Origin of the sequence: Limnospira fusiformis SAG 85.79 (assembly GCF_012516315.1) — a bacterium.
Classification (GTDB): Bacteria; Cyanobacteriota; Cyanobacteriia; order Cyanobacteriales; family Microcoleaceae; genus Limnospira; species Limnospira fusiformis.
The window spans coordinates 1,496,183-1,553,853 of the sequence record NZ_CP051185.1; the positions used below are offsets into that span (position 1 = coordinate 1,496,183).

Here is a 57,671-nt window from a genome sequence, read left to right on the forward strand (position 1 = left end):
TTACTTCTGTTGTTGCTGGTATTTTGCTAATCTTAGCATCTATAGGTGCTGCTTTTGGCCCAATCAATTGGTTTTAGTTCACCTTAAGTATGGAGGGGTCAAACATGATGGGAATTTGACGGCAATATTCTACGTTTTTATCGGCATTATTGCACTCGGTATTGGTCTTTATTTGATAATTTCTCCCTTTGCATTTGTTATCGGATTATGCAAGCCTAGCATTGTACTTAATGACAAGAAGCCACAAACCAGAATGAGAGTCCTAAAGAGTTCCGGTATTACCAGCATTATTCTGGTTTTGGTTCTGAATGGATTATCTTCTGTTACGGCGGAAGAAAATGACAAGACTTATATGGCAAAATCTTCCACGTTTGTAGCAGCATCCACTTATAGGCCCGAACCTCAAAAATCGAAACCAGTAGCAAAACCGGTCCCCACAGAAACTTGGATAAATGTAAGGAATGATCGTGCAGTTAAAATTGCAGGCATTCAAATGCTCGATACCATTTTTCCTAGCAATGATTTTATGGAAAATGTAGAGTCAAAAGGCGGTCAACTGGCGGTTGTTGGGTTAGAAATGAAAAACACAGGAAACCAATCCGGTAGTATAACCTGGTCAAGCTATAAGCTGATTGATAGCCAAGGTCGGAAATATAACGAAATCAATGATTTTTCAGAAACCTTAAGTATCAATCAATGGCTGAAGGACAAAGGGATCGAACCGAGTAGTCAATTATTTCCAGGACAGGTTGTCCCAATTGTTAAAGTATTTCGTGTAGCTAGTGATGCTTCTGGTTTTAAATTAGAAGTTAATGGCAAGAGAATCGACATTAGGGAAGACGACTTATTCGCTATTTACTAGGTTAATATTGTCAGTCGTTTATACTCATAAACCGGGTGTCTTATATCTCTGTTTCATGAAAAACGAGATAGTATTTCAGAAACCCGGTTTCTTCTATTCTGTCGCCGGTCAAAAAAATGCGATCGCCAGCAGTTCATCACCCCGACCCCGACCCCTATAGCCTCAGACGATTGGCTGAGAATAGGTTTATGGAATTGTTCCCCCCCACTACTGGCCAATGGGAGTTAACAGACCGGGTATATCCGGGAAAAGTCAGCCAAGTGCTACCTTTCGGGAGGGGGAAAGAAACCGGGTTTCTTAACGTGATGTCGGTGAGGATGCCGAGATTTTCACAGAAACCCGGTTTCTCAGCCTGGGGGGGGGGAAAGAAACCGGGTGGCTCAGAGGGCCACTCATCGGCACAGTAGCACCATATCTTTGAGTGGTCAAAATGCGCTAGGATAGCGGGGAAAAACCATGCTTAATTGATTATGGATAACCCCGGTTGCATCACCAAGTCTAAATCATATTCTAGCGGTTATCGACCTGTTAACCTTCTCCGACGGTCGATGCTGGGTCTCCCTTGTGCGATCGCATTATTATTAACAGGAGTGACCGTAGCCTCTGCTGAGAGTCCCATAAATCGAGAAACTCAAATAGTCGCCCGCGCCACCCCTACTCAAAATCAGACCCCACCAGTTTTAAGGCGCGGTAGCCGAGGTCAGGAGGTAGCCGAATTACAGATTAGACTCCGAGAATTGGGATATTTTAATAACCCTAATTTAGGTAATTTTGGTCCGATCACTCAACAAGCAGTTCGACAATTTCAAAGCGATCGCGGATTAAGGCCAGATGGCATTGTCGGACAAGAAACTCGCCAGGCTTTAGCCCTAATTCCGCCCTCGCCAAAAACCCCAGAAGTCGCTACCACTCCCCCACCTCAACCCACAGCAACTCAGCCGCCGCCACCAGCCACCCCCCCAGCCGCCAAACCCCCAGCCGCCACCCCCCCAGCTATCAACATCAACTATGATTTACCAAAAGGCTTTCAGACAGCGATCGCCCTCTTAAAAAATCCCAGTTTTGTGGAAGCACCCCCCCGCGATCCATCGGGAAGAATGAGCCATGTTAAAACTATTACCGGTCCTATTGCACCCAAATCAATTGTGCATTCAGGGAAAGGCTTATTTTTTGCCCAAAATATGATGTATCGCCACACAATAACCGTCTATGACCGTAACTTTGATTTAATCAAGACTATTCCCGACAGCATCAAATTCTCAGATTTTGGCTTCTCGAAATTCACCGGAAATCATAGAGGTTCACCCGTAGAAGCCTCATTTTCTCCTGATGGAAAATACGCCTACGTTGCCAATTATAAAATGTATGGTTCCGGCTTTTCTCGCCCCGGAAATGATAGATGTTCTCCAGCCGGGAGACATGATGATAGTTTCATGTATAAAATCAATACCGAAACCCTGAGCATCGAACAAGTGATCCAAGTCGGACCCGTGCCGAAATTTAATACAGTTACTCCTGATGGTCGTTTCGTATTAGTTAGCAATTGGTGTGGTTGGGATTTAAGTATTGTTGACACCCAAATAGACCAGGAAATTCAACGGATAAAAATAGGTCGTTATCCGCGAGGAATTGCTGTTGATTCCAATTCCGAATTTGCTTATGTAGCCGTCATGGGTTCCACCCAAATCGCCAAAATTAACCTTAATGATTTTTCCCTGACCTGGCTTAATAATATCGGACGTTCCCCTCGACATTTGAATATAGATCCTCAAGGGAAATTCCTGTATACCACCCTTAATGGTGAGGGGACGGTGGCAAAAATCAACCTAGAAACGGGTAAAGTCATCCGCCGAATTAGGACAGGAAGCGCCCCCCGTAGTATGGCAATTTCTGATGATGGTCAATTTTTGTATGTGGTTAATTATCACTCTAATACCATGAGTAAAGTCCGCACAGAAGATATGAGAGTCATTCATACTGTCCGCACTAACCACCGACCCATTGGTGTGACTTACGACCCCCAAAAGCGACAGGTTTGGGTAGCTTGCTATTCTGGCAGTGTTATGGTATTCCAAGATTAATATAACATTCGGATTCAGTTAACTTACCCATGATTCACCTAGCTGTCTAGTTTTTCAGGGTAAGTTTTTATTAGTCGTTTGGTGGTGTCAGGAGATTATGAACAAACTTAATAAATTCCATTTGATGTTGATGCAAAAATCCGGCAAAACCCTAATTATAGCATCCATCTCTCTAGTGGTGTTAACCTTAACCGCGATTCGATTGGCGGTAGCTGACTCAGGTTCTGATATTTTCAAATTAGGCGATCGCATAGATTTTCTACAGCAGAAATTAAGCAATCATAACTCATTAGATAACTCTGAATCTCAGGAAACCATCGCTTTTTTACCCCCACAACCTGGTCAATTTGAAATTATTAAGACTATCAAAAGTGATGATTTAACCCCCAAGTCTGTTGTTTATGCAGACCCCGGAATGTTCTTTGTACAAAATATGATGTATGAACATTCAATTGCTGTTTATAATCGTCAATTTGAGCAGGTTAAAAAAATTGCTGATCATGTGAATTTGTATAAGTTTGGTCATCGAGATTTTACCGCCGAAAAATACAAAGGTTCTCCCGTAGAAGCAGCAGTTTCTCAAGATGGCAAATTTGCCTATATCTCCAATTATCGGATGTATGGTCCTGAGTTTAATAATCCCGGTCATGATACCTGTTTACCATCAGACCAATTCGACCCTAGTTTTATCTATCGGATTAATACCGAAAATTTAACCATTGACAACGCCATTAAAGTCGGTTCAGTTCCCAAGTTTATCGCCGTTTCTCCCAATGGTAAATATGTCTTAGTAACTAACTGGTGTTCAGGGGATGTTAGCGTTATTGATACTGACATCAATCAAGAAATACAAAGGATATTTGTAGGCAGATTTCCCCGGGGAATTGCCATCTCTCCGAATTCTGAAACTGCTTATATAGCCGTGATGGGAACTTCCGATATTGCCAAAATAGACCTACAGGACTACTCAGTAAATTGGATGTATAACGTAGGTTTATATCCTCGCCATCTGGTTTTAGATTCCACCGGAAAATATCTATATGTTACCCTGAATGGTGATGATCATGTAGCCAAAATTGACACAGAAACCGGGGAAATTATCAGGAAAATTTTTACAGGTGCAGCCCCTCGTAGTATGGTATTATCAGATGATGATCAATTCCTCTATGTGGTGAACTATTACTCCCACACCGTTAGTAAAGTGCAAGCTGAGGATATGGAAATTATTGATACCATCACCGTAGGCTTAAACCCCATAGGAATTACTTACGACCCGAAAACTCGACAGGTGTGGGTAGCTTGCTATACGGGGAGTTTGGTGGTCATTCAAGATTAACAGATAAAGATTTCGGGAATTGGCGGTTTATCTCTTGTAGTCATCAGGTGTTGTCAGCCAGGAGTGAACTATGGAGGTCCTGACCGTTATTCCCAAAATGGCGATCGCCCTTGGGGTGGCAACTGTTTCGATGATATCACAAATACAGTTTCGCGGGACAGTTTCATCCCCCACAGAAGTTGGGGCGGAATATATTGTCTTTCAAACTTACCCAAATAATCAAGTTAGGGGTTTAGTTTATATTTAAAACTCCGATATTGGTTCATGTTTTGAAGGAGTTTTTAATTCCCAGCAAAGCCAAATCCAACATATCACCTATACTTACCCAGTCATTGGAAACAACCATGATGATGGTTGGGAGACTCATGTATCAGATGAAGCCCTAAATTTAAGCACCTTTTCCCACTCCTTTAATTCCTCAGAAATTAATGAAAATGTGCAAGCATGGTTTAATGAATGCTTAGAGGTCATCTCAAATCCCCTTGAATAGTGATTGATGATTACTTTCTCTCTCCCGTCAGTTAAACCGCCGTTACCTCCGGCTAATTAGGAGACAATCAACTTTCTAGGTTGCCGCTGATATACCCTCCAAAAAAGAGTGAGATTGAATCATCAACCTCACTCTAATTTAGCTGTTAATTGTCCGAGTCAGTTTCCCTATATCTCAAGGGAAACTTAACTGATATTTTACACAGAGAAGGCATCTACTTCATCGATAATGTCATCGATAATGTCATCGATATCATCAATGTCATCGATGGTACTGATGCCAGAGAAGGCATTAATCTCATTGATGGCTTGGAAGTTATAAACATCCAAGAAGGTCACCTGATTAATAGACCGAACTCCAGCAAACTCAATCAAAGCAGCAGAGTTTTCTTCCAGGTAAATATCCATTGCCATTTGCGGATTAGCTTCTAGGAACTCCTCACTGTAGGGGTCAATTCCCGCCAGCAGACCAGCACCGAACATATACTCTAAGCGCTGAGTAAAGGTAACGTCCTCAAAGGATTCCACACCAAAGAACTCAGCCACCTCTTCTTGCACATCTTCCGACTCGAAATATTGCTCAAAGCTGTAGATATCGGAAGTTTCGTTACCTTGTTCCAGCAGTTGACCGGTCAAAGCATCGAACAGTTCCGAATTATCAATCTCACCATCGTCATCTTGATCAAAATCAGCGAGATTTTCAGCCAAGAAATCAGCATATTGAGTCAGCGCCCAATTGAGATCGATGGTCGGTGCCGTGCTGAAATTGCCTTGCAAACTAAACTCAAACAGTTGTTGAGAATTAATGCGGAAGACATTTTCAATGCGATAGTTCTGAAGAATTTGTTCGCTCGCTTGTTGGCGGAAGAATTCAATATCAACAAATGGGCTGATATCGATGCCAAGTTCCGAGGCAATTCCCAAGTCAAAACTTTGCAAAATTGACAGATCCAGGTTGAAAATTTCCTCAACCGGGATACCAAAGAAGTCAGCAAAGACTTGGGGATATTGAGTGGCGATCGCATCATAATCAATGGCCACAAAATTAAACCCTTGTTCCAAACCTACCGTATAGGCGTGTTCAAGAATTTGTGCGCGAGTCAGACTCTCAGCACTGATTCCAAAGGTAGACTGCAAGGAAGCAGCATATTTAGTGCGGTAGAACTCGAAGTCAATTTGGGTCGAAAGACCACCATAGACATAATCCAGCACCAAAGAGCTTTCCAGGGAGGCAACTGCGCTAACATCAATGTTATAGGCTCGCGCGATGTCAACGGCGAACTGTTGTCGCAGAAAATCAACTTCCACAAATTCCACCGGGTTAATTCCCAATTGCCATCCTTGTCGGAAGGCAAAGTTAAACACCTGTTCAGAAGAAAGGGAACTAACATCAATCACACCAACATCATCACCATCAGCGGTAAAAGCAGCTTCTGCTGTTCCGCGCAACTTACTGCTAGCACTGCGACTTCCGCCGGACTGTACACTGGTTAGACGAACTCCAAATTCCTGACCCACAAACTGGTCTAGGCTCAATTCTTCACCATCTGCAGTAATCACAAACACTGTGGATTGAATATCATCCTGACCAATACCAGGAGTTCCGATTTGGACACCAGCATCAAATTTCAGCGGTGAAATCGAGGTATTTCTTACCCGTTTCACATCACCACTAAAGTTAGAATTGGTGACATCATCCCCAGATACAGACAGACTATCGAGAAGGCTACTATCTTCGATATTGAAGAACACACCGTTAATATCGGCGGTGGGTTCCACACCGTCAACTGTGAATTGAATGCCTCCTTCCACTTCTTCTAATGTCACCGTTACCTGTGCTTCTGCTCCGGTGAAATTCGACAATTCAACGACTACGGAATTAGGAGCCTGACCTTCTGGAATAGCTGGCACGAGGAAGGCTTGATAGAAATCAGCCAAGGCTTCTGCATTAGCTTCGGCATATCCTTGCCAATCAAAGGCTAGTGTTTGCAGGGTTTCAATTCCGGTAATGGTTTGGAACTCACTGCTGTAGAAAATTTCGATGAGTTGCTGATGGCTGAGGGATTCGCCTTCGTTAAGCTCAATACCCAGAGAATCCAACAACTGTGTTTGTACTTCTGCTGTAAACTGGTTGAATTGAGCATTCAGGAAGTTGACGTTAATCGATGAGAAATCGGTGTTAAACCAGTCAAGAATGGTGCTATCTGGCAGTTCCTGGGATGCGATCGCACTCATGAAAGTCTCACGGAGATAGTCAAAGTTGACAAATCCCTGAATGCTGACTTGTCCACTGAACATGAACCCATGAACTTGTTCTAAGGTCAGCTCTGTGACATCATCCACCTCAAACTGTTGGATTAAGGTTTCTGCATTCGCCTCAATGAATGCCTCGTAGTTGATAGCAGATAGCTCTATAGTCTGCTCTGCTTCCATCAGCAAGGCTTTGAATTCTTGGTTGTAGACCAAATTGATGATTTGAGCATCATTAAGCTCTACAATGGCTTCTATGGACTCCTCAAGAGACAGGCTCTCATTAACCTGTTCAATGGTAATGGTTGTCTCGGTCAGAAGTTGCTCAACTTGATAGCGAATAAATCCGACATCAGCAGTTAAGAAGTTCTCCTCGAAGGCTGCCAAAATCTCAGCATCTGTCAAGGGTTCGATTTCACCGCGTAGGACATCCTCAACGGTAATCGGATTTTCTTCTGTGCTGAATAAATCAGCGATCGCTTGAGCTTGAGAGGCTCGCAGATAGCTGTAGTTAACTTCAGACTGTACCAGTTCAATCTCGACATCCTCACCTAGAACCTCTTGGAATTCAACGCTAAACGCCAAAGTCACGATGTCTTCAGTGGTTAACTCATCCACAGATTCATATTCAGTCTCCAAGATGGTATTGACATCTTCTAGGCTGAAAACAGAAGCCTGGAACAGTTCCTCAAGCTGATAGGTGACAAACTCGATATCGATTTCTTCGGTTTGGGTAACGGTCTCGACATCGACCATCAACTGCTCGATGTAAGCCAGAACGTCCTCGGCTGCAAACACTGGACCGTCGTCGGAATCATCATCCTGGTCGTCGTCGTCGTCGTCGTCTTCGTCTTCGTCGTCGGAATCATCATCCTCGTCGTCGTCTTCGTCGTCGTCTTCGTCTTCGTCGTCGTCTTCGTCTTCGTCGTCGTCTTCGTCGTCGTCGTCGTCGTCGTCGGAATCATCATCCTCGTCGTCTTCGTCGTCGTCGGAATCATCATCCTCGTCGTCTTCGTCGTCGAGATCGTCATCATCTTCGCCGCCGACAACAGTTTCCCCAAGAAATTCAGCGATCGCCTCAGCTTGAGTAGAGCTAAAGAATTCGATAATTTCTTCTTGAGTAAATTCTCTCGCCGCGAATTCTTCAGGAGACAAATCGAAGAACTCAGCCAATTCAGTAGAGAATCGAGAAACGACAAAACCGATACTCAGTTCTGTTTGAACCAGACTAATCTCTAGGGAGAATTCAGCTTGAAACTCAGCATTGAGACCGAGGCTAACAATTTGTTCATCTGTGAGGTCATCAAATTCCTCAACAGGTTCATCAAGGATGGAATTAATATCCTCAAGGGAGAACTGTTCATCATCGAGAGACCGTTGCAATTGATATTTAACGTAAGCAATATCAACCTCAACAGATAAACCCTCAACAGTAGTCACCGAGTTAGTGATAAACCACTCTTGAGCCAGTTCCAGAGTCACATCATCGGCATCAATTTCCAGTTCGCTGGCAATTTCTTCCGACTGAGCCAGTAGAAACTCATCAAGCTGTTCATCAGAAACCGTGAGGACTTCCTCACCAGTAACGGCGGCGATATCAACTTCCAAAGTATGAGCGATCGCCGATGCAAAGACAGTCCGCACATAGTCAATATTGAGAGTTTCTTGGAAAAGTTGAATTTCCACATCACCGATAATTTCTTGGAAATCGGCATCAAACACCAAGGTAATCAGATGGCGATCGCTCAACTCATCCAAACCCTCAATTTCCGTCCCCAAAATCTCATTTACCTGTTCCAGGGTCAGGGTTTCATCTAGCAGTAACCCTTCCAATTGATTCTGAACATAAGCAGTATCAACATTCAGGAAAGAGAAACTTTCCAACCATGCGTTAACCGCCAGATCGCTGGAAACAATAGCCGCGTTGAAGGTTTCCCGAATATAGTCAATATTAAGCGCACCTTCAATGCTGAATTGTTGAACACCGATATTCAGCGCAAAATCACGGATCTGAGTTACCGAAAGTTCATTGATGGAACTTACCCGGAAAAATTGTGCGATCGCAGTTTCCGCCGCCGAACCATGTTCTTCCAAGTACGCTTCAACATTAAACCAGTGTAGGGAACTGACACTAACCTCCTGTTCATAGAGATACTCTACAATTTGGAGTTTAGTAACTTCGCTGATGCTTTCCACCCCAAAAGTCGCTTCGACATCTCCAGTAAAAGTAAACCGGAAGTAGTCATAATCAACTATCTGAGACAAGCCACCATAAATAAAATCGAGAACCACATTAGTGCTGAGAGTTTCTACGTTTTCCACACCGTAGAATTCTATTAGCAAGCTGCTGTACTCTTCCCGCAGAATTTCCAGTGCTTCCTCATCTACCACTTCAGCCAGGCTCAGACCCTGCTCTAAAGCCTGACCAACCACAAAACGATAAATTTGCTGTTCACTGAGAACCGCTACATTTGTCACTTGATAAAAAGCTGTCAGTTGGGCCGCATATTCAGTCCTGACAACCTCAAGATTAAACGGAGTTAGGGTATTTTCAACATCAAAGCCTTCCGTAAATAGATAGAGGCGAACCTCATCATCAGTCAGAGTTTCCAGCGTCCGACCTAAAGACTGTGCCTGTTGTTCCAGTGCCGCTCGATATTTAATTTTAGCAAACCGGATGTTAATAGCAGGCGCTGCATCCCCAAACACAAATTGAACTACATTTTCATCCGTAAAATCTTCGCCAAAAGTAGCCGTGAGAGCCTCCGAGAAAATAGTCTGGTAATAGTTGACATTAACCACATTAACCAGCTCATTAACCCGTCCCGAAACTCGGCTTTGATTGATGACGAACGAGTTAACTTGAGTATCGATCAGAAACCTGACATCCGAAACTCCGAAAAATGCTTGCAGTTCAGTCCCAAATAATCGGCGAATTTCAGCCAAGTTAATAGGAGTAGGATTAACACCCAAATTTGCTCCCGCACCCAACGTGAAAGAAATCACCTGTTCCGAACTTAAAGAATTAACCTGTTCTACCTCAATTTCGTAGAACTCAGCCAGTTGTTCAGCATATTGAGTCACCACATAGTTAACATCAACCTTAACATTAGCTTGAATGCTGTTGATGACCTGCTGATTAGACAGTTGTGTAGCGCTCTCAACATTGAAAAAGTCCTGAACTTCTTGCGATTGGCTTTGTTGCACGAAATCCAGATGTACAAACACAGAAGGATTAACGTTTTCTGGTAAGCCTTCCCGTTGAATAAATGCCAGCACTTCCTGCTGAGTAGCACCTTCTCCCAGAGCTGCAGTGATTCGTTCACCATAGATAGATTGCAGATAGCTAAAACCTAATTGAGCCGAGGTATTTAACCCTTCTTGCAAACCAATGGTATTTACAAAGGTAAATACTTGAGAGTTGGTGATTTCGGCAATTTCAACACCAAAAAATGCTTCTAAACGCTGGCGATGAACTGCTCGGAAGTAGTTGAGACTTACTAAGGTAGAAGGAGTGACTCGTTCTAAACCCTCGTCGGAACTGATAAACCGCACAATCTGAGCATTAGTCAGGTTAGCAATTTCTGTCCCAAAGTGGGATTCAATAGCTGTCACCGACTGCTGATTTGACAGTATGAAATTCAAATCAATCAGAACTGACGGACTCTGACCCTGTTCCAGACCAACTTCAACAATGTAACTGAACAGTTGAGCATTAGTAATATTCTCAATGGAAGTCCTAAAGAAGGCTTCTATTTGGCTGCTGTAGGTGGCTTGAAAGTGAGCAAAGTTTATATTCGGACTGGGGGAAAATCCACGCTCTAAGCCTTCCCCTTCTATGAAGTTGACAATTTGCAGGTAACTTAGCTCTTCAACAGAGCTTACGCTGTAAAATTCGGTTAATTGCTGACCAAAAGTCCTTACATAAAACTGGATATCGACAAAAGGAGATGGGTTAATCCCGGCTTCTAAAGCATTCTCATCTAGCCAATCTAAGAGTTCCCGAGTGGAAATCGTGGTAACATCTTGAACCCCGAAAGCTATTCGTAACTCAGCTTCATAGGTGGTCAGAATGTAATCTACATCCAGAACAACGTCTAATGGTAATTCGGGTTCTTCCGGTTCGGGTTCGGGTTCGGGTTCGGGTTCGGGTTCGGGTTCGGGTTCGGGTTCGGGTTCCGGTTCGGGTTCGGGTTCGGGTTCGGGTTCGGGTTCCGGTTCGGGTTCGGGTTCCGGTTCGGGTTCGGGTTCGGGTTGCTCTGCTATAGGAGGTATTACCGGTAATGGGGGTATCTGTGGAATCTCGGGTGCTGTAGCATCGATATCATCATCGACATCATCATCGACATCATCATCGATATCATCATCGACATCATCATCGATATCATCATCGACATCATCATCGACATCATCATCGACATCATCATCGACATCATCATCGACATCATCATCGACATCATCATCACTCTCAAGAATTAAAGCGAGATTACTTTCTATTTGAGCAAACAGTTCCGAGATATTGATTTCAGTTAAACTGCTGAGGCTGAGAGTTCTTAAAACCTGGGAAACCGAGAAGGAAAGACTAAACTCGCGCCGTTCAGAAATACCGAATCTTACCCAGTGGTCGATCGCATTAATTTCCCCACTTTCAACAAAGGGAACTAAATCGGGGTTGAGTTGCAGGTATTCGCTCACATCAAAGATATTGCTAAACTGCCGATTTTCAGACCGACCCCTGGTGATAAAATGACTAAAGGCACTAATTTGTATACCTAGGTTAGCTGATTCTTGCAGTAACTGACTAACGTCTGGGTTAAGTTGTAGGTAGGTATTGGCATCAAATACTCGGCTAAAACGGCGATTTTCAAATTGTCCAAAACCCAAAAAGTGAGCAAACTTACTAACTAAAGTTTCCTGGGTAATAGCAGCCAAGTCTGGATTCGCTTCTGCATAAAAACTGGCGCTAAAAAAGTCGCTAAATTCTCGAGCTTCATTCAGACCAAAATCCAAGAAGTGACTGAAGGCTTCTTCACGATTGATGACTAGGGAAAGGTCCGTGTTTTTCTCTAGGTATCGAGTCACACTGAAGAAAGCACTAAATTCGCGACCTTCAAATTTCCCAAATTCGAGAAAATGCTCCCGTGCATTAAACTGAAAACCCGCTGATTCTAATTCTAATTTAAACTGTGCGAGGTCAGGGTTTTGAGCTAGATATACTTCCTCATCAAACAGTTGTTCGATAATAAAGTCCCGAAGATTTACTACTTCACTCAGCGGATTGACAGGGGTGGCTGTGGTAGTAACTTCTACCGCCGGATCATCTACACTTTCTGTAGGCAATAAAAACGGAGTTTCTGCCTCTAAATCGTCGAAAATATCATCTATTTCCTCATCTTCTAGGAAGACTGTTGTCAAAAGTTCTTCGTCCATGCTAGAAAAATCCTCAATTGGAATAATTAACAATCAATGGTTTAGTTCAAATTTAACCCATCTGTGATCTGGTAAATCACTTAGAGTTATCATCTGAGGCTCACAACAGCCTATAATGCTGTAACGGCATAATCGGGGATAATCACGTCCTCAATGTACCACTAAGCAGTCAGATGGGTTGTAGTCCAACTTCTGAGCAATGGGAACAGATGGCCTCCTGTTAATATACAGATAGTTCCAGAACGACAAGTTGACATGGTGTAATATACCATTAGATCAGTTTTATGTGATCTTGAGCTGGGGTTGGTCGCCAAGGAACTTGGCTGATCAGCAATCCGAGGGTTTCCGGTTTGTACCCCTCATTATAAGGGTATTGTTTAAGATATCCATGAAGTCTTGGTCAGAAAATTATTAATCTACAAAAGTGCGATCGCTTTACCATAGCACAACTCGCACAAAACCCGAAAAAAGGATTTTATGCGTAGGCAATTAGGGGCTAATTTGAGCTTGGACACACCCTTTAATTATCAAACTAAATTGGAAGTGGGATGAATTTTAGGTTAACCCCTAAACAATCTGAATCGAGCCAAACAATTATAAACAAGATGATCGCTCCGGATCAATTGTTCCCCAAAAAATGGCAGATCATATCACCCACTGTCAAATTTGACTGGAGGAAGCGGGGGAAGTAGATAACCGATAACCCATCCCTCTCACTGTTTCAATGCGATCGCTTCCCAATTTTTTCCGCAGATACCCCACATAAACATCAACGATATTAGAGCCGGGGTCATAATCATAACCCCAAACTTGATCAAGTAACTGTTCTCGACTAAGTACCTGTTCCGGGTGACGCAGAAAAGTCTCCAATAGGAGAAATTCTTTAGCGGAAAGTTGGAGAGTGCGATCGGCCACCTGTACCTCACGAGTGTACAAATTCAAGCAGATATTAGCGGTGGAGAGAGTTTTATCATCATCAGCATTTTTAGAGGGTTGGTTGCGGAGTCTAGCGCGGACTCTAGCCAGCAATTCAGCGAAGCGAAAGGGTTTAGTCACATAATCATCAGCCCCCGCCTCCAGACCCGCCACCTTGTCGCTGAGGTCATCCCTAGCGGTGAGGATGATAATGGGTAAAGTTTCCCCCTGACCGCGCAATTCTTTTAAAATCTGGAAACCGTCGCGGTCAGGAAGTCCCAGGTCTAGGATCAGCAAATCAAAGTTCTGGCTACACGCCTGCTCTAAAACATCTTGTCCACTATTAGCGATCGCAGTGGTAAAACCACTAGCCCGCAGTCCCTTTTCCAAAAAAGCAGCTATCCGGGGTTCATCTTCAGCAATTAAAATCCGGCTCATGGTACAAGGCCTTTAGTTAACTAACTAATACGGGCGACTGTTAAAATGTTGAGTAATGTAAATATGGGCAGCACCTAGCTTAATTGTGACATGACTCCTGCCGTTCTTATCCAAAATCTCCAAAAACGTTACGGCTCAGTAGAAGCCGTGAAAGACATTTCCTTAGAAATTCAGCCAGGGGAAATTTTTGGCTTGCTTGGTCCTAATGGCGCTGGTAAGACCACCACCCTGCGATCGCTGTGTACCTTAATCACTCCCGACGCTGGAAAATTAGCGGTTTCGGGAATTTCAGTTCTCGAGGAGCCGAAATTAGTGAGACAGCGCCTTGGCTATGTAGCCCAGGAAGTAGCCATTGATAAAGTTCTCACAGGTCGGGAACTGTTGCAACTACAAGCCTCCTTGTACCATATCCCCCGTCCTCGCATCAAAGATCGCATTGAAACTGTGTCCAATTTGCTAGGCTTGGGGGAATGGATTGATCAAAAAACCGGGACTTATTCTGGGGGTATTCGTAAGCGTTTAGATCTCGCTTCTGGACTTCTGCATCAACCTGATGTTTTGGTCCTTGATGAACCGACTGTCGGGTTAGATATTGAAAGTCGGGTGGTAGTGTGGGATTTCCTGCGACAATTGCGAGAACAAGGAATCACAGTGTTGATTACCAGCCATTATTTAGAGGAAATAGATGCTTTAGCCGATCGCGTCTCCATCATTGATAAAGGGGTAGTAATTGCCACCGGAACCCCCTCCGAATTGAAAGACAGAGTAGGAGGCGATCGCATTACCCTGAGAATTAGGGAGTTTTCCCCCTTATCAGAAGCCCAAGCCGCCAAAGCCCTATTAGAGCCGCTTCCCTGTGTCCAAGAGGTAATCATCAATCAGGCTCAGGGAAACTCTCTTAACCTCGTAGTTGCATCCCAAAATGATGCCCTATTTACCATTCAACAAGCCCTTAAAGATGCTGGCTTACCCACCTTTGGGATAGCACAATCTCGCCCTAGTTTAGATGATGTCTATTTAGCGGCGACAGGTCAAACCCTAATGGATGCAGAAATAGCCGCCGTCGCCACTCGCGACCCCAAAGCCGAGAAAAAACGCAATATGCGTTAACTTGTCTAAAATAACCTGTTAATGGAGACTTGCCAACCATGAGTAGTACCAGCATTAATCAGTTATCAACCGCTGAAATTAGACCCGAAAAAACCAATGATATCGCCGATTTTGTGCAGGAAACAGCGGCTTTAACCCGTCGTTTATTTATTCAATTAAAGCGACGACCATCAACCCTAATAGCCGGAGTAATTCAGCCATTAATGTGGTTGATTCTGTTCGGTGCATTATTCCAAAATGCCCCCCAGGGCTTATTTGGAGAAACTGATAATTATGGTCAGTTTTTGGGGGCGGGAGTGATTGTCTTTACCGCTTTTGCGGGGGCTTTAAATGCCGGATTACCGGTAATGTTTGACCGAGAATTTGGGTTCCTTAATCGGCTCCTAGTAGCGCCTTTGGCTTCCCGGTTTTCCATTGTTTTAGCCTCGGCGATTTATATTGTCACCCTCAGCTTTATTCAAACGGCGGCGATTGTCACTGTCGCGGCATTTATCGGGGCGGGATTGCCAGGAATTGCCGGATTAGCAGTAATTGCCCTGGTGGTGTTATTGTTGGTTTTGGGGGTAACGGGTTTAAGTTTAGGTCTGGCTTTTGCCCTCCCTGGTCACATTGAACTAATTGCGGTGATTTTTGTGACTAATTTACCGCTATTATTTGCTAGTACCGCCTTAGCGCCTCTGTCATTTATGCCTCGGTGGTTACAGGTGGTGGCTACCCTGAATCCATTAAGTTATGCGATCGAGCCAATTCGCTATCTTTATACCCATGAGAGTTGGTCTTTCGGTAGCGTGGTCATGGCGGCTCCTTTTGGTAATATAACTTTTGGGGTGGCTTTGGTGGTATTGTTGGCGTTTGCGATCGCCTCCTTATTAATCATTCAACCCCTGTTACGCCGTCGGTTTGCTTAATAGTCTGACCAATGCTTAAATTGCCATACCTCTTCTGTACAGGAGAGGTATGATTTCATCTCAAATTAGGTTAATATTTTAGGGCAATAGGGTCTAATAAGCGAGAATAGTTGAGGATAAACCTATTGCCAGATATGTGAAACCCAAGGAAGCGGCCCAAATCCTTGGAGTCCATGAAAGAATACTCCAAGGATGGGACAAAAATGGCTCAATCGAGACCATCAGAACTCCTGCTGGGCAACGACGATACAACGTTGAGTCTTATGCTCCCTTCTCAGGCAGTGACAAACGCAAAGTCGTTATCTATGCCAGAGTTAGTAGCCGCGCCCAGCAGTCCGACCTCAACCGACAGGTAGCCGCACTGTCCAACCTCTACCCCGAAGCAGAAGTCGTCTCCGAAAACGGAGGCGGGCTCAACTTCAAGGGAAAGAAAATGCTGGCCTGACTGGGACATCATTTGTCAGGAGATGTCCGCATGGTTGTCATTGCCCACCCAGACCGACTGGCAATATGGGGATTTGACTTGTTTCGATGGCTCTGCGAACAAAACAGGTGTGAACTCGTGGTTCTCAATCGGACAAGTCTCAGTCCAGAACCAGAAATGGTTGAGGACATCCTCGCCATCCTCTACGGCTTTAGCTCCCGACTCTTCGGAGCAGGTAAATACAAAACTCAGGTCAAAGAAGATCCGGATTTACCCCAGCCCCGAGCTAAATCAAGTCTGGCGTAAATGGCTGGCGGCTTGTCGGTATTGCTACAACCAAGCAATTGCTTTGCAGAAAAGCGGTAAACGACTAAGCAAATTGAAGTTACGCAACGAAGTGATGCAGAGCGATTTGCCAGAGTGGGTCAAAGAAACGCCTTGTCACATCCGGCAAAATGCAATATTCGATGCCCATCTTGCCTTTTCAGCCAGTCCTGGCGCAAGGTTTAGAAGTTGTCGGGATAGTTCTCAAGCCATCAAGTTTAATGATGCTAATTTCTCTTCAGGAAGTTGGTATCCAAGACTGACGAAAGGATTAACTTTCAAGGTTTCCGAACCTATTCTATCGACTTGCGATCAAGGAACCCAGCTAGTCTTTTCTAAAGGACAATGGTTTGCGGTTTTCCCTAAACCTGTTGCCGTTACCCCAACTGAAGCTACTGGCGTGATTGCATTAGATCCGGGCGTCCGAACTTTTATGACTGGGTTTGATGGTTCAAAATTTCTGGAATTTGGTTCTGGAGATATTGGACGCATCACTCGATTGTGCCAACATCTGGATGATTTGATGAGTCGGATTGCCTCATGTCCTAGCAAAAAACGGCGACGGCGCATGAGGCGGGCTGCTCAACGGATGAGAATCAAAATCCGCAATCTAATTGATGAGGCCCATAAACAAATTGCCCATTATCTGACTCGTAACTATAGCCTGATTTTCCTGCCCACCTTCGAGACTTCCGATATGGTTGCCAAGGCGAAGCGGAAAATCAAATCCAAGACTGCCCGCGCCATGCTGACATGGGCGCATTATCGATTCAAACTAACCCTGAGACATCAAGCGGAAATAACTGGAACCACAGTTGTAGATGTGACGGAAGAATACACCAGCAAAACCTGTACTCACTGTGGTCATGTGCATTCCCAGCTAGGTGGCTCAAAAGTGTTCCGATGTCCTGAGTGTGGGTTCACTCTACCCAGGGACTGGAACGGTGCTTTTGGAATCTTTCTAAAAGTTTTGCGGGATACCGCCTCTGTTACCTTAACGGGTAATAGTGCTATCGTCGCATTGTCAGGCAATAGCCGGATAAATGTCGCGTAAATGTATCAGGTATGATTACAGTAGTTGTTGGAATCTGATAGTCATGATGAAATTAACACCTTTGAAATTTACCCTAGGTTTGAGTATTTCTGCGATCGCTACTTTCGGCTTCGGGTCTGCGGTTCAGGCAGCACCGGAATTAATCGCCCAAGCCACCATTAATCCCCTGCAAGATTTTGATAGTCGTAATAGCACTACCGACTCCTCCAATACCCTTAATCAGCGGACATTGTTTGATATTCTCCACAGTGTCCAGCAAGGTCGGTTTGATATGAATGGGGAATTCATCCAAAATCAACAAAATCAAAATATCCAAGATGCGGCGGCGGAATTTCGCCAAAGACAACGCCAGGCGATCGAACTTCAACCCAGCCTAGAACCCACGGCAGAAGTTGAGTAAAACCTATTGGGGAGGGGTTGTAGAGAATTAATCGCCCTATTTAATGATTAATTTGACCACAGCCTCCCCCGATGATATTAGACATTGATAAATTATCTGTGATTCATCCATTTTACAAAAACTTCTCATTCTGGCTAAATCCTTTACAGTAGCTTGATGATATCTAGCATTTTTGGGGAGCCTCAAACCACAACTTCCCCTGGAAAAGGGCTATTGATGGGGAACTATGATTTTGCCGGCAAGTGTAACAGTCAAAAATAGACCTGGTATTGATATATCATAAGAATTCAACCGAACTGTCAGGATTATCGGTCAAAGAGCATGAACCAAATGTCATCGCCATATTATTGACAATAGCTAATGTAGCTGTTACATTTGTTTTGTGATATGAAAACCCGAAGAGCATGATTTGCCTCTCTAGTTTGCATGAGCGTAAATGGCTGATTCATGTTTCTATTATGGAGACTTGCACCGCCACATAATAGGGTGATTGAGCAATCTAGTGGTTGCTTATGTGATTGATTTTTAATTTTTTGACCACAACCGTGTATCTACCAGGAATGAATTACCATGACCGCCGAATTAATACCTAACCCCACACAGCCCGAAAGTAGCAGGCCCAACCCGAATGCGATCGATGGTGGCTTAATCATCGAAGGGTTTATGAACCAGGAGAACCGCCTCATAGGTACCGGAGGTAGTGATTTGATCGCTGGTGGGGACCTGAATGATGTGATATATGGGGGGGACGGGGGCAATAATACCCTATCTGGAGGTGCGGGAGATGACATCATTTACGGAGGTAAGGGAGATGACCTAATTTATGGTGGTCAGGGAAATGACATCATCTACGGCGGGGAAGGTAAGAATACAATCTCCGCTGGAGAAGGGAATAACACCCTATTGGGAGGTGCGGGAGATGACCTCGTTTATGGTGGTAAGGATGATGACATCATTTATGGGGGTAAGGGCAGTGACACAGTCTATGCTGGAGAAGGCAATAATCTGCTGTTTAGTAACCTGGGAGATGACCTCGTGTATGGTGGTCAGGGAAATGACATCATCTATGGAGGTCAGGGAGATGACATCATCCACGGCGGGGAAGGCAATAATACCCTGTTGGGAGATAAGGGTAATGACCTAATTTATGGTGGCACTGGTAACGATACTATTTACGGTGTCGAAGGTAATAACACCATACTTGGTGGACCTGGAAATAACCTGATTTTTGGTGGTAAGAATGATGATGTTATCCATAGCGGTAAAGGGGATAACACCGTTTATGGTGGTCAGGGGAACGATCGCATTTCTGCCGGGAAAGGTAATAGCCTTCTGACCGGGGGTAAAGGATCTGATACCTTTAGCTTAGTTTCTAGTGACCCCGATAAGGAGTCCTTCAGCATTCAAGAGTTGTTTGGACTCGACACCATCACAGATTTTACTGTGGGTGAAGATCGCATCCAATTAGATGCGGATATTTTTGATGCCTTGGGAGGGGCGGAAAACCTCGCTGATAGTGAGTTTACCACAATTGCCAACTTTGATCCGACTAATCCCACCAATACCGGAGGGGCTAACCTAGTTTATAATTCCACCAGTGGCGTTTTGTACTACATTGACGGCACTGGACAAGCCATTCCGATTCTGAATTTAGGAGAAGGGTTAGATGACCTCGACTCCGACAGCTTCGATTTAATCTAGTAGCTGGCTGGGTGCTAGGTGGAGATATTTTTCTTAACTGAAATTACCATATTTTTGGTAATGTATTAAGATTTATGAAATTTTGCCGGATAATAGTGGGGGTAGTTTAGGCTACATACGTGGCTGTTAATTTAACTAATTATTAATTGTGAAAAAAGTAAGTATTTATACACACAAAAAACGATGAATTATGAGGATTAGTAACCAGTCAACAAACCAACCATCCCCAGCGGCTCAGTCCCTAGCCGAGCGAGGTTTATGGTGTCAGCAGCAGAAAGATTATGGGAAGGCGGTAGATTGGTATAAAAGGGCGTTAGAGGTTTATTTTCCTTGGGCGGAGGTACATTATAATCTGGGATTTGTCTTAGAAAAATTGGGAGATGTAGAGGATGCGATCGCCTGTTACCGTCAAGCGATAATCCACAAGCCGAACTACACCAACGCCTATTATAACTTAGGGTTAATCCTACAACAGTCAGGGCGAGAAATCGAAGCGATCGCCGCCTATCAAAGCGCGATTTATCTGGAACCAGAAACCCCCATGCCTTATAGTAATTTAGGGGGTATTTTAGTAGGAAGAGGGGAATATCAAACCGCCTTAGAGATTCTCGGAGCCGCCCTCAAAAAGTGGCCGCAGACAGCCAGCCTCCATAATAACCTCGGTCGATCGCTATTAGGAAAACAGGATGGGGATAGGGCGATCGCCGCCTTTTTAAAAGCCGTACAACTGCAACCGGACAGTGCCATAATTCAACATAACCTAGGGAAAGCCCTGCAACAACAGGGAAGCCATATAGCCGCCCTAGAGTGCTTCCAAAAAGTGTTAAGCCTAGCGCCAGAATTTCCGGGTATCCATAGTGATTTAGCCTGGTCTCTGATGGAATTAGCAGATTTTCCAGAAGCGATCGCCCATTTAAAAGAAGCCATTAAAGGGCAGGAATTCCTGTTAACCGCCTATATAACCCAAAGTGAAAACCAAAGCGTTGACGGCAGTTTAGGAGAAGCCCAAAAAGCCTGCGCCCAGCTACTACAAGCACTCAACCAAAACGATATATCCGTGAGTGTGATCAAACTAGCCCAAACCTACTTTCACTTAGGTCAAGCCTTAGCAGAATACCAGAACTTTGGAGCCGCCGAACAATACTATCAAAAAACCCTGAAACTGCAACCAGACTTCACCGGCGCCCATTTAGCTTGGGGAGACATTCTGAGGGAACAGGGTCGTATCAAAGAAGCCCAAAAACATTATAACCAGAGTTTAGAACTATTAACCGCCGAACCCGAAACCAACCCACCCCTATCTCAACCCATTCCCGACCTACCAGAGTTACCCCCGGCTGACCCCGACCTACCAGCCTGTCAGGGATTAGACTGCCATCCTTGCCTAAAGCCGATTATAGAAAACTTTTCCCCCCAACAGGTAGGCAGCCATCAATACAAATTGAAACCCCCAGCGCCCTTACCTTTATGGAACATCACCGGAAACGTGACCATTTTACCCCAGGGGCGGGCGATTGTTGATCCGCGTCGCAATTGGTGGAAAGTCTGTAACGCCACCGCCATAATTAACGCGGAAGGGGAGATGCTGCCGCCATTTTCCCGATTTTATCCTACCCCCTTACCAGGTTGCCGTAACCATGACCCTCGCCGCCACCCAATTTTTGCCAAGGATGGACTCACAGAAGCAGAGGCGATCGCCGGAACTGTTGCGGTAGTATCAGGAATATCGGGTAGTGTTTACTTTCACTGGATGGTTGACGTACTGCCGCGATTAGAAATTTTGCGACAGGCTGGCTACAATTGGCAGGATATCGATCGCATTGTAGTGAACAGTATCCGTCACCCCTTCCAACGAGAAACCCTGCAACGGTTAGGTATACCAGAATCCCAAATAGTCGAAAGCGACATTCACCCCCATATCCAAGCAGATCAGCTTTTAGTTCCTGATTTTGCCGGACCCGTAGGCTATCCACCACCGTGGGTGTTAGCTTGGCATCGTCGGACTTGGCTACAGGAGGAAACCGCAGGGGTTAACCTTAACTCAGAGGGCTTTCTGGAACTCTCTGACCCACAGAAATCTAAATTAGGTGATGAAAAACCACCAAAGCTCATCTATATCAGCCGTCATAGCGCCAAATATCGGCGGTTGTTAAACGAAGAGGCGATCGCCTCCCTATTGCAGCAGCGGGGATTTACCACCATCAACCCCGAAACCCTATCTGTAGCCCAACAGGCTCAAGTATTTTCCCAGGCGAAAGTCATTGTCGCATCCCACGGTAGCGGGTTAACCAATTTAATTTTCTGTCAGCCTGGAAGCACCATCATTGAACTCATGTCTCCCCACTACATTCGGCCTTACTTTTGGGGGTTAAGTAGGCAAGTGGGACTCCATCACTACTACATCACCGGAGAAGCCTTAGACTGCTATCCCCTCCGACAACTGATGTATCCTACTGCCTTAACAGAAGATATCTGGATTAACCCAGAGACCTTGCTAGAGTTGCTAGATTCTATACTCGCCACCGATACAGCCAGCCTCCCGACTTCTAGCCAGAAAAATGATCTCACCCAGCCATCAATGTCTAAGGTTACTATGATCAATTTTCCCAATTTAAGCGAAACCGCCCTAGCCGCCGGGTTTCAGAAACAAGCTGAATTTCATCTCCAAGGGGGTGACATTGATGCAGCCATAGCCGCTTGTGAACAGGCGCTTCACCATGACCCTAATTCTGCCATCACCTGTCAGTTGTTGGGTAAAGTTTGGCAACAGCGGGGCGATGAATATTGGTCAAGATATTGGTATCAAAGGGCGCAGGCTCTTGGTTATAGGGAATCTGTGGTTGAGAGGAAAGACCCCCCCCAACCGGAAAGCCCAAGTCAGGGGAAACCAGAGATTCCTCAAGCCCCAGAGGAGCCACCATCGGATATGGTGGCACAGGTAGAAGCGAATTTGCAGGAAAAACAATTTCAGCAGGCTTTGAGTCTGTGTCAGCAGGCTCTGGCATTAGACCCCGAGGCGGCGAATATTTACCCCCTGTTGGGTAAGGCTCTGTTGGGGTTGAAACGATTATCGGAGGCGGTGGCTGCTTTTGAGAAGGCGGTGCAGTTGAACCCCGCAGATGCCACAATTCACACGAATTTGGGAAGTCTCTATGCTCAAATGCAACGCTGGGAACAGGCGGTAAAATGCTATGAAAGGGCGATCGCTCTCCAACCGAACTTGGTAGCGGCTCATCGGAATTTGGGTAAAGTATGGCAGAAGTTGGGACAACCTCAGCAAGCCCTTAGTTGTCGATATCAGGCTTTGATTTTGCAGCCAGACCAGGGGGAAGCCTCGGAGTTTTTGGCGGTGGGTAATAGCCTTTTACAAGGTGGCAGACTCCAGGAGGCTGAGGTGTGTTATCGCCAGGTGGTCAGGCGATCGCCCCACGATTCCCAAGCCTATCACAATTTGGGGGAGGTTCTCTCGGCTCAAGGTTTGTGGTCCCAAGCGGAAGCCGCCTATCGGCGCGCGGTGGAGTTGCAACCGGACTCTTTTGAATCTCGCAATAGTTTGGGACAAGCCCTGGTGGCTCAAGAAAAGTGGGATGATGCGATCGCCTGTTATGGTCGCGCCCTGGAACAAAATCCCCGCCTGTTGATGGCTTTGGAAAATTTGTCTAAGGCTTTACGCCATAGTAACAAGACCTTACCTTCTAGTCAGGGGCGTTGGTTAAGTTTGATTGCTGGGCGACAAATACCCGAAGAGTTGCCACCGCCAGGGGGTGGGGCTTTTGCGCCGCCAGATGTAGATGTAGCCTTGGAAAGGGCCACGGAGTTATATCAGCAAAAACGCTATCAGGCTTGCGTCCAGCAGTGTCAGCAGGTGGTGCAGTGGCGACCGAGGGAAGCCAGAGCATATAGTCTCTGGGGGAAGGCTCTGGTCGGTTTGGAGGCTTATGGTAAGGCGCTACGCTGCTATCGACAGGCGATCGCTTTGGAACCGAAAAATGGCCTATGGCATCAGGAGTTAGGGGAATTGTGTCTGCAAGTGCGACGCTACCCAGAGGCGATCGTCAGTTTACAGGAAGCTGTCAAATTAAAACCCCATCCCCGCATTTATCGCAGTCTAGCCAGCGCCTGGGGAGCCTTGGGTAAAGAAGGGGCGGGTTGACAAGGCTGGCTGGTCGGAAGCATGGCTGACCGTGGAACCCGCCCCTACAGGACTGTTTGTTTGAAGCTATCCAGGCGAAACCGGAACTGGCTTCCCTGGGGGAATGTTTGGTTGGGATAGGGGGTTATGGCGTAGGGGGCAGAAAACTCAGGCGATCGCTTGTTATCAGGTGGCTGTTACTACCCACCCCCACAGTGCTAAGGCTCATCAACAGTTAGCCGAAGCCCTCTATCATTTAGGGCGACAGGGAGAGGCGATGACCTATTATCGTCGCGGATTTGAGTTAGCCGAACGTCGGGAGCCTACACCCCCCCGACAAGTTCAGCCACAACCACCTTGGTGGGAGCGTTTTCCCGGTTTCGGTTGGCTGAGAGGGAACCGCAGAAGGCTTCCTATAGGGGAAGATTATCAATCTCCGTTACCTACTTCCCACCACCAGATTTTACCCTCTCCACCCGTGGCGGTTTTGCCCCCGGTGCAATCTGTGAGTTCCCCGACAGCAGACACCCAGAAACCTCCTCAGCGGCGGGTAGAAGAACCTGTAACCCCCCCAAATCACATCCCTATGGGGGGGGTGGCTTCTGCATCACCACCGGGTCAACCAGGCTGGGAAGAGGCGATCGCTGCAGCCACAGGGGAAAATTGGCAGGGCTGTGTTGATATTTGTCGCCACCTGCTCGAGAGGGAACCGGAACGCCTGGAGGTGTTGCAGCTATTAGCCCAGGCTCTGGAAGCCTTGGAGCAATGGTCTGATGCCGCTGGGGTCTACCAAAAAGCGGTGGCTTTGGCTCCTGAACATGGGGAAATGTGGGTGCATTTGGGGGATGTTTATGTGGTTATGCAGGCTTGGGAGCAGGCGATCGGCGCTTATCAAAAGGCAGTGGCTCTGGCTCCCGATTTGGTCTCAGTTTGGGAGGTGTTGGGGAACCTGGAGTTGGGACGAGAAAATTGGTCGGAGGCGGCGGAAATTTATCGCCGGGTGCTGGAGTTGAATCCCAACAGTTGGGAGGTTTATCATAAGTTGGGTGATACTCTCCAGGAGTTGGGTCGCATTGATGAGGCGATCGAAGCCTTCCGGCGGGCCACGGAGTGCGCCTCGGGAAAGGCAGGGGGATGAGAATGATTAAAATTTGTAAAAGAATGAAAGCGATCGGGTTTTATGAGGTAAAATTATGGTAATTGTTTTCCATGTAAAATATACCATAAATTTGGAGGAGTTTTTAGACCTTCCGGAAACTCAACCTGCGAGTGAATATCTGAAAGGAGAAATCACCCAGAAACCGATGCCTCCAGGAGAAAATAGCACCTTACAAATCCGTTTAGGGACGGTTATTAATGAGGCTTTTTTACGCCCAAAGTTAGCTCATGCCTTTACCGAGTTATGGTGTGACTTTGGCGGACAGTCCCTCGTAACCGATATCAGCGTTTTCACTTGGGAGCGCATTCCCCGAACTGAAAAAAGGAGAATTGCGAATGGCTTTGAAGTTCATCCAGATTGGGTTATTGAAATTTTATCTCCCGAACAATCAGCCAATCAAGTGATCAGAAAAATCATGTTTTGTCTGAGTCAAGGAACACAGTTGGGATGGTTGGTCGATCCGAAGGATGAATCGGTGATGATACTGAAACCGGACTCATTTCCGGAAGTTAAACTGGGAGAGGATATTTTGCCGGTTTGGGAGCATCTCAAAAAGTTTCAGCTTTCAGCACGAGAAATGTTTGCTTGGTTAAGTCTTGACAACAGAGAACCGAATCGTTCAATTAATCTAAAATCATCAAATTCCCATGACGATTGATAAAAGCTCACACATCCCATTCCGTCGCCGCCTCGATACTCGTCCAGTCAAGCCGCGTCTAACATTAGCGGAAACTCACTGGAAGTTGGGGAAAGCTTTGGCTTTACGAGAAAAATGGTCAGAAGCAGCGATCGAATTGCGACAAGCGATCGCTTTAGACAACGACTGGCTGGAACCTCAGCGAGAGTTAGCTAGGGTTTTGGTGAAGTTATCAGCCTGGGATGAGGCGGCGGGGGTGTTGCGGGGGGTGGCGGAAGAGTCGCCGGAGGACAGTCAAACCCGGCATTTGTTGGGGGATGCACTCTCCAAGTTGGAGCGGTGGGAAGAGGCGGTGGAGGCTTATCGGGGTGCGATCGCTCTTGATGCGGAGTTCTCTTGGTCTTACAATAATTTGGGGGATGCACTGCTGCGGTTGGAGCGGTGGGAAGAGGCGGTGGAGGCCTATCGGAGTGCGATCGCTTTGAAGGGGGATTTTGCCCTGTCTCACCACAATTTGGGCGAGGCGTTATCGAAGTTGGAGCGGTGGGATGAGGCGGTGGAAGCTTACCGAAGTGCGATCGCTTTAGACAAAGACTCACTGATACTTCAGCGAAATTTAGGTAAGGTTTTGGTGAAGTTATCAGCCTGGGAAGAGGCGGTGACCCTGTGGCAACAGGTAGCGGAAAAGTCCCCAAACGATAGCGAAGTTTGGCATCTGTTGGGGGATGCTTTGTCGGGGTCAGAACGATGGTCAGAAGCGGTGGCAGCCTATCAAAATGCGATCGGTCTTAACCCGGAGTTCTCTGGCTCTCATAATAACTTAGGGGATGCTCTCTTAAAGCTAGAGCGATGGTCAGAAGCGGTGGCAGCCTATCAAAATGCGATCGGTCTTAACCCGGAGTTCTTTTGGTCTCATAATAACTTAGGGGATGCTCTATTAAAGCTAGAGCGATGGTCTGAGGCGGCGGAAGCCTATCAAAATGCGATCGGTCTTAACCCGGAGTTCTTTTGGTCTCATAATAACTTAGGTGAGGCTTTATTAAAGCTAGAGCGATGGTCTGAGGCGGCGGAGGCTTATCAAAATGCGATCGCTTGGCGGGATGATTTACCCTGGTCTCACTACAATTTAGCCGAAGCATTGGTCAAGTTGGAGCGGTGGGAAGCAGCAGTTAAGGCTTATAAAAGGGCAATAGAAATTCAGCCTGATTTGCCTTGTATCTATGAAAAGTTAGGGGATGCACTCCGACATCAAGTCCCCCCCAATCTGGAAGAAATTTCTCAGGCTTATTATAAGGCGATCGAAGTCAATCCCGATAACTTACAGATTTATTATAGAGCTTTAGAAGCTAATCCTCAAGATGCCAAAATTTCTTTAATGTTGGCGGATGCCTTCAGAAGTCAAGGTCAGTTAGATCAAGCAGTTACATTTTATAAAAACACTTTACAAATCGCACCAAATAATACTCAATTGCAAATCAATGCTTGGCAAAATCTGGGAGATATTTGGCGTACTGTTGGGCGTTTAGAAGAAGCAGAAAAAGCTTATCATCAGATCGGGAATTGGAAGGCTAAAACAATTCCATATAAAATTGTATTATTCACACCCTATTATAAAGATCAGCATCCAAACAGACAGGATGAATTAATTTATTGCCTCAGAAAAAATATAGAATGTCCTGAGATTGAAAAAATTGTCTTACTGATTGATGATGGTCATCAGCCAGAACTAGAAAATCCTAAGATTGAAATTATCAGGCTCTCTTCTAGGGCGACTTATCTGGATTGGGTCAAATTAACACAGGCAAGATTTGCTGATAAAATATCAGTTTTGGCAAACACTGATATTTACTTAGATCAATCTATTTCATGGCTTAGAGACATATTTTCTACTAACCCTAATGCTTTTATTGCCCTCAGCCGTCATGAGCAACAAGACTCAGAGCAAACTTTGCACAAGAGTCCCCATCAGTCTCAGGATGTTTGGGCGGTTTATGGAGGATATAATTTTAGTAAATCCTTAAAGAAATCTTTGGAAATTCCTTTAGGATTTCCTCGCTGTGATGCTAAGATTGCCTACTTATTTTCAGTTCATGGTGCCAAAGTTTATAATCCATGTAATCACATCAAGATAGTTCATCTACATGAAACACAGTTAAGGTCTTACGATAAGTACGGTGACACTACGATTTTAGGTAGTACAGCATGGGTTTATCCTAGTAGCAATCTTAGTCAGCCCTCTAAGTTGAAAATGAATGTGTGGACTTTAAATCCAGATGAAGTAGAAAATATTCAAATTAATAATAGTTTGATTCGGTGGCAAGAAGGACACAAAGAGCAAGGTTCAGAGTCTAGGGAAGCAGCCATACAGCCACCAGCAGCCTCAGATTATTGGAGAATAATTCAGTCTCAAGAAAGTATTATTACTGATCCCAAAACCATAAATAATCATTCTCCAGAGAAGCAAACCAGAGAATATTTAGATAAAATTATTGACAAAAGTAGTAATTCTATTTTATTAAGTAGCTTGGAGAAACTTCCTACTATGAAAGGAATTTCTCTAGTAACTTGTTGCATGAATCGAAATGATAATCTTGTACATAGTCTTAAAACTTGGCTAAAACTTGCAGAAATTGATGAAATAATTATCGTAGATTGGAACTCCAATATTCCTGTTAGTCAATCTCTACAAGAATCTGGTATTAAAGATGATCGTATTCTAATTGCTAAAGTTATTGATCAGCCCAGATGGATTCTTACTCTTGCTTATAATGTAGGCCTACAATTAGCAAGATATGACAAAATTCTAAAAATAGATGCCGATAATAAAATAACTTCTGACTTCTTTGAAAAAAATCAGTTAGTTGATCAAAGCGAGTTTTTTGCTGGTGATTGGAAATATTATGAAAATAGATATTTGAATGGAACTTTTTATGTGTGGAAAAAACAATTATCTGAAATTGGTTATTTTAATGAATACATTCAAACTTATGGTTGGGATGATACTAATTTGTACGAAAGATTAACCGAATCAGGCTTAACAAGAAAATTGTTACTAGAGGAAACTCTGAGTAACATTGAACATAGTGACGAACTAAGATTATCGAATAAACCACTTCACGAACAAACGGAATCTCATATAATTAAAAAAATAAAGTCTGATCCAGATTATTTTATTAAGCTTAATAAATTTTTAGTTAATTCAATGCCTAAATGGGCATCCACAAGCAACAGAGTTGAATTTAAACTAATTGGTGGCTTGACAAAAGATTGTGGACAATATCAATTAACATTTCAACAAGTAACTGATTCTCCTAGAATTCCTGAGTATTTGATTGATATGGGGTCACAAATTGTACTCAGATACAAGTTAAGAGAACTTTACAAGAATGATGATTTTATTTTTGATGCTGATGCTTTACAAAAATTTACTGATAAAAACATAAAGCGCATCTGTCTCATGGTAACTCTCTATAATGAAAGCAATAAAAAAAGATGTGAAGAATATATTCAATGCTTAAGAAATAACTTAAATGCAGGTCAGTTTTCAAAAATTATAGTTTTATTGGAAACGGATAAGAGTCAAAAAACTGGGAAATGCACCTATTTTATTAGTGAAGAAATTATAAAAATTCAGCAAAAATATAGTGATATTTTGAGAGTGGAAAAAATCGATTCTCGACCAACTTATCATGATATGTTTGAATTTGCCAATAATTATTTAGAAGAAAATACCATTGTAGTTATTGCTAATGCAGATATATATTTCGACGATACTTTAGCTAAAGTTAAGCAAGTTCACTTAGAGCAAACCTTTTTAGTTTTGTCCCGCAGAGACTTATCGAGAAATTCATCTTTAATCAGAGAATATAAAAATGGCCTTCCCAACTATTTGTCCTCTGATAGCTGGATATTTCAAACTCCCTTACGGCAGGATTTTAGAGCTAATTATCTAATAGGAACTTTCTTTTGTGACTCCTTTTTAAATAATCAGCTATCTAAATCGTCTAATTATTTAGTCTATAATCCATGTTTAAGTATTAACTCATATCACTTACATGACGAATCTTTTAATTCCTCAGAAACCAAAGAGAAGGATACTTCTTTGATACAAAAATTATGGCTAGAAGAATATGAAAATTGTAATCAATCTAATCCTGTAGCAGGTTATCGTTGGTGTACTATAGAGGATGTTATTGAAAATAAAAAAATATATTCTTCACCCCATATTTATCCATCTCGTAATCTAATTTTAAGATTTAATAACATAAATCCCGTAAAATTAATAATATTTATTGATGATTTATTAAACCTTACAGAATCACTTGAAATCAAAATATGGGTTTATGCTTTTGTTGATTTCCATTTCGATAATTTACACAATGTTCATTCATTAATCAAAAACTATAGTGAATATTTGCAAAATCAAAGATTAACTTGTATCGAATATTATGGAGAATGTAATCACCGTGACTATTATCAATTAAAATTAAGGGTTCAGGATGATTGGGATAATTTATTAACCAACATAAAAAATAATACAGAAACTGGGAATAAAACAGCAATCACAGAATTACTAATTGATGATGACTGTGATCTCAATCCAGATCTAACTTCTTTTATGAGTAGAGAATGGAATAAATCTTGGCTCAACCAAATAACCTACACAAATCCTAATTTGTATAAGAGTTATGAGATATACAATAAGATTAGAGAAGCAGAATTAAATTATAAAAAATCTGACCAGCATCGCCAATTTTTATCTTTAGAAATTAACCGTGATTCTAATAATAATCAGCCTCTAATATCTATTGTTACCTCAGTATATAAAGGAAAGCAATTTATGCAGGGATTTTTGAAAAATATTACTGCACAAACAATATTTTCTCAATGTGAGTTAATTTTAATTGATGGTAATTCTCCAGAAGATGAAGGAGAAATTATTGAGAAATTCATTAATGAAAATGGTTTTACTAATATTTATTATCATAGATTAGATAAAGATCCAGGATTATATGAATGTTGGAACACCGCTATTCGTCAAAGTCGTGGTAAATATATTACTAATGCTAACTTAGATGACCGTCGCTCTCGTTTACACCTGGAAATACTAGCTAATCACCTAGAAAATAATCCTCAAATTAGTGCTGTATCTTCAGCACTGGTTGTCACTTACCAACCCAATGAAGATTGGAATTTTTTGACACCAGAGGCAGTTTGGTTTGATGGACTTTCAGGAGAAATAACTTTCGACGACTTATATAAATATAATAATGATGGTATTGTTGTCTCTCGGAATACCCTACACTGTATGCCACTTTGGAAAAAAGACCTACATAGTAAATATGGTTACTTTGATGAACTCAATTATGGTACAAGTGCGGACTGGGAATTTTGGCTCAGATGTTCTTCTCAAGGAGAAAAGTATGGTATAATAGGTTCACCTTTGGGTTTGTACTACCTCAATCCTGATTCCCATAACAGGAGGAATGATGCCGATGGTTCTTTGGAATTACGCATTATTAATAAATATTTTTCTGTAAATCAGGAAAAAGTAATTAAGCAATAAGGCTATAAATATTAACTGACTCTTTGGATGGTTAGACAATTTAAGTTTATGAGTAACAATCAACAGAACATTAACTATCAAGATGCCCCAGCATTATCAGGAGGTTGCTATAGTGAAAAAAAACTCCTAAAACTTGGTTTACCTAACCTTACTGGCAAAAATTTCTTAGATCTTGGTTGCAACATGGGGTTTTATTGTAAATATGCACAGACCCAGGGAGCGTCCCGGGTTGTTGGTGTTGATATTGACAAGCAGGTAATTAATTCTGCCCGTCAGAGCAACGACGGCATTGAATTTTATGATAGTGGTTGGGATAATTTTCCCAGTGGCGAATTTGATGTTATTATTTGTCTTTCCGCAATTCACTATGCAAAAGACCATATCGAATTGATAGAAAATATACGAAATCATTTAAGTCCTGGTGGTTTATTTATTTTAGAAGGAGGAGTCGTTGATATTGGAAAAAATCTTCAATCTGATTTGTTGATCCCGTCATGGCGGCAAGTTGGAGATCGTTGCCGACATTTATCTGAGGGGTTCGTGAAAAATCATTTGTTGGCAGGGTTTAATTGGAGATTGAATGGTGAAAGTGAGCTACGTGGGGGGGATAATATACCACGCTACGTTATTCATGCAATCCCTAAACCAGATGCCGTTGCTAGATCGGCGACAATATGGCATCTTGATATTCAAGAATATGCTGCCTGTCTTGCTCTATCAGCATCAACCATTGTAAAAAATATGCCGTCGTTTAATTATGTTCAGCAACTTGGCTCAATTAGCCCTGAATTCACATCTGATAACTTAATACCTATTCTTTCTGCCCCGGATAATTTTGAGCCATTCGTTGACGATCTGGTTTTTGCATTGATGCCCATAAAGGCATTTACGCGCTTGCATCTTGCACAAAATCTACCTTCCCAACTTTTTCTGAAACTTGTCACAAGATTGTCAAATGCTGGTCTAATAGTAATAGATTCTTAAATCTTGAGAATTTTTGATGGAAATCAAGCCTATATGTAGGGTATCATAGATTTCCATGTATGTAATTTGAGATGTATCTTAGTTTATACCGAATCATGAATGACAATGTATGTATGATGAGTGACTATGTTCGGAACTTGACTAAGCTGATGAACAATGCACTGGAGGGCAATTTCAAAGACTGTTGTGTTGCTGACTTAGGTTCACAAGATCCAGCTATGGCTCAGGCAGTTTTGGACAGTGGTGCTTCTCATTTTATCTTGGTTGACTCTGGGAGTGATACCTATGATAATCCCAAAATTCAGCAAGTGGAGGGAAAGCCTTGGAATTTTAGTTATACTGGAATAGATGTCGCATTCTTTGATTCTCGAAGTTACAAAGATTTTAATTCAAATCGTTTTCAAGAATTGCTGAATAATTTGCTTGGTAATCTATCTCCCAAAGGAATGTTATTCGCCATAATCGAGACTGGAAAAAAACTACCAGGTAAGGATGTGTCCAATCCTATTATCCAAACACCGATAGGCCCACTACCAAGTAACGAATATTTGTTTGGTGATTTATGCAAGAATTGGGCTGTACGATTCCTTGAATGGCTGCCTAGTAATGAACCAACAGTGACCACAAGATTAATGCGTTTTACACCTAAAAAAACCACCTTGTTGTTGATTTTTGCTCGAAGTCAATCTGGTAAAACATCGTTAGCTCGTTCTTTGTTGCAACTCGATCCTTACATACATCTTTCTAATGACTATATCTATAACGAAATTGTGCAACTGGTTAAATCTGGTAAGGGAAAAAACTTACCACCGGAGATAGTTGAAAAAATAGGAGATGGAAGTGGTGTTGCTTGTATGAATTTCAACCGTGCACTTGAAAGTGATTCCGCATTACTGAATCAATATTTATTGCTTATAGAGCCCTTAATTCCATTGAATAAAGATATTGTATCCATGGATTTAGACCTTGTTGATCCTGAAAAAGTTAAATTTATCGTTAATTACTTCTCTATCAGAAATTTTTCTGTTTGGATAGTCATGCGAGATAAAATACTAGACAAATTGATTGTTTAAACCTTAGTTAGTTTGCTAAATTGGGGTAGACATGGGCGCTGGCAATGACTATAATATCACCACTGTCAGCCCGACAGCCAAGGTTGAGGGCGCGACCAAAGGAAAAGTCTTCAGGGCGAATGCTAACGATTTTGACCGGGTAGCGGGAAGCAATGGAGACTGTGGCATCCGTGGAGCCAGAATCGACTATAATAATTTCGCGATCGGTCAGGGTCTGTTGCGTGATGCCGCTGAGTAAGCGGCCGATATGTTGTTCTTCGTTGTAGCATCGGATAACTAGGGAACACTTGACCATAATTTTTATAGGTTGCGGATTCTCAATTTTAGGTTAGCATAATACGGGAGACGTGGAAGGAACCATTATCGTTTCAGAAGGAGTATGTTAGTGTTGGAAGGTCAAGAAAGAGGCGATATTTTTTTTGGGAGGGCAAGAAACCTGCAACAATAGGGTAAAAATGACTACAATCAATTGTTTAATTTAAATTACAACTACAAAAGATAAATGCCGATTTCAAAACATTTAGAAAACCAAAAACTATTTACAAAAACTGATATTTTACTGGCATCTTATCCGCGTTCTGGCAACACATGGATGCGACTTCTTCTCAGTGATGCTATTTTACAGTTACAGGGAATTCAAACAACTACAGGGGGCAATATAGTTCCTGATGCTTATAAAGTCAGTATCAATGAATGGAACAAAAAAGTGTCTATGCCATTAAAGTTTAGAATCATAAAAACTCACGAACCATTGTTTTTTCAAAAAGAAATAGAAACTCAAAATCGAGTATTCTATTTATTTAGAAACCCTGCCGACTGTTTGTGTTCATATTATTATTATCGATTGAGATATTGTAAAGATAGGGAAAGTGAAAATGAAATTAATACCTTTTGTATGGAGTATTTGGATCAGTGGTGTTCTCACATCAAAAATTATATAGAATACAAACAAAGACATCCTGAATATATCATATTTTTGTCATACGAAAAAATTCATAATAACCCTGTGAAAGTTTTGAACTATATTTTAGAAATTTTAGGCTTTTCTAATCATCAAAAAATTTGCGAAATAGCAGTCAGAAATCAGGAATTTAAAAAAGTAAAAAGTTTGTCAAAACTAGAAAAGCCTGATATTATGGGTTTCTGGGAAGATCATGGTTATCAAGAATTCTTTAGGCAAGGCAAGGTTGACAGCGCCCAAAAAGAATTATCGATTGATAGACTTCGGAGTATTCGAGAGAAAGCTGTGCCTATGTATAAGATAGCCAGAGCGTTTGAACCAATTTTTGATTATGAATTTTCTGGCGAATTGTTTGAAAAAACTGTCGATCAAAACATAATCAAGAATCATTTTCTAGCCGCAAAAAAGTATTCTCGTTCAGAAGACTATGAGAAAGCGATCGCCAACTATCGAAAAGCCATTCAAATCAATGCTAACTCTGATTGGTCATATCATAACTTAGGTGATGTCTTGGGAAAAATCAATGCTTGGGATGAAGCGATTATTAATTATCGACAAGCTTTGACAATTAACCCTAACTCAGCCTGGTTTAATTTTTGTCTGGCTAACGCTCTAACTAAACAAGGTAACATAGATGAAGCCGTAACCTATTACCAAAAGGCGATCGCTTTAAAACCAAACCAAAAAATTATCCAGAAAAAACTTCAAGACATTGATAAGGAATACCACGCACTAGCTGAAAAGTGCTGCCAAGAAAACCACCTAGAAGAAGCGATCGCCAACTATCAAAAAGCGATAAAATTTAACCCAGATTCTGCCTGGTATCACTTCGGCTTAGGTAAAGCACTGCAATATCAAGGGAAAGTAGAAGATGCGATCGCCTGCTACCGAAAAGCGATCGACCTCAATCCCAACATCCCAGACTTCCGCCATTTGTTAGGGGAAGCCTTGACCAAACAGGAGCAGTTAGAAGAAGCCATATCTTCCTACAAAGCAGCCTTAGAACTTGCGCCAACGGCTGCTCACTGTTACCGAGGTTTAGGTTTCGCTTTGTACAAAAAGGGGGAACTAGAACCAGGGATCGACTTTTTAAAAAGAGCGATAGAATTAAGCCCCAAATATCTGGCAGCCTACAATCAACTAGGAGAAGCCTTATTTGCTCACGGGGACTTTTCCCAAGCGATCGCCTGTTATGAAAAATCCATCGAACTCAACCCGAAATCTCCTTTCCTTTATGGTCAAATTGCAGAAATACTAGCAGAGCAGGGTCAAATAGAACAAGCAGTGCAATATTACCGAAATGCAATTAAACTTGACTCCAGACATCAAGCTACACATCCTAATTTGGTGGCAGCATTGTCTCCTTCAGAATAGTAGTGTAGGCTAGAAGAGGCGGTGGATGCTTTTCAAAAAGCGATCGCACTTCAGCACTTCATCCCCATTTCCCTGGATTTCAGTAATCGTGCTAGGGTAGTGGTAGGCGGGCTGTGATGTAATGCGATCGCCTCATCCAACCTCCCAGACCGTTTCAACTGATTCGCCTGTCTCAGTAACTCCCCCGCACTCATTCCTTGACTACTCCTCATAACTCACTTCTCAATCCACACCCACCCCTGACATAGACCAGCATCATATCACGATACTTACCCAACTTGACAAATTTCTATGGCTGTGGTATAATAGGGGTTGGTTTCTGCATAGTCTGTGCTTTAGTAGTCTGGGGAGTCAGAAAATTGGTCAGCGATTTTGATAGGGGTAATCAACTGCTGCAGAGCGGTAAGCTAGAAGAGGCTGTGGATGCTTTTCAAAAAGCGATCGCACTTCATCCCCACTTCCCTGGATTTCAGTAATCGTGCTAGGGTAGTGGTAGGCGGGCTGTGATGTAATGCGATCGCCTCATCCAACCTCCCAGACCGTTTCAACTGATTCGCCTGTCTCAGTAACTCCCCCGCACTCATACCAGCGTTATTAATTATTACTAAAACATCAGTCTACCACAGTCTTACTAATCAAATTCTGCCAATCTGGTAAATCTGTCAAAAAACCAATATCCCAACTCTGACCATTCTGCACGGAAAACTTTTTAAAGCACCCCACCCAGTCGGCAATAGTCTCCATTCGATAGTAAGGGGTATATTCCCAAGAGCGATTTAAAAAATCAGCCATGTCCGCATACAAGCCCTTATCATAGTGATACCAAGCCAGCCATACCAGAGTATGATAGCGCACAGAACTCTCCATGGCTCGGATGGACTGGGGTAAATCTTGATGAGCAAAAAACTTATCTAGTACCCTCACTACACAATCAGCCTGAGTTTTGGCGTTTCTGGTGGTGTTCCCCCCATACCGACGATAACCCACGGCAACCCGCGGCCACCAAGTCGCCTCACACCCCATCAAGGCTAAACGCAAGACTAAATCGACATCGTGGGATTGTCGCAACTCCCTATCAAAACCCCCCGCCTTTTCTAGGGAATTCTTTGTGACTAATAAGCTACTGGTTTTGACCGGTTTATACCTTAACCAACTCTCTAAGGTGAGTTCGGGAACTTTATGCCAAGGTTCGACATCAATGATTTGATTACGGAGTTCATCGACAATGCGCCATCCGGTCTGGACGATCGCTAAATTAGGCTGTTGGTCAAATAAACTCACCTGTTGTGCTAACTTTTCTGGTAACAGCCAAAAATCATCGGCATCTAAAAAGGCAATTAACTCCCCCTTGGCTTGGTGAATCCCCAAATTCCGAGCTACAGCAGAACCTTGATTTTCCTGGTGAAAATATCTAATTTTATCCCCTAATGATGCGACTACCTCCGAGGTTCCATCTGTGGAACCATCATCAACAACTATGATTTCATAGTCTTGATAGGTTTGGCTTAAAACACTTTCGATCGCTTCCCCTAAAAAGCGATCGCCATTATAAACGGGAATAATTACACTGACCCTCGGATGTTGATTCAGATTCCGCCTCCTAGTGACTCACAATTAGACTGCAATTATAACACAGGCAACAGGCCAGTTATCCTTCTATACAGGTTGTTCAGAAATCGTGCTAAACATTACCCTCACCCTAAATCTGGATCCCAGGTGGACAGAGGGACTTTGACAGCCTATTGCATAATTACTGAAAAGGTTGTAAGCGATCGCCTAGGGTCTGCCTAGCACATATCCCCTATCGCCGCCAGACAACAAATAGGAACTGCCGACAATTTTTGAGAGAATGCGATCGCCGCCGAGGGGATAGCGGTTTCTTTTTCATGAAATCATGTAATTTTCATCAGCTTAACTGATGATTTGGATACCAGTTATCATCCAATAATTGTTCAAAATTATAAGGGCAATTAGCCGGAAATATACTTTTAGATAAACCCGTTTTTTTGATTACGAAACTTACCGCGACATGATAGATAGAGTCCAATTGGAGAATCAGCTTATTTTGCAAACTCGCGGTCAGTTCATGAATCAAATCATCTCGAAACGCAATTATTTCTGATTGCCAATGCCGACAGTTGCGCTCGTATTCTTGCTCCCAGTATTCCCATAACAGAAGATGGATGATGATTTGTCGCAACCGACTTCTCGCTTGATTAAATTGACTCCTACCCCAACTTTCCAACTCCTCAATTAAGCCGTCTAAATCCAAATGTCGGAAGTCTTCTGCTTTTAACAATTCGACGGTTTTTTGCAACCATAAATAACTGTCGGTTTGATACAAGTCTTGCAGTTGATTGTTGAGGGCATTTTTCATATTGTTTCCCCATATCCGAATGGTCGCCCTTGATTGGCGATCGCATCCTTAATGTGAAATCATGTTACCATAAGATTGACAACATAGCGCCGACCGGATCGCAGGTTTCAACAAGCACCGATGCCGGTGCTACCATGGGAGGCATTGGCATGGTGAAAAAGCGATCGCCTTACCCCACCCTGGAATTATAACACAGGCAACAAGCCAGTTCTACTTCTATAAGCGATCGCCATCAATCCCCGCTTCCCGCAACAACATCTCCAACCTTTTAGTCTTTCGGCGCTCCTCTTCCAACTCGGCGGTCACTTGTTCGGCTCGCGAGCGCTCCTGTTGTAATTGTTGCTCGATTTCCAGGGGAGAAGAAAACGGCTGACCCTGGGGATTATAAAGTGTTAAAGTCTCCTCGGACAACTCAAATCGAACTTGCAGGCGGGGACTCACCCAATTCTGCATTTCCTCAATCATAGCCAGACGATCGCCCGAACGGATACACCCGCTCAAATCATTGTTTTCCGGGTCATAAATATAATATTCCTCCACCCCATAGCGATCGTAAAATAACAACTTCCGAGTCAGTTCTCCCGGTCGGTTCCCCGGAGACAGAATTTCCAACACCACCTGGGGGGCGATCGCCTTTTCTTTCCACTGTTGGTAAGAACCCCGGTCTCCCTTCTCTACCCCAAACACCACCATAACATCCGGCGCTTGGCGTATCTTATTATTCCCTTCCACCGGATACCAGAGTAAATCCCCCGCCACAAACACATCCGCCTGTAGGGCAAATAACCACGCCAGATTGTGATATATGGTCATAATCCAGCGAAACTGAATCGTATTGTCGGCGATCGGTTTACCGTCAGAATCAGGATAGATAATTTCATGCTGAGTTGCTATTTTTGGCTGAGAAACCATTGCTCATCTCCCTCTCAACTCATCTGGTGTTTCCCTCTCTGGGAATATGATAACCCAATCCTAAGCAAATGCCAGGATTTCCCAGCATCTGGCAAGTTACCATGAAGAATATCCGCCCACATTCCCGGAGGAAATCTGATGCACAGCACTCTCTCCCTGCAACTCCCCCCTTCCACGGTTCTCCACATCACCCTGGAACAATTCCAGGCGCTCGCCGCCGCCAACCCCGATTTAAGATTGGAACGGACAGCTACAGGAGAATTGATTGTGAACCCACCCGCAGGGAGCGAATCGGGAAAAAGAAATTTGAGCTTGACAACCCAACTGGGAATTTGGGTGGAAGCCCACCCGGAATTGGGGGAAGGGTTCGACTCCTCGACGGGATTTATCCTCCCCAATGGTGCGATCCGTTCCCCTGATGCTTCTTGGGTGAGTCGCCCCCGTTGGGAGGCGCTGACACCCGATATGCGTCGCGGTTTCGCTCCTTTATGTCCTGACTTCGTGGTGGAATTGCGATCGCCTACCGATAGCTTATCCCTACTGCGAGAAAAGATGGGGGAATATTTGGAAAATGGAGCCCGACTGGGATGGTTGATTGACCCCCAAAATCGACGGGTAGAAATCTACCGCCCCGGACAAGAAATCGAAGTTTTGCCGGAGCCCACAGAACTCTCAGGCGGCGATGTCTTGCCGGGATTTGTTTTGAGACTTAATCGGATTTGGGGATGAGAATTGCCTGGCTTTTTTAGTAGAGCGATCGCCTTACCCCACCCTGGAATTATAACACAGGCAACAAGCCAGTTCTACTTCTATAAGCGATCGCCATCAATCCCCGCTTCCCGCAACAACATCTCCAACCTTTTAGCCTTTCGGCGCTCCTCTTCCAACTCGGCGGTCATTTGTTCGGCTCGCGAGCGCTCCTCTTCCAACTCGGCGGTCACTTGTTCGGCTCGCAAGCGCTCCTGTTCGGCTCGCGAGCGCTCCTCTTCCAACTCGGCGGTCACTTGTTTGGCTCGCGAGCGCTCCTGTTGTAATTGTTGCTCGATTTCCAGGGGAGAAGAAAACGGCTGACCCTGGGGATTATAAAGTGTTAAAGTCTCCTCGGACAACTCAAATCGAACTTGCAGGCGGGGACTCACCCAATTCTGCATTTCCTCAATCATAGCCAGACGATCGCCCGAACGGATACACCCGCTCAAATCATTGTTTTCCGGGTCATAAATATAATATTCCTCCACCCCATAGTGTTCGTAAAATAACAACTTCCGAGTCAGTTCTCCCGGTCGGTTCCCCGGAGACAGAATTTCAAACACGACCTGGGGGGCGATCGCCTTTTCTTTCCACTGTTGGTAAGAACCCCGGTCTCCCTTCTCTACCCCAAACACCACCATAACATCCGGCGCTTGGCGTATCTTATTATTCCCTTCCACCGGATACCAGAGTAAATCCCCTGCCACAAACACATCCGCCTGTAGGGCAAATAACCACGCCAGATTGTGATATATGGTCATAATCCAGCGAAACTGAATCGTATTCTCGGCCATCGGTTTACCGTCAGAATCAGGATAGATAATTTCATGCTGAGTTGCTATTTTTGGCTGAGAAACCATTGCTCATCTCCCTCTCAACTCATCTGGTGTTTCCCTCTCTGGGAATATGATAACCCAATCCTAAGCAAATGCCAGGATTTCCCAGCATCTGGCAAGTTACCATGAAGAATATCCGCCCACATTCCCGGAGGAAATCTGATGCACAGCACTCTCTCCCTGCAACTCCCCCCTTCCACCCTTCTCCAAGTCACCCTGGAACAATTCCAGGCGCTCTGCCAACCCCGATTTAAGATTGGAACGGACAGCTACAGGAGAATTGATTGTGAACCCACCCGCAGGGAGCGAATCGGGAAAAAGAAATTTTAGCTTGACAACCCAACTGGGAATTTGGGTGGAAGCCCACCCGGAATTGGGGGAAGGGTTCGACTCCTCGACCGGATTTATCCTCCCCAATGGTGCGATCCGTTCCCCTGATGCTTCTTGGGTGAGTCGCCCCCGTTGGGAGGCGCTGACACCCGATATGCGTCGCGGTTTCGCTCCTTTATGTCCTGACTTCGTGGTGGAATTGCGATCGCCTACCGATAGCTTATCCCTACTGCGAGAAAAGATGGGGGAATATTTGGAAAATGGAGCCCGACTGGGATGGTTGATTGACCCCCAAAATCGACGGGTAGAAATCTACCGCCCCGGACAAGAAATCGAAGTTTGGCCGGAGCCCACAGAACTCTCAGGCGGCGATGTCTTGCCGGGATTTGTTTTGAGACTTGATCGGATTTGGGGATGAGAATTGCCTGGCTTTTTAGTAGGGCGATCGCCTTACCCCACCCTGGAATTATAACACAGGCAACAAGCCAGTTCTACTTCTATAAGCGATCGCCATCAATCCCCGCTTCCCGCAACAACATCTCCAACCTTTTAGCCTTTCGGCGCTCCTCTTCCAACTCGGCGGTCACTTGTTCGGCTCGCGAGCGCTCCTCTTCCAACTCGGCGGTCACTTGTTCGGCTCGCGAGCGCTCCTCTTCCAACTCGGCGGTCACTTGTTCGGCTCGCGAGCGCTCCTGTTCGGCTCGCGAGCGCTCCTGTTCGGCTCGCGAGCGCTCCTGTTGTAATTGTTGCTCGATTTCCAGGGGAGAAGAAAACGGCTGACCCTGGGGATTATAAAGTGTTAACGTCTCCTCGGACAACTCAAATCGAACTTGCAGGCGGGGACTCACCCAATTCTGCATTTCCTCAATCATAGCCAGATGATCGCCCGAACGGATACACCCGCTCAAATCATTGTTTTCCGGGTCATAAATATAATATTCCTCCACCCCATAGTGTTCGTAAAATAACAACTTCCGAGTCAGTTCTCCCGGTCGGTTCCCCGGAGACAGAATTTCCAACACCACCTGGGGGGCGATCGCCTTTTCTTTCCACTGTTGGTAAGAACCCCGGTCTCCCTTCTCTACCCCAAACACCACCATAACATCGGGCGCTTGGCGTATCTTATTATTTCCTTCCACCGGATACCAGAGTAAATCCCCTGCCACAAACACATCCGCCTGTAGGGCAAATAACCACGCCAGATTGTGATATATGGTCATAATCCAGCGAAACTGAATCGTATTCTCGGCCATCGGTTTACCGTCAGAATCAGGATAGATAATTTCATGCTGAGTTGCTATTTTTGGCTGAGAAACCATTGCTCATCTCCCTCTCAACTCATCTGGTGTTTCCCTCTCTGGGAATATGATAACCCAATCCTAAGCAAATGCCAGGATTTCCCAGCATCTGGCAAGTTACCATGAAGAATATCCGCCCACATTCCCGGAGGAAATCTGATGCACAGCACTCTCTCCCTGCAACTCCCCCCTTCCACCCTTCTCCAAGTCACCCTGGAACAATTCCAGGCGCTCGCCGCCGCCAACCCCGATTTAAGATTGGAACGGACAGCTACAGGAGAATTGATTGTGAACCCACCCGCAGGGAGCGAATCGGGAAAAAGAAATTTTAGCTTGACAACCCAACTGGGAATTTGGGTGGAAGCCCACCCGGAATTGGGGGAAGGGTTCGACTCCTCGACCGGATTTATCCTCCCCAATGGTGCGATCCGTTCCCCTGATGCTTCTTGGGTGAGTCGCCCCCGTTGGGAGGCGCTGACACCCGATATGCGTCGCGGTTTCGCTCCTTTATGTCCTGACTTCGTGGTGGAATTGCGATCGCCTACCGATAGCTTATCCCTACTGCGAGAAAAGATGGGGGAATATTTGGAAAATGGAGCCCGACTGGGATGGTTGATTGACCCCCAAAATCGACGGGTAGAAATCTACCGCCCCGGACAAGAAATCGAAGTTTGGCCGGAGCCCACAGAACTCTCAGGCGGCGATGTCTTGCCGGGATTTGTTTTGAGACTTGATCGGATTTGGGGATGAGAATTGCCTGGCTTTTTAGTAGGGCGATCGCCTTACCCCACCCTGGAATTATAACACAGGCAACAAGCCAGTTCTACTTCTATAAGCGATCGCCATCAATCCCCGCTTCCCGCAACAACATCTCCAACCTTTTAGCCTTTCGGCGCTCCTCTTCCAACTCGGCGGTCACTTGTTCGGCTCGCGAGCGCTCCTGTTCGGCTCGCGAGCGCTCCTGTTCGGCTCGCGAGCGCTCCTCTTCCAACTCGGCGGTCACTTGTTCGGCTCGCGAGCGCTCCTGTTCGGCTCGCGAGCGCTCCTGTTGTAATTGTTGCTCGATTTCCAGGGGAGAAGAAAACGGCTGACCCTGGGGATTATAAAGTGTTAACGTCTCCTCGGATAACTCAAATCGAACTTGCAGGCGGGGACTCACCCAATTCTGCATTTCCTCAATCATAGCCAGATGATCGCCCGAACGGATACACCCGCTCAAATCATTGTTTTCCGGGTCATAAATATAATATTCCTCCACCCCATAGTGTTCGTAAAATAACAACTTCCGAGTCAGTTCTCCCGGTCGGTTCCCCGGAGACAGAATTTCAAACACGACCTGGGGGGCGATCGCCTTTTCTTTCCACTGTTGGTAAGAACCCCGGTCTCCCTTCTCTACCCCAAACACCACCATAACATCGGGCGCTTGGCGTATCTTATTATTTCCTTCCACCGGATACCAGAGTAAATCCCCCGCCACAAACACATCCGCCTGTAGGGCAAATAACCACGCCAGATTGTGATATATGGTCATAATCCAGCGAAACTGAATCGTATTCTCGGCCATCGGTTTACCGTCAGAATCAGGATAGATAATTTCATGCTGAGTTGCTATTTTTGGCTGAGAAACCATTGCTCATCTCCCTCTCAACTCATCTGGTGTTTCCCTCTCTGGGAATATGATAACCCAATCCTAAGCAAATGCCAGGATTTCCCAGCATCTGGCAAGTTACCATGAAGAATATCCGCCCACATTCCCGGAGGAAATCTGATGCACAGCACTCTCTCCCTGCAACTCCCCCCTTCCACCCTTCTCCAAGTCACCCTGGAACAATTCCAGGCGATCGCCGCCGCCAACCCCGATTTAAGATTGGAACGGACAGCTACAGGAGAATTGATTGTGAACCCACCCGCAGGGAGCGAATCGGGAAAAAGAAATTTTAGCTTGACAACCCAACTGGGAATTTGGGTGGAAGCCCACCCGGAATTGGGGGAAGGGTTCGACTCCTCGACCGGATTTATCCTCCCCAATGGTGCGATCCGTTCCCCTGATGCTTCTTGGGTGAGTCGCCCCCGTTGGGAAGCACTGACACCCGATATGCGTCGCGGTTTCGCTCCTTTATGTCCTGACTTCGTGGTGGAATTGCGATCGCCTACCGATAGCTTATCCCTACTGCGAGAAAAGATGGGGGAATATTTGGAAAATGGAGCCCGACTGGGATGGTTGATTGACCCCCAAAATCGACGGGTAGAAATCTACCGCCCCGGACAAGAAATCGAAGTTTGGCCGGAGCCCACAGAACTCTCAGGCGGCGATGTCTTGCCGGGATTTGTTTTGAGACTTAATCGGATTTGGGGATGAGAATTGCCTGGCTTTTTTAGTAGAGCGATCGCCTTACCCCACCCTGGAATTATAACACAGGCAACAAGCCAGTTCTACTTCTATAAGCGATCGCCATCAATCCCCGCTTCCCGCAACAACATCTCCAACCTTTTAGCCTTTCGGCGCTCCTCTTCCAACTCGGCGGTCACTTGTTCGGCTCGCGAGCGCTCCTCTTCCAACTCGGCGGTCACTTGTTCGGCTCGCGAGCGCTCCTGTTCGGCTCGCGAGCGCTCCTCTTCCAACTCGGCGGTCACTTGTTCGGCTCGCGAGCGCTCCTGTTGTAATTGTTGCTCGATTTCCAGGGGAGAAGAAAACGGCTGACCCTGGGGATTATAAAGTGTTAAAGTCTCCTCGGACAACTCAAATCGAACTTGCAGGCGGGGACTCACCCAATTCTGCATTTCCTCAATCATAGCCAGATGATCGCCCGAACGGATACACCCGCTCAAATCATTGTTTTCCGGGTCATAAATATAATATTCCTCCACCCCATAGCGATCGTAAAATAACAACTTCCGAGTCAGTTCTCCCGGTCGGTTCCCCGGAGACAGAATTTCCAACACCACCTGGGGGGCGATCGCCTTTTCTTTCCACTGTTGGTAAGAACCCCGGTCTCCCTTCTCTACCCCAAACACCACCATAACATCGGGCGCTTGGCGTATCTTATTATTTCCTTCCACCGGATACCAGAGTAAATCCCCCGCCACAAACACATCCGCCTGTAGGGCAAATAACCACGCCAGATTGTGATATATGGTCATAATCCAGCGAAACTGAATCGTATTCTCGGCCATCGGTTTACCGTCAGAATCAGGATAGATAATTTCATGCTGAGTTGCTATTTTTGGCTGAGAAACCATTGCTCATCTCCCTCTCAACTCATCTGGTGTTTCCCTCTCTGGGAATATGATAACCCAATCCTAAGCAAATGCCAGGATTTCCCAGCATCTGGCAAGTTACCATGAAGAATATCCGCCCACATTCCCGGAGGAAATCTGATGCACAGCACTCTCTCCCTGCAACTCCCCCCTTCCACCCTTCTCCAAGTCACCCTGGAACAATTCCAGGCGATCGCCGCCGCCAACCCCGATTTAAGATTGGAACGCACAGCTACAGGAGAATTGATTGTGAACCCACCCACCGGAAGCGAATCGGGAAAAAGAAATAGCCGCATTATCGGACAACTCGATCGCTGGGATGAAACCCACGAAAACTTGGGTGTTGCTTTTGACTCCTCGACGGGATTTATCCTCCCCAATGGTGCGATCCGTTCCCCTGATGCTTCTTGGGTGAGTCGCCCCCGTTGGGAAGCACTGACACCCGATATGCGTCGCGGTTTCGCTCCTTTATGTCCTGACTTCGTGGTGGAATTGCGATCGCCTACCGATAGCTTATCCCTACTGCGAGAAAAGATGGGGGAATATTTGGAAAATGGAGCCCGACTGGGATGGTTGATTGACCCCCAAAATCGACGGGTAGAAATCTACCGCCCCGGACAAGAAATCGAAGTTTGGCCGGAGCCCACAGAACTCTCAGGCGGCGATGTCTTGCCGGGATTTGTTTTGAGACTTGATCGGATTTGGGGATGAGAATTGCCTGGCTTTTTAGTAGGGCGATCGCCTTACCCCACCCTGGAATTATAACACAGGCAACAAGCCAGTTCTACTTCTATAAGCGATCGCCATCAATCCCCGCTTCCCGCAACAACATCTCCAACCTTTTAGTCTTTCGGCGCTCCTCTTCCAACTCGGCGGTCACTTGTTCGGCTCGCGAGCGCTCCTGTTCGGCTCGCGAGCGCTCCTGTTGTAATTGTTGCTCGATTTCCAGGGGAGAAGAAAACGGCTGACCCTGGGGATTATAAAGTGTTAACGTCTCCTCGGATAACTCAAATCGAACTTGCAGGCGGGGACTCACCCAATTCTGCATTTCCTCAATCATAGCCAGATGATCGCCCGAACGGATACACCCGCTCAAATCATTGTTTTCCGGGTCATAAATATAATATTCCTCCACCCCATAGTGTTCGTAAAATAACAACTTCCGAGTCAGTTCTCCCGGTCGGTTCCCCGGAGACAGAATTTCCAACACCACCTGGGGGGCGATCGCCTTTTCTTTCCACTGTTGGTAAGAACCCCGGTCTCCCTTCTCTACCCCAAACACCACCATAACATCGGGCGCTTGGCGTATCTTATTATTTCCTTCCACCGGATACCAGAGTAAATCCCCCGCCACAAACACATCCGCCTGTAGGGCAAATAACCACGCCAGATTGTGATATATGGTCATAATCCAGCGAAACTGAATCGTATTCTCGGCCATCGGTTTACCGTCAGAATCAGGATAGATAATTTCATGCTGAGTTGCTATTTTTGGCTGAGAAACCATTGCTCATCTCCCTCTCAACTCATCTGGTGTTTCCCTCTCTGGGAATATGATAACCCAATCCTAAGCAAATGCCAGGATTTCCCAGCATCTGGCAAGTTACCATGAAGAATATCCGCCCACATTCCCGGAGGAAATCTGATGCACAGCACTCTCTCCCTGCAACTCCCCCCTTCCACCCTTCTCCACATCACCCTGGAACAATTCCAGGCGCTCGCCGCCGCCAACCCCGATTTAAGATTGGAACGGACAGCTACAGGAGAATTGATTGTGAACCCACCCGCAGGGAGCGAATCGGGAAAAAGAAATTTTAGCTTGACAACCCAACTGGGAATTTGGGTGGAAGCCCACCCGGAATTGGGGGAAGGGTTCGACTCCTCGACCGGATTTATCCTCCCCAATGGTGCGATCCGTTCCCCTGATGCTTCTTGGGTGAGTCGCCCCCGTTGGGAGGCGCTGACACCCGATATGCGTCGCGGTTTCGCTCCTTTATGTCCTGACTTCGTGGTGGAATTGCGATCGCCTACCGATAGCTTATCCCTACTGCGAGAAAAGATGGGGGAATATTTGGAAAATGGAGCCCGACTGGGATGGTTGATTGACCCCCAAAATCGACGGGTAGAAATCTACCGCCCCGGACAAGAAATCGAAGTTTTGCCGGAGCCCACAGAACTCTCAGGCGGCGATGTCTTGCCGGGATTTGTTTTGAGACTTAATCGGATTTGGGGATGAGAATTGCCTGGCTTTTTAGTAGGGCGATAGCCCCATGTATTTTTTGCCGGGAAAATCACCGTGATTAAGACATAATTTATTTTACAGCAGAATCCGTGAAATCACCATGGTAATTGGTGCATAATCATCACCTCTGTTCCTGAGAGTTGAAATGATACCAGTAAAGATGGTCTGTGAGGGGGTGAAAATTTCCGGGAGGTGATTTCCCAGAAACTTGACGACTGATAGACCAAGTGTAAAGCTATTTAAGGACAAAATCTCAACTAATTATATTCCCAGGAGTTTTTATGCCCTACGATCGCGAAAAACAAGTCGCTATTGATGCGGTACTCGCCGCCTCTCGCCTGTGCGAACAGGTCAGACAAGCCATTCCCCCGGCTATGGAAAAAGGGGATAAAAGCCCCGTAACCGTTGCCGATTTTGGTTCCCAGGCGATTATCTGTAAAGCTATCTCAGAAGCCTTCCCGGATGATCCGATAGTGGGAGAAGAAGATGCTACTACCCTGAAAACCCCGGAAATGGGGAACAACCTAGAGAAAGTCACAGACTATGTTAGGAGTATTATACCCGATGCCACCCCGGAGCAAGTAACTACCTGGATTGATCATGGTAATGGCAGTGTAGGAAAGCGATTCTGGACTCTGGATCCCATTGATGGCACTAAGGGGTTTTTGCGAAAAGACCAATATGCGATCGCACTAGCCCTAATTGAAAACGGGGAGGTTAAACTAGGAATTATGGGGTGTCCGGCTTATGCAATTGATGGAGATACTCCCGGAATGTTGTTTGTGGCTGTGCGGGGGGAAGGGTCGATGAAAATGCCCTTTTCTACGGGAAAATTTACGCCTATTCAGGTGGTGAAAGCTGAAAATACCCAAAATATGCGCTTTGTGGAAAGCGTGGAAGCCGCCCACGGTGATCAGTCTCGCCAAAATGCGATCGCCCAAGCTGCGGGAATTACCGCCCCCTCGGTGCGGATGGACTCCCAAGCTAAATATGGCGTTGTAGCATCAGGACAAGCGGCTTTATATCTGCGTCTTCCTTCCCCTAAATACCCTAATTACCAGGAAAATATTTGGGATCATGCTGCGGGGGCGATCGTCGTTGAAGAAGCCGGAGGTCGCGTCACAGATATGCACGGGAAACCCCTGGATTTTGCTTCTAGCATTAAAATGGTAGACAATCGGGGTATAGTGGTCAGCAGTGGATTGATTCATGATCAGGTTTTAGCTGCCTTGAAATCATAATTAACTGGTGGGGTTTGGGTTGAGGGGAGGCAATTATTAATCATTGTCGGGAGGGTCGGGTGATCCGGTCAGCTTGACCAACAATTATCAACCCGCCCTGATCTTAACCTTACTACTGAGAGGGCTTACTTATTCAAACTTTCAAGAACTGGGTGATAATCGGAATGAGTAAATTTGGAAATAGTCAACGATGGAACAATTAACATGGTACTTAGTCATATAATGTCTAAATTTTCAGCTTGGGGTCGGCGGAATGGTTCCCTATTGGCTTCCCTGCTATTACTGTGGGGTGTAGGTTTACCAGTCATAACCCAGGCTGTTGGCAATAGTTCAGAGTCTAACTCATATCAGATTGCTCGTGTAGATAATAATGCGATCGTGAATCAAAATAACCAATTTGCTATCGACCTATACAACCAACTTCAAAGGGAAATATCAGGGAATTTATTTTTCTCACCCTATAGCCTTTCTACTGCTATGGCTATGACCTATGAAGGGTCACGAAATCAAACGGCTATCCAAATATCCCAGGTTTTCCATTTCCCTCAGCCTCCTGGTAGTTTATACCCGGAATTTACCAGTCTGCTTAATGATATTAAAAGCCGCAACTCTTCCCAACTATACTTAGTTAATCGTCTGTGGGGACAGTCTGGCTATAGGTTTCAGGAACCTTTTTTACAAATTACCAAAAATCATTATAATGCACAGTTAAATCAAGTGGATTTTATGGGGGATCATGAAAAATCCCGCCAAATTATTAATGATTGGGTAAGCCAAGAAACTAACCACAAAATTACTGACCTAATCCCACCGGGAATTTTAGATAGATTAACCCGACTGATTCTGACCAATGCCGTTTATTTTTCGGGAGACTGGTTATCACCTTTTCCCGAGAAATATACTCAAGATGGCATCTTTAATTTACCATCAGGAGAAACTATTTCGGTGCCGATGATGCACCATCCTAATGTATCTATTAGTTATCATAGTTTACCGGAAGTTCAGATAATTGAACTTCCCTATTCGGATGGCAATTTATCAATGATAATTCTGCTACCGGCGGAAGGAACTGACCTGCCGACTTTCGCACAAAATATGACGATCGCCAATTTCCAAAACTGGCTGCACAGGCTGGAATATGTGAACCTAGAAATATGGCTACCCAAGTTTAATTTTAGCTCATCGTTTAATCTCAAGTCAACCCTCAGTTATATGGGTATGGAATCAGCTTTTACGGAAACTGCTGATTTTTCTGGTATCAGTTCCGAAAAACCATTTTTTTTATATGATGTGGTGCATCAAGCCTTTGTCAATGTCGATGAAAAAGGCACAGAAGCATCAGCCGCCACTGGGGTAATCGTCGGAAGTAGAAGTTCCATCCGCGATCGCATTCATATTAATCGACCATTTATGTTTATAATTAGAGAGTTGGACAGTGGCACTATATTATTTATGGGGTCTGTGGTCAATCCATTAGAACAGTGAAAGGGTGAACAGTTCACTGTTATTGTTCAGCCTAGGGCCGTTATCGGGCATCACCGTGAGAGTTAGTCCACCAGGCTGAAATTGGGGATTTTTCCCAAATTTCAACTGAATTTTTGGCAATTGTTTCAAAGATAACTGACCGATTGCCAAATCTCAAGATACAATTTCTTGTGATAGACTCTAATCTTGCTGTATCAAATTTTGCTATGACTGAGCCAATCAACGAGTCCAATGAGAGTTTACCCCGGGAATTTCGAGTCAATCAACTTAGGAATCTCATAGAAACCCTGCATATTGCCGACGAAATTGCTAGTAAAGGCTATTTGATCAGTAGTTCAGAACTTGCTGATTTAATGGATATTAACGCTAGTGCGGTCACCAGTCGCGGCGATAACTGGGCGTGGCGAAATTGGGAAGTTTCCCGGGTTAGACGGGAAGGCAATCAAATCCTCTGGCAATTGGAGAGGGTTGATTAGCCAACGCGGTAATTTATTATTATTGTTCATTGTTCGCGGCAAGTTATTGATGCTTTGAGCAATGAACATTAGTGATAATTACGACTGAGTTTCACGGGGTAAACTGCGGGAATGGGGATAGCGATCGCTGATAAATTTTGTCGCCTCCACAGTATCCGATATTATACCATCTAAGGTAGCATTTAGCAAGTCATTTAACATAACTTGAAATTTGGGTCCAGGTTTATATCCCAACTTTTTCAAATCATTACCATTGAGAATAGGTTTAGCATTCCACCAATGATTTAAATATCTCCAAATTTGCTTTCTCACCCACCGAGGCGAATGGGAAGCAATTAAAATCAACATGGGCAAATCGTAGGGTTCAAACACCCGAAAATAATCGCTAGGCTGCTGACAATTTGGCAATAAATCCGCCACTCGAGTTTGAGCATTTTCCAAGTTTAATAAACGGTCTACTTGCTGAGAATTAAACTGAAAAATATCGGCAACTTCCCGGCGATATTCGGGAGACAAAGCGGCGATTAACACATCGAGGCGAATTTGCCAATGGGCGAGAGTGTGGTTAGGGTCAAACCGTTTTAAACAGCGGTCTACGGTTCTAATTTGCCGCCAGAGAAGCTGATTTAACTCCAAAGTAGGATGAATACAGCGCAGGGCTTTTAACTCCCCTAATAAATGTAAAGCTGGTTGCCAATAGGGGGCTTGCAGGATATATTTTAACTCACTTTTTAGCCTAGCTTCCAAAGCCGGAATTTTGGCAGAATTGCGTTGTTGTCGTTGGCGGTCATAAATACCACTATTAATGGCATAATCGACATATTCTTTAGTGTGATGTTCCAGACTAAAACCCAGTCTCACGGCAAATCTGACGGCGCGATAAATGCGGGTAGGATCCTCAATAAAACTATGAGGATGCAATACCCTAATTTCTCGTAATTCCAAATCTTTAACCCCCCCAAAAAAGTCTAATAATTCCCCGGAGTTAGGTTCGTTTAATCTCAAAGCTAAAGCATTAATAGTAAAATCGCGACGGTAGAGGTCTTGACGAATAGAACTTGCTTCGACTTCCGGGTTAGCCGCCGGATAGGGATAAAACTCGGTTCTAGCAGTAGCAATATCAATCCAAAGGGAGTTTAAAACGGGGTGATTATGCCACAATAAGGCGGCGGTTTGAAATTGACCATGCACTTCTAGTCGCGCTTGTGGGTAATATTCTTGTAGCGATCGCGCTAGCTCCACAGCGGGAGAAATGGTCATAGTTGCCTCATCTGAGATATTATTGGTAGAATTGTGATAGCAACCATCAACCACCAAATCAATATCATGTAATAATAGATTGTCGGTAGATTCAGCTAACAATAAATCTCGCACTCCCCCACCGACTAGATAAATTTGCCAACCTCGCTGTTGACTAAGTTCGGCAATTTTGGCTAAAATTTGCCAAAGTTCGGGGGCTAAACGTTCTTGTAAAAGTTCATCAACGGTACTACAAGTAGAACCGGGAATACAACCTCGGCGGGGGGTAGGTTTGGGTAGACAATGCTGTTGATAAAGTAACCTTAAAACATCGGTGCGGGTGACAATTCCGACTAAATTGCCATTCTCTAAAACGGGTAACCGACCAATATCATAAGTTACCATAATTGACTCAATTTCCGGTAGTGAAGTATCCGGGGTAATTGTCCGCAGTTGGGGAGTCATATAACCTTTAACTGGCGAATGGTTGAAACCATGATGTAAGGCGATATCGATATCACGACGGGAGATAATCCCCACCAGTTGATGGTTATCGTCCAAAACAGATAGCCCTGAATGACCATAACGTAGTAGTATACGGTGAGCCTCCCCGACGCTGGTTTCGGGGCGAATAGTGCGTACTGGGGAAGACATTAATTCCCTAGCGGTAGGTGATGGGGGAATTTGTGCCTTAAAATTAGTTACCAGAGTTTCTAAGGTAGACTGCGGATCGACATCTCGTAAAGTGACGGAAGCGGCGCGGGGATGACCACCACCACCGAGGGGATGAAATAGACGGTTGAGGTCGGTTTGATCAATGCGCGATCGCCCAATAATAGTTAATCGTTTCTCCCCACCACTACGGACTCGATATTGATTAGCTAGTAATAATCCATCGCTTTCGGTCAGGTCTAATAATTCGGAGGTTAAACTAGACAGACCTGGTACATAATCATCAGTTTCCAATAATACCCAGGATATGGTGTGACCTTTGACAGTTGATTGATGTAGAGTTTCTAAAGCTGTGGTTAATAAGTCCTGTAGGGTAGGGGATAAGCCGGGTTCTACATATTCGGTGATCGCAGATAAACTGAGATTTTGTTCCATTAACCAAGCTAAGGCGATCGCATCCCGTGGAGTAGAATGGTCAAAGGTTAGCGATCCGGTATCCACATGAATACCTAAAGCCATGACTGTGGCTTCTGCTGGTCGGGGAACCACAGGGTTAGCCATGGCTCGCAAATGCTCTACAATCAAAGTAGTAGTCGCCCCCACCGCTTCAATTTGAGTCCAGGTAGCGGGGATATCTAATTTTAGGTGAGGGTGATGGTCATACAACCGGATTTCCAAATTCGGTAAGTCTAACCATTCGGCTGCTTTCCCTAAGCGATCGCGATTTTGGGTATCCACCACCGACAATTTACAGATCCGGTCAGGATTAACCGATCGCCTTTCAATCAATGGAAACTCATCTCGATACAAAGCCAAAAAATCCCGCACGGCTGGATGAGATCCCCCCGTCAGCACTATTCTACTACCTGGATACAGGCAAGTTAAACCTACCGCCGCCCCCAAGGAGTCAAAATCTGCTGTGGTATGACATAGAATCAAGTGCATATCAGGTATTTTTTGGACTTTACACCTATTTTATCTCGATCCTTGACACTCTCTAAGATCCATCCACTAATATTGTTGGGTTCAGTCCTCATACTGATCTGCTATTGGGCGATCGCACTGATTTGAATACTATTGTCTGTAGACTCAGGGTATCTGTAGCTGACATAATTTCAGTATGACAGAGATTAACAAGGCTTTAGGTCAAGTTCTGATTAAGTACAGAACACTAGCAAAGATTTCCCAAGAAGAACTCGCGGACAGAGCAGGTATACATCGTACCTATGTCAGCCAGATAGAACGTGGTTTAAAATCACCCACTTTGTCTGTCTTGTTTCGGATTTCCCAATCTCTAAACACTACTGCTAGTGTTTTGATAGCTGAAGTTGAACGAGCATTATATGACATACATTATTAATCCTAATTTCCATATTTTGGGGGGATTTGAAGTCAATGCTAGACATATAGATTCAGCACTGTCCCAAACAAATCAATTCCTAGAAACTATTCCGGCGGCTGTTTATAAAAATATTGATTATAAAACTACAAGTTCGATTGTTGGTTCCATGTTTTGCCAGTCTATAGCCGAAGTAACAGAAGCGATCGTTAACCCCATATAGAAAGGACATCCCGATCTTATCCCCAAGGGAAGTGAAAACTCGCCGGAGGAAGAATTGCGTAATTATCCTGTGGGTTTAGAGGTGAAGTGTACTATTGGAAATATAACTAAAGGTGCAAATCTCAGAGCCGGACAACCAAGAATCAATGCTTTAGAGGGAATTACCTGGCAAGCTCATCATCAAGAAGTAAAAGAGTTATTGGGATTAGTTTGGGATTTTGTCCTCAATGAAAAGGATTTTAACTATCCCAAAGTTACGGCTATCTTTTATGCTAATAATCTGACTCAAGATGATTGGGGAAATATTAGTGGGACACGAGGTAGAAACACTAAAGTAACGGGGATGAAAGTAAGTGGTAAACAGAAAATGGCAGCAGGTTGGGTAGCCTTAATTGATGACTATCTATATAAACAGGTTTATCAGATGATTATGAAATTTTCGATTTAGCTAAAAGCTGAGGGTCACTATCGGAACGATAGTAGATCATTTCCTTGCTAGTTTTTCCGGCTACACCTTTTAAGTATAGCAATGGCTTGAACGGTAGATAATCACCACAATGACCTTCACAAAATATAACTTCTCCCTTCCTATTCTTAGACCATGTGGCTAGTTTTTGATAATCAATGAGTTTACTTCCATAGCGATAACCTTCCCCAGAAGCGTCTTTATAGGGTGGGTCAATAAACCAAGTTGCTTCTATATCGGGGGCTAATGTATAATCTCCACAGATAATCTTCCAGTGCTTAATCTTAAATAAGTTTTCGCACATATATCTTTTGCTAATCTGCCAATTTCTAGCTAGAACCGCAGTCACTTTAATAGTTTTATAGTGAAATGCCATTTTCGTGGCTGCATGAATAATATGAAGAAATTCGGAACTCTTTTCGCCGATTTCTAAGTCAGGTAAATTGTTGATTACTTGGGGCGTTGCTTCTTCAATTAACCATTTCCAAATCTCGGAGACGCTCTCATCTTTTCTACTAAAAAAACATCTTTTTGCCAGTTTTCTCGGTACAATGAATAAGCTGCCGAACCGGCAAAAGGTTCCACGATCGCCTCAAAATTAGGAGAAGGATAATGCTTTGCTATTTGCTTTTTTCGGCCGTAGTAGTAGAACATAAGTGCCTAAGTTTAGCTATAAAAAATCCATCCATTTGGTGACGATGGGGCCATATTTTCAGCCAACCTTCCTTAGTCGGTTCCACCGGAAGATCTATATTAGGAACCTCTACACGCCAGGTGGGATGACGACTTAAAAAAGATGCGATCGCCCATTCATTTTCCTGGGGGTGTAAAGTACAAGTGGCATAAACTAACACCCCTCCCGGCTTCACCCAATGACTGACCATCTCTAATAATTCTGCCTGAAGTTGAGACAATTGCCGAATCTGATCGGGAGTTTGTCGCCAACGCGCATCAGACCGCCGATGCAAGGTCCCACCACCAGAACAAGGTGCATCTAATAGTACGCGATCGGCTGTATTATTATATTGTGGAAAATGACGACTATCTCCCACTTCCACCTGAATCGATCGCAACTTGAGGCGCTTAATATTCTGTTGTAAAGGTTTTAGCCGTCCCGGGGAGCGATCAATAGCAATAATTTTACCATTATCCCCCATCAGTTCTGCGATATGGGTAGTTTTTCCGCCGGGGGCGGCGCAGGCATCAATTATAATTTCCCCAGGCTGAGGATCTACCACATATCCTACCAGTTGGGCGGATGCGTCCTGAACCGTCCACCAACCTTGATCATATCCCGGTAAATTGGCGATCGCCCCCACACCATAAGATAATCGCCAACCCTGGGGAAGTTTGGGAATAGGCGATCCGATGATTTCCCGTTGTTGAAAGGCTGTTTCCACCGTTTCCAACGTAGTCGAGAGGGGGTTAATCCTTAAATCTAAACTAGGGGACTGATTAAACCAGTCACAGAGTTGTTCAGTTTGAGACTCCCCCAACTCCTCCAACCAGAATTTGATCATCGAGTCGGGGAAACTGTGGAGAATACCCAGCCGAGAAACGGGATTTTCCGGTAACTGCAAAATTGACTCGAGGGAATTTCCCGCCTCCAACAGGCGCAAATACTGACGTAGGAGACCATTAACAAACCCGCCTAAACCTGATAAGTGGTTGACTTTGGTTAGGTCTACAGTGGTATTCACCGCCGCCGACGGGGGAATATTCGTGCTAAAGGAGAGTTGATATAATCCTAAATGCAGAATAATTCTCAGATCTGGCGGCTGTTGGTGGGCGGGTTTTTTGGCTAGGCGATCAATAATTGCATCGAGGGTTCGCCTGCGTCGGGTACAACCGTAAACTAATTCTGTTCCCAGGCGGCGATCGGCATCTTTGAGATCAGCCTGACGCAACTTTTCATCTAAAACTAGATCAGCAAATGCGCCCCGTCGTTGAATGTCTCGGAGGGTGACAAAAGCTAATTGGCGAGGATTATCAGTCACAGCAGACTCGATTTTTGTACAAAAGGGGGCTATTGAGGGCTGGCATCATGGAAAAGCGATCGCACTTTACCAACTCTTCCAGAATTGTATCAAAAATCATCGGATTTTTCTAGCCGCTCAATTCCAAAGCACATATACAACTTTCCTGGTGTAGCCACTGTTCCCCCACTTGTTTCATGGCCAAAATTACAGGTTTTAGTTCCCGACCTTTAGCAGTTAGAGAATATTCCACATGGGGAGGGATTTCTGGGTAAACGGTACGGATTAATAAGCCATACTTTTCTAACTCTCTCAATCGGATAGTCAGGGTCTTTGTGCTGATACCTGGTAAGGCTTCAATCAATTCATGGGTTCTCATGTCGCCTCGGAATAACTCCCGCAAAATTTGGACTGACCATTTGCTACCAATGATATCCATTAAAAACTGAATGGGACAAATGATCTCAGCGCACTGTTCCCGTCCATAGGGGGCAACGGATTCGTAATATTTCTTAACTTTCATTTTAAGCTCCTGATCCGCTTAATCTTTTTTAAGAATAACCTATATTCCAGACAATTCACCATAATTTTAGTCTGGTAACTATGGCTGAGGGTGATCAGGAGATGTCGTTTTATGAGAAAAGACATATAATAAAAGTAGCCACCAAAAAAATAACGTTTAATCGTTCACCTAGATAAGAAATCCCTGAAAACCGGTTTTCTGTGACCGCATAAAATTGGGGATCAAGGTAAAAACCATTTTCAATAACTGCCTAAAACTCGTAACCCAGGAGGATTAAGGGTTTCCATCCCGTCCTTCATTTGTTTCTGATTAAATTTGATAAACCGGAAGCCGCCAACTTGATGACGGCCACTTTAATTTGGAGTGTTTCAGCCCATGTTAAAACTATTTGCCAATAAAAAAGCCCAGATTAAGCAAAACA

Annotated in this window: 48 protein-coding genes and 4 pseudogenes (2 of these 52 running past the window's edge); 34 read left to right on the top strand and 18 right to left on the bottom strand. The window is 44.6% G+C overall.

The features are described 5' to 3' along the window. From HFV01_RS07150 to HFV01_RS07175, 6 genes and pseudogenes are all read left to right on the top strand, one after another. Positions 1-77: pseudogene (locus tag HFV01_RS07150) on the top strand (DUF3784 domain-containing protein) (its annotated part extends 163 nt beyond the left edge of the window); the annotation flags it as partial. Next, entirely contained in the window at positions 68-862 is a 795-nt protein-coding gene (locus HFV01_RS07155) for a DUF4352 domain-containing protein (protein ID WP_006624435.1), read from the top strand. The pseudogene HFV01_RS07150 and the gene HFV01_RS07155, both read left to right, overlap by 10 nt. 116 nt (positions 863-978) lie before the next feature. After that, complete coding sequence (locus tag HFV01_RS31975) at positions 979-1,269, top strand: hypothetical protein (protein ID WP_235720174.1); 291 nt, start codon at positions 979-981, stop codon at positions 1,267-1,269. 141 nt (positions 1,270-1,410) lie between these two features. After that, positions 1,411-2,943, top strand: coding sequence for a peptidoglycan-binding protein (locus HFV01_RS07165; protein ID WP_035759347.1), 1,533 nt, complete (start codon positions 1,411-1,413; stop codon positions 2,941-2,943). Positions 2,944-3,040: 97 nt separating this feature from the next. Continuing rightward, on the top strand, positions 3,041-4,279 hold the full coding sequence (locus HFV01_RS07170; RefSeq protein WP_193520947.1) for a YncE family protein: 1,239 nt from the start codon (positions 3,041-3,043) through the stop codon (positions 4,277-4,279). 70 nt (positions 4,280-4,349) lie between these two features. Next, positions 4,350-4,526 carry a hypothetical protein gene (locus HFV01_RS07175; RefSeq protein ID WP_006624439.1) on the top strand — a complete coding sequence of 59 codons (177 nt, stop codon included), beginning with the start codon at positions 4,350-4,352 and terminating at the stop codon, positions 4,524-4,526. A 440-nt stretch (positions 4,527-4,966) separates the two neighbouring features. Here the strand turns inward: HFV01_RS07175 and HFV01_RS07180 are convergent, their stop codons facing one another. Next, the gene (locus tag HFV01_RS07180) at positions 4,967-12,448 is read right to left on the bottom strand and encodes a procyclic acidic repetitive family protein (protein ID WP_193520948.1); all 7,482 of its coding nucleotides are present in this window, start codon (positions 12,446-12,448) and stop codon (positions 4,967-4,969) included. A 660-nt stretch (positions 12,449-13,108) separates the two neighbouring features. Next, positions 13,109-13,801, bottom strand: coding sequence for a response regulator transcription factor (locus HFV01_RS07185; protein ID WP_193520949.1), 693 nt, complete (start codon positions 13,799-13,801; stop codon positions 13,109-13,111). 90 nt (positions 13,802-13,891) lie between these two features. Here HFV01_RS07185 and HFV01_RS07190 point away from each other — a divergent pair, with 90 nt between their 5' ends. The 12 genes and pseudogenes from HFV01_RS07190 (at position 13,892) to HFV01_RS07240 (ending at position 33,273) form a co-directional block, all read left to right on the top strand. Then, the gene (locus HFV01_RS07190; RefSeq protein ID WP_006624443.1) at positions 13,892-14,911 is read left to right on the top strand and encodes an ABC transporter ATP-binding protein; all 1,020 of its coding nucleotides are present in this window, start codon (positions 13,892-13,894) and stop codon (positions 14,909-14,911) included. Positions 14,912-14,949: 38 nt separating this feature from the next. Continuing rightward, the gene (locus HFV01_RS07195; protein WP_006624444.1) at positions 14,950-15,819 is read left to right on the top strand and encodes an ABC transporter permease; all 870 of its coding nucleotides are present in this window, start codon (positions 14,950-14,952) and stop codon (positions 15,817-15,819) included. Between the two features lie 124 nt (positions 15,820-15,943). Continuing rightward, positions 15,944-16,549: pseudogene (locus HFV01_RS07200) on the top strand (IS607 family transposase). Continuing rightward, positions 16,512-17,621, top strand: a complete 1,110-nt coding sequence (locus HFV01_RS07205; RefSeq protein WP_318286277.1) for an RNA-guided endonuclease InsQ/TnpB family protein — start codon at positions 16,512-16,514, stop codon at positions 17,619-17,621. Before HFV01_RS07200 ends, HFV01_RS07205 begins: the two are co-directional and overlap by 38 nt. Positions 17,622-17,664: 43 nt before the next feature. Continuing rightward, complete coding sequence (locus HFV01_RS07210; RefSeq protein ID WP_006624446.1) at positions 17,665-18,021, top strand: hypothetical protein; 357 nt, start codon at positions 17,665-17,667, stop codon at positions 18,019-18,021. Positions 18,022-18,591: 570 nt separating this feature from the next. After that, positions 18,592-19,722, top strand: coding sequence for a calcium-binding protein (locus tag HFV01_RS07215; protein WP_193520951.1), 1,131 nt, complete (start codon positions 18,592-18,594; stop codon positions 19,720-19,722). Positions 19,723-19,912: 190 nt separating this feature from the next. Then, positions 19,913-23,875 carry a tetratricopeptide repeat protein gene (locus tag HFV01_RS07220; RefSeq protein WP_318286203.1) on the top strand — a complete coding sequence of 1,321 codons (3,963 nt, stop codon included), beginning with the start codon at positions 19,913-19,915 and terminating at the stop codon, positions 23,873-23,875. A 103-nt stretch (positions 23,876-23,978) separates the two neighbouring features. Next, entirely contained in the window at positions 23,979-24,992 is a 1,014-nt protein-coding gene (locus tag HFV01_RS30260; RefSeq protein WP_318286204.1) for a tetratricopeptide repeat protein, read from the top strand. Between the two features lie 55 nt (positions 24,993-25,047). Further along, positions 25,048-25,671: a Uma2 family endonuclease gene (locus tag HFV01_RS07225; protein ID WP_193520952.1), complete on the top strand. Its 624-nt coding sequence runs from the start codon at positions 25,048-25,050 to the stop codon at positions 25,669-25,671. A 136-nt stretch (positions 25,672-25,807) separates the two neighbouring features. Beyond that, positions 25,808-31,216 (top strand): tetratricopeptide repeat protein, encoded by a 5,409-nt coding sequence (locus HFV01_RS07230; RefSeq protein ID WP_193520953.1) that lies wholly within the window; start codon positions 25,808-25,810, stop codon positions 31,214-31,216. A 48-nt stretch (positions 31,217-31,264) separates the two neighbouring features. After that, positions 31,265-32,200, top strand: coding sequence for a class I SAM-dependent methyltransferase (locus HFV01_RS07235; protein ID WP_193520954.1), 936 nt, complete (start codon positions 31,265-31,267; stop codon positions 32,198-32,200). Between the two features lie 149 nt (positions 32,201-32,349). Further along, complete coding sequence (locus tag HFV01_RS07240; RefSeq protein WP_193520955.1) at positions 32,350-33,273, top strand: hypothetical protein; 924 nt, start codon at positions 32,350-32,352, stop codon at positions 33,271-33,273. Positions 33,274-33,280: 7 nt separating this feature from the next. On the opposite strand, the gene HFV01_RS07245 is transcribed toward HFV01_RS07240, so the two are convergent. Further along, complete coding sequence (locus HFV01_RS07245; protein WP_318286205.1) at positions 33,281-33,568, bottom strand: glycosyltransferase family 2 protein; 288 nt, start codon at positions 33,566-33,568, stop codon at positions 33,281-33,283. Between the two features lie 207 nt (positions 33,569-33,775). Here HFV01_RS07245 and HFV01_RS07250 point away from each other — a divergent pair, with 207 nt between their 5' ends. Next, positions 33,776-35,608 (top strand): tetratricopeptide repeat protein, encoded by a 1,833-nt coding sequence (locus HFV01_RS07250; protein WP_193520956.1) that lies wholly within the window; start codon positions 33,776-33,778, stop codon positions 35,606-35,608. A 50-nt stretch (positions 35,609-35,658) separates the two neighbouring features. On the opposite strand, the gene HFV01_RS07255 is transcribed toward HFV01_RS07250, so the two are convergent. Continuing rightward, positions 35,659-35,820: a hypothetical protein gene (locus HFV01_RS07255; RefSeq protein WP_193521358.1), complete on the bottom strand. Its 162-nt coding sequence runs from the start codon at positions 35,818-35,820 to the stop codon at positions 35,659-35,661. Positions 35,821-35,931: 111 nt separating this feature from the next. Between HFV01_RS07255 and HFV01_RS30265 the strand changes: the two are divergent. Beyond that, positions 35,932-36,069 (top strand): annotated as a pseudogene (locus HFV01_RS30265) (tetratricopeptide repeat protein); the annotation flags it as partial. On the opposite strand, the gene HFV01_RS07265 reads toward HFV01_RS30265, so the two are convergent. The 3 genes from HFV01_RS07265 to HFV01_RS07275 all read right to left on the bottom strand — a co-directional run bounded on the left by HFV01_RS07265 (position 36,016) and on the right by HFV01_RS07275 (position 37,985). Beyond that, the gene (locus HFV01_RS07265) at positions 36,016-36,192 is read right to left on the bottom strand and encodes a hypothetical protein (protein ID WP_193520957.1); all 177 of its coding nucleotides are present in this window, start codon (positions 36,190-36,192) and stop codon (positions 36,016-36,018) included. The pseudogene HFV01_RS30265 and the gene HFV01_RS07265 sit on opposite strands and share 54 nt — an antisense overlap. Before the next feature lie 28 nt (positions 36,193-36,220). Beyond that, on the bottom strand, positions 36,221-37,198 hold the full coding sequence (locus HFV01_RS07270) for a glycosyltransferase family 2 protein (RefSeq protein WP_193521268.1): 978 nt from the start codon (positions 37,196-37,198) through the stop codon (positions 36,221-36,223). 316 nt (positions 37,199-37,514) lie between these two features. Continuing rightward, positions 37,515-37,985 (bottom strand): DUF29 domain-containing protein, encoded by a 471-nt coding sequence (locus tag HFV01_RS07275; protein WP_193520958.1) that lies wholly within the window; start codon positions 37,983-37,985, stop codon positions 37,515-37,517. A 53-nt stretch (positions 37,986-38,038) separates the two neighbouring features. Here HFV01_RS07275 and HFV01_RS07280 point away from each other — a divergent pair, with 53 nt between their 5' ends. Further along, on the top strand, positions 38,039-38,176 hold the full coding sequence (locus tag HFV01_RS07280) for a hypothetical protein (RefSeq protein ID WP_193520959.1): 138 nt from the start codon (positions 38,039-38,041) through the stop codon (positions 38,174-38,176). A 25-nt stretch (positions 38,177-38,201) separates the two neighbouring features. Here HFV01_RS07280 and HFV01_RS07285 read toward each other — a convergent pair whose 3' ends face one another. After that, entirely contained in the window at positions 38,202-38,897 is a 696-nt protein-coding gene (locus tag HFV01_RS07285) for a Uma2 family endonuclease (RefSeq protein WP_193520960.1), read from the bottom strand. Between the two features lie 138 nt (positions 38,898-39,035). Here HFV01_RS07285 and HFV01_RS07290 point away from each other — a divergent pair, with 138 nt between their 5' ends. Then, complete coding sequence (locus HFV01_RS07290) at positions 39,036-39,626, top strand: Uma2 family endonuclease (RefSeq protein WP_193520961.1); 591 nt, start codon at positions 39,036-39,038, stop codon at positions 39,624-39,626. A gap of 80 nt (positions 39,627-39,706) precedes the next feature. Here the strand turns inward: HFV01_RS07290 and HFV01_RS07295 are convergent, their stop codons facing one another. Beyond that, positions 39,707-40,507, bottom strand: coding sequence for a Uma2 family endonuclease (locus tag HFV01_RS07295; RefSeq protein ID WP_193520962.1), 801 nt, complete (start codon positions 40,505-40,507; stop codon positions 39,707-39,709). A gap of 138 nt (positions 40,508-40,645) precedes the next feature. Between HFV01_RS07295 and HFV01_RS07300 the strand changes: the two are divergent. Then, positions 40,646-41,231 (top strand): annotated as a pseudogene (locus HFV01_RS07300) (Uma2 family endonuclease). A 79-nt stretch (positions 41,232-41,310) separates the two neighbouring features. Here the strand turns inward: HFV01_RS07300 and HFV01_RS07305 are convergent. After that, positions 41,311-42,132 carry a Uma2 family endonuclease gene (locus tag HFV01_RS07305; RefSeq protein WP_193520963.1) on the bottom strand — a complete coding sequence of 274 codons (822 nt, stop codon included), beginning with the start codon at positions 42,130-42,132 and terminating at the stop codon, positions 41,311-41,313. 138 nt (positions 42,133-42,270) lie between these two features. Here HFV01_RS07305 and HFV01_RS07310 point away from each other — a divergent pair, with 138 nt between their 5' ends. Continuing rightward, on the top strand, positions 42,271-42,861 hold the full coding sequence (locus HFV01_RS07310; protein ID WP_193520964.1) for a Uma2 family endonuclease: 591 nt from the start codon (positions 42,271-42,273) through the stop codon (positions 42,859-42,861). Between the two features lie 79 nt (positions 42,862-42,940). Here HFV01_RS07310 and HFV01_RS07315 read toward each other — a convergent pair whose 3' ends face one another. Beyond that, complete coding sequence (locus tag HFV01_RS07315) at positions 42,941-43,741, bottom strand: Uma2 family endonuclease (RefSeq protein ID WP_108614797.1); 801 nt, start codon at positions 43,739-43,741, stop codon at positions 42,941-42,943. 138 nt (positions 43,742-43,879) lie between these two features. Between HFV01_RS07315 and HFV01_RS07320 the strand changes: the two genes are divergently transcribed. Continuing rightward, the gene (locus HFV01_RS07320) at positions 43,880-44,470 is read left to right on the top strand and encodes a Uma2 family endonuclease (RefSeq protein WP_193520965.1); all 591 of its coding nucleotides are present in this window, start codon (positions 43,880-43,882) and stop codon (positions 44,468-44,470) included. 80 nt (positions 44,471-44,550) lie between these two features. On the opposite strand, the gene HFV01_RS07325 is transcribed toward HFV01_RS07320, so the two are convergent. Further along, positions 44,551-45,351 (bottom strand): Uma2 family endonuclease, encoded by an 801-nt coding sequence (locus tag HFV01_RS07325; RefSeq protein ID WP_193520966.1) that lies wholly within the window; start codon positions 45,349-45,351, stop codon positions 44,551-44,553. Between the two features lie 138 nt (positions 45,352-45,489). Here HFV01_RS07325 and HFV01_RS07330 point away from each other — a divergent pair, with 138 nt between their 5' ends. Then, positions 45,490-46,080 (top strand): Uma2 family endonuclease, encoded by a 591-nt coding sequence (locus HFV01_RS07330; protein WP_193520967.1) that lies wholly within the window; start codon positions 45,490-45,492, stop codon positions 46,078-46,080. A 79-nt stretch (positions 46,081-46,159) separates the two neighbouring features. Here HFV01_RS07330 and HFV01_RS07335 read toward each other — a convergent pair whose 3' ends face one another. After that, positions 46,160-46,876, bottom strand: coding sequence for a Uma2 family endonuclease (locus HFV01_RS07335; protein ID WP_108614795.1), 717 nt, complete (start codon positions 46,874-46,876; stop codon positions 46,160-46,162). Between the two features lie 138 nt (positions 46,877-47,014). On the opposite strand from HFV01_RS07335, the gene HFV01_RS07340 reads away from it, so the two are divergent. The 4 genes from HFV01_RS07340 (at position 47,015) to HFV01_RS07355 (ending at position 50,813) form a co-directional block, all read left to right on the top strand. Further along, the gene (locus HFV01_RS07340) at positions 47,015-47,605 is read left to right on the top strand and encodes a Uma2 family endonuclease (protein ID WP_006668735.1); all 591 of its coding nucleotides are present in this window, start codon (positions 47,015-47,017) and stop codon (positions 47,603-47,605) included. A 287-nt stretch (positions 47,606-47,892) separates the two neighbouring features. Continuing rightward, on the top strand, positions 47,893-48,852 hold the full coding sequence (locus HFV01_RS07345; RefSeq protein ID WP_006624479.1) for a 3'(2'),5'-bisphosphate nucleotidase: 960 nt from the start codon (positions 47,893-47,895) through the stop codon (positions 48,850-48,852). Positions 48,853-49,074: 222 nt separating this feature from the next. Beyond that, positions 49,075-50,337 (top strand): serpin family protein, encoded by a 1,263-nt coding sequence (locus tag HFV01_RS07350; RefSeq protein ID WP_006624480.1) that lies wholly within the window; start codon positions 49,075-49,077, stop codon positions 50,335-50,337. A gap of 206 nt (positions 50,338-50,543) precedes the next feature. Continuing rightward, on the top strand, positions 50,544-50,813 hold the full coding sequence (locus HFV01_RS07355) for a hypothetical protein (protein WP_006619157.1): 270 nt from the start codon (positions 50,544-50,546) through the stop codon (positions 50,811-50,813). A 78-nt stretch (positions 50,814-50,891) separates the two neighbouring features. Here HFV01_RS07355 and HFV01_RS07360 read toward each other — a convergent pair whose 3' ends face one another. Beyond that, positions 50,892-53,669 (bottom strand): CBS domain-containing protein, encoded by a 2,778-nt coding sequence (locus HFV01_RS07360; protein ID WP_006624482.1) that lies wholly within the window; start codon positions 53,667-53,669, stop codon positions 50,892-50,894. Positions 53,670-53,844: 175 nt separating this feature from the next. Here HFV01_RS07360 and HFV01_RS07365 point away from each other — a divergent pair, with 175 nt between their 5' ends. From HFV01_RS07365 to HFV01_RS07375, 3 genes are read left to right on the top strand one after another with little or no spacing between them, the layout of a single operon-like run. Beyond that, positions 53,845-54,084, top strand: coding sequence for a helix-turn-helix domain-containing protein (locus HFV01_RS07365; RefSeq protein ID WP_006624483.1), 240 nt, complete (start codon positions 53,845-53,847; stop codon positions 54,082-54,084). Then, on the top strand, positions 54,068-54,286 hold the full coding sequence (locus tag HFV01_RS07370) for a hypothetical protein (RefSeq protein ID WP_006624484.1): 219 nt from the start codon (positions 54,068-54,070) through the stop codon (positions 54,284-54,286). Before HFV01_RS07365 ends, HFV01_RS07370 begins: the two co-directional genes overlap by 17 nt. 54 nt (positions 54,287-54,340) lie before the next feature. Continuing rightward, on the top strand, positions 54,341-54,733 hold the full coding sequence (locus HFV01_RS07375; RefSeq protein ID WP_006624485.1) for a hypothetical protein: 393 nt from the start codon (positions 54,341-54,343) through the stop codon (positions 54,731-54,733). Here the strand turns inward: HFV01_RS07375 and HFV01_RS07380 are convergent. The 4 genes from HFV01_RS07380 to HFV01_RS07395 all read right to left on the bottom strand — a co-directional run bounded on the left by HFV01_RS07380 (position 54,714) and on the right by HFV01_RS07395 (position 57,250). Further along, positions 54,714-55,127, bottom strand: a complete 414-nt coding sequence (locus HFV01_RS07380) for a DNA adenine methylase (RefSeq protein ID WP_006624486.1) — start codon at positions 55,125-55,127, stop codon at positions 54,714-54,716. The two genes, HFV01_RS07375 and HFV01_RS07380, sit on opposite strands and share 20 nt — an antisense overlap. Positions 55,128-55,225: 98 nt before the next feature. Then, positions 55,226-55,405: a hypothetical protein gene (locus tag HFV01_RS07385; protein WP_006668736.1), complete on the bottom strand. Its 180-nt coding sequence runs from the start codon at positions 55,403-55,405 to the stop codon at positions 55,226-55,228. Then, positions 55,372-56,748, bottom strand: coding sequence for a 16S rRNA (cytosine(967)-C(5))-methyltransferase (locus tag HFV01_RS07390; RefSeq protein WP_006624487.1), 1,377 nt, complete (start codon positions 56,746-56,748; stop codon positions 55,372-55,374). Before HFV01_RS07390 ends, HFV01_RS07385 begins: the two co-directional genes overlap by 34 nt. Positions 56,749-56,857: 109 nt before the next feature. Next, positions 56,858-57,250: a winged helix-turn-helix transcriptional regulator gene (locus tag HFV01_RS07395; protein ID WP_006624488.1), complete on the bottom strand. Its 393-nt coding sequence runs from the start codon at positions 57,248-57,250 to the stop codon at positions 56,858-56,860. Positions 57,251-57,625: 375 nt separating this feature from the next. Between HFV01_RS07395 and ppsA the strand changes: the two genes are divergently transcribed. Continuing rightward, positions 57,626-57,671 carry the start of a phosphoenolpyruvate synthase gene (gene ppsA, locus HFV01_RS07400; protein ID WP_006624489.1) on the top strand. Its footprint extends 2,378 nt past the window's final position, so 46 of the gene's 2,424 nt are visible here — the first part of the coding sequence; its start codon is at positions 57,626-57,628; its stop codon lies beyond the right edge, outside the window.

Bases quoted from the DNA above. Each gene is read 5' to 3' on its own strand.
- HFV01_RS31975 (WP_235720174.1), top strand. From the start codon at position 979: ATGCGATCGCCAGCAGTTCATCACCCCGACCCCGACCCCTATAGCCTC.
- HFV01_RS07165 (WP_035759347.1), top strand. From the start codon at position 1,411: ATGCTGGGTCTCCCTTGTGCGATCGCATTATTATTAACAGGAGTGACC.
- HFV01_RS07170 (WP_193520947.1), top strand. From the start codon at position 3,041: ATGAACAAACTTAATAAATTCCATTTGATGTTGATGCAAAAATCCGGC.
- HFV01_RS07175 (WP_006624439.1), top strand. From the start codon at position 4,350: ATGGAGGTCCTGACCGTTATTCCCAAAATGGCGATCGCCCTTGGGGTG.
- HFV01_RS07180 (WP_193520948.1), bottom strand. From the start codon at position 12,448: ATGGACGAAGAACTTTTGACAACAGTCTTCCTAGAAGATGAGGAAATA.
- HFV01_RS07185 (WP_193520949.1), bottom strand. From the start codon at position 13,801: ATGAGCCGGATTTTAATTGCTGAAGATGAACCCCGGATAGCTGCTTTT.
- HFV01_RS07190 (WP_006624443.1), top strand. From the start codon at position 13,892: ATGACTCCTGCCGTTCTTATCCAAAATCTCCAAAAACGTTACGGCTCA.
- HFV01_RS07195 (WP_006624444.1), top strand. From the start codon at position 14,950: ATGAGTAGTACCAGCATTAATCAGTTATCAACCGCTGAAATTAGACCC.
- HFV01_RS07210 (WP_006624446.1), top strand. From the start codon at position 17,665: ATGATGAAATTAACACCTTTGAAATTTACCCTAGGTTTGAGTATTTCT.
- HFV01_RS07215 (WP_193520951.1), top strand. From the start codon at position 18,592: ATGACCGCCGAATTAATACCTAACCCCACACAGCCCGAAAGTAGCAGG.
- HFV01_RS07220 (WP_318286203.1), top strand. From the start codon at position 19,913: ATGAGGATTAGTAACCAGTCAACAAACCAACCATCCCCAGCGGCTCAG.
- HFV01_RS30260 (WP_318286204.1), top strand. From the start codon at position 23,979: ATGTTTGGTTGGGATAGGGGGTTATGGCGTAGGGGGCAGAAAACTCAG.
- HFV01_RS07225 (WP_193520952.1), top strand. From the start codon at position 25,048: ATGGTAATTGTTTTCCATGTAAAATATACCATAAATTTGGAGGAGTTT.
- HFV01_RS07235 (WP_193520954.1), top strand. From the start codon at position 31,265: ATGAGTAACAATCAACAGAACATTAACTATCAAGATGCCCCAGCATTA.
- HFV01_RS07240 (WP_193520955.1), top strand. From the start codon at position 32,350: ATGAACAATGCACTGGAGGGCAATTTCAAAGACTGTTGTGTTGCTGAC.
- HFV01_RS07245 (WP_318286205.1), bottom strand. From the start codon at position 33,568: ATGGTCAAGTGTTCCCTAGTTATCCGATGCTACAACGAAGAACAACAT.
- HFV01_RS07250 (WP_193520956.1), top strand. From the start codon at position 33,776: ATGCCGATTTCAAAACATTTAGAAAACCAAAAACTATTTACAAAAACT.
- HFV01_RS07255 (WP_193521358.1), bottom strand. From the start codon at position 35,820: ATGAGGAGTAGTCAAGGAATGAGTGCGGGGGAGTTACTGAGACAGGCG.
- HFV01_RS07265 (WP_193520957.1), bottom strand. From the start codon at position 36,192: ATGAGTGCGGGGGAGTTACTGAGACAGGCGAATCAGTTGAAACGGTCT.
- HFV01_RS07275 (WP_193520958.1), bottom strand. From the start codon at position 37,985: ATGAAAAATGCCCTCAACAATCAACTGCAAGACTTGTATCAAACCGAC.
- HFV01_RS07285 (WP_193520960.1), bottom strand. From the start codon at position 38,897: ATGGTTTCTCAGCCAAAAATAGCAACTCAGCATGAAATTATCTATCCT.
- HFV01_RS07290 (WP_193520961.1), top strand. From the start codon at position 39,036: ATGCACAGCACTCTCTCCCTGCAACTCCCCCCTTCCACGGTTCTCCAC.
- HFV01_RS07295 (WP_193520962.1), bottom strand. From the start codon at position 40,507: ATGGTTTCTCAGCCAAAAATAGCAACTCAGCATGAAATTATCTATCCT.
- HFV01_RS07305 (WP_193520963.1), bottom strand. From the start codon at position 42,132: ATGGTTTCTCAGCCAAAAATAGCAACTCAGCATGAAATTATCTATCCT.
- HFV01_RS07310 (WP_193520964.1), top strand. From the start codon at position 42,271: ATGCACAGCACTCTCTCCCTGCAACTCCCCCCTTCCACCCTTCTCCAA.
- HFV01_RS07315 (WP_108614797.1), bottom strand. From the start codon at position 43,741: ATGGTTTCTCAGCCAAAAATAGCAACTCAGCATGAAATTATCTATCCT.
- HFV01_RS07320 (WP_193520965.1), top strand. From the start codon at position 43,880: ATGCACAGCACTCTCTCCCTGCAACTCCCCCCTTCCACCCTTCTCCAA.
- HFV01_RS07325 (WP_193520966.1), bottom strand. From the start codon at position 45,351: ATGGTTTCTCAGCCAAAAATAGCAACTCAGCATGAAATTATCTATCCT.
- HFV01_RS07330 (WP_193520967.1), top strand. From the start codon at position 45,490: ATGCACAGCACTCTCTCCCTGCAACTCCCCCCTTCCACCCTTCTCCAA.
- HFV01_RS07335 (WP_108614795.1), bottom strand. From the start codon at position 46,876: ATGGTTTCTCAGCCAAAAATAGCAACTCAGCATGAAATTATCTATCCT.
- HFV01_RS07340 (WP_006668735.1), top strand. From the start codon at position 47,015: ATGCACAGCACTCTCTCCCTGCAACTCCCCCCTTCCACCCTTCTCCAC.
- HFV01_RS07345 (WP_006624479.1), top strand. From the start codon at position 47,893: ATGCCCTACGATCGCGAAAAACAAGTCGCTATTGATGCGGTACTCGCC.
- HFV01_RS07350 (WP_006624480.1), top strand. From the start codon at position 49,075: ATGTCTAAATTTTCAGCTTGGGGTCGGCGGAATGGTTCCCTATTGGCT.
- HFV01_RS07355 (WP_006619157.1), top strand. From the start codon at position 50,544: ATGACTGAGCCAATCAACGAGTCCAATGAGAGTTTACCCCGGGAATTT.
- HFV01_RS07360 (WP_006624482.1), bottom strand. From the start codon at position 53,669: ATGCACTTGATTCTATGTCATACCACAGCAGATTTTGACTCCTTGGGG.
- HFV01_RS07365 (WP_006624483.1), top strand. From the start codon at position 53,845: ATGACAGAGATTAACAAGGCTTTAGGTCAAGTTCTGATTAAGTACAGA.
- HFV01_RS07370 (WP_006624484.1), top strand. From the start codon at position 54,068: ATGACATACATTATTAATCCTAATTTCCATATTTTGGGGGGATTTGAA.
- HFV01_RS07380 (WP_006624486.1), bottom strand. From the start codon at position 55,127: ATGGCATTTCACTATAAAACTATTAAAGTGACTGCGGTTCTAGCTAGA.
- HFV01_RS07385 (WP_006668736.1), bottom strand. From the start codon at position 55,405: ATGTTCTACTACTACGGCCGAAAAAAGCAAATAGCAAAGCATTATCCT.
- HFV01_RS07395 (WP_006624488.1), bottom strand. From the start codon at position 57,250: ATGAAAGTTAAGAAATATTACGAATCCGTTGCCCCCTATGGACGGGAA.